The organism is Flavonifractor sp. (assembly GCF_019422385.1).
In the GTDB taxonomy this organism is placed as follows: domain Bacteria; phylum Bacillota; class Clostridia; order Oscillospirales; family Oscillospiraceae; genus Flavonifractor; species Flavonifractor avistercoris.
Genome location: NZ_JAHZDL010000005.1, coordinates 1 through 51,811, shown reverse-complemented (window position 1 = coordinate 51,811; position 51,811 = coordinate 1). Strand labels below are relative to the sequence as shown.

The window sequence follows — 51,811 nt, the reverse complement described above, 5'->3', positions numbered from 1 at the left end:
AGTCCAACGACCCCAACGCTCCCGAGTATGCCTGCATCAAGGAGCTGATGGACGCCGTTGACGACTATATCCCCACTCCCGCCCGCAACGACGACCTGCCCTTCCTGATGCCCGTCGAGGACGTGTTCACCATCACCGGCCGCGGCACCGTCGCCACCGGCCGTGTGGAGCGCGGCGTCATCAAGATGAACGAGGAAGTCGAGATCGTCGGCCTGTCCGATGAGAAGAAGAAGACCGTCGTGACCGGCATCGAGATGTTCCGCAAGCTGCTGGACTACGCTGAGGCCGGCGACAACATCGGCACCCTGCTGCGCGGCGTTGCCAAGACCGACATCGAGCGCGGCCAGGTTCTGTGCAAGCCCGGCTCCATTCACCCCCACACCAAGTTCACCGGCCAGGTGTACGTTCTGAGCAAGGACGAGGGCGGCCGTCACACCCCCTTCTTCAACAACTATCGTCCTCAGTTCTACTTCCGTACCACCGACGTGACCGGCGTCATCACCCTGCCCGAGGGCACTGAGATGTGCATGCCCGGCGACAACGTGGACATGAAGGTGGAGCTGATCACCCCCATCGCCATCGAGAAGGGCCTGCGTTTCGCTATCCGTGAGGGTGGCCGCACCGTGGGTTCCGGCGTTGTTATCGACATCGAGGAGTAATTTTACTCCCTTGGAAAATCCCCGCCATCCGGCGGGGATTTTCTTTTGCCCCGGTGCGGCCACCCGGGGCCCCATCACAGATGGGGCGGCGCGGAGCGCCGTACGAGTATTTTTGCGAAGCAAAAATCTCGGCGCAGGCGGAATTCATTTCCGCCGAGCATGTAAAAAGAGATAGGGTTCCCGCAGAAGCGGAGCTTCTGTGGGACAGGCCGCACCGTGGGTGACCGCGTTGTTATCGACATCGAGGAGTAATTTTTACTCCCTTGGAAAATCCCCGCCATCCGGCGGGGATTTTCTTTTGCCCCGGTGCGGCCACCCGGGGCCCCATCACAGATGGGGCGGCGCGGAGCGCCGTACGAGTATTTTTGCGAAGCAAAAATCTCGGCGCAGGCGGAATTCATTTCCGCCGAGCATGTAAAATGGACAGGGTTCCCGCAGAAGCGGAGCTTCTGTGGGATAGGCCGCACCGTGGGTGACCGCGTTGTTATCGACATCTAGGAGTAATTTCTGCTCCCTTGGAAAATCCCCGCCTTATGGCGGGGATTTTCTTTTGCCCGGTGCGGCCACTTGGAAAAGAGCTTGCCCCATCCAGACGGCTATGATAGAATACGGTGGAAAGAAGGGAATGCTATGCTGCTGACCAATCTGACAGAGGTGAATCCGGAGGAGGCCCAGGAGACCTTGGAAGCCCTGGGCGGCTTTTTCCACAATCTGAATCTCCGGACACTGCTCACCATTGGGCTGCTGATTGTGGCCTGCCTGGTTGTCATGAAAATCGTTCTCAGGCTGCTGGATCGCACCTTCCGGAGGCTGGAGCTGGAGCGGGGGCTGTGCACCTTCCTCCACGCCGCCCTGCGCGTGGTGTTGTGGCTGGTTACCGTGTGCATTGTGCTGGGCTATATCGGCGTGCCCATGACCAGCCTGGTGGCGCTGGTGGGTGTCATCGGCCTGGCGGTGTCCCTGGCCATCCAGGGCACGCTCTCCAACCTGGCGGGGGGCATCCAGGTGCTGGTGTCCAAGCCCTTCAAGGCGGGGGACTATGTGGAGGCCGGCGGGGTTTCCGGCACGGTGAAGGAGGTGGGCCTGGCCTATACCAAGCTGGCCACCGTGGACAACAAGGTGATCTCCGTGCCCAACGGGCAGATTTCCGGGGAAAAGATCATCAACTACACCACGGCGGATCAGCGGCGGGTGGATCTCACCTTCAACGCCTCCTATGACGACCCGCCTCAGAAGGTAATCGAGACCATCCGGCAGGTGGTGGGGGCCCACCCCAGGGCGCTTTTCACGCCGGAGCCCTTTATCCGGGTCAACGCCTACAAGGACTCCAGCGTGGAGTATGTGGTGCGGGTGTGGTGTGCCACGGCGGACTACTGGCCGCTGTACCACGATCTGCTGGAACAGGTGAAGGAGGCCTTTGACAAGAACGGCATTCAGATGCCCTACAGCCATCTGAATGTCCACGTTGTGGAGCGGAAGGAGGAGAAAGAATGAGCCATTATGCCATTGCAGGCAGCGGACTGGAAAAGATGTTCTACGGGCAGATTCTCACCATTTTTGGGATTATCCCCCTGATAGGATGGATTGCGGCCATCGCGGGCATGGTTCTGTTCCTGGTGGGCCTGCACGAGGCAGCCGGGGCTGACGAGGGCTACCGCGCCGCATTCTATGTGGAGATCGCAATGTTGGCCCTGAGTGTGCTGAATCTCTTCCTTGGTGTCTTGGGCATTTTCACCTCAGCCTTGAGCTTGGTGACGGTCTATCTGGTGTGCAGCACCACCTCCAGCCTGCTCTCCGCCAAGGGCGTTCTGGCGGCGGCAGCCCGGGGACAGCTGGTGTGGAAGATTTATGTGGTCTGCGCGGTGGTGTCGATCATCTGCTCTATTCTGCTTATCTTCCAGCTGCTCAATGTCCTGGGACTTGTGATTGCGGTACCCAACGCCATCGCCTCTCTGGTAGGCAGCATCCTCTATATGGTGTTCCTTTACCAAGCCTCCAGAAGCCTTCGGTATTGAATGCAGAAAAACGCGGCGCAGAAGCGCCGCGTTCAGTCTGTCGATAAACCCTCCAGCCAAAAGATTCGGAGGGAGGGATAGTGTGAAAGGCTGCCCCGCAGGGCGTTTTCGGAGCGCAACCGCCGCAAAGCGGCGGCACTTGGCGCGGAGATGAACCGTCAGGGTTCCCTTTCGCGTTGGATCAAACAACTTTTTGAAACTTTTTTGAAGTTTCAAAAAGTTCGGCAGCCTGTCGAAAAGACTTTTTCGGCAGGCTGAACGCGGCGCAGAAGCGCCGCGTTTTCGTCTATTCCGGCATCTCCAGCCCGTGGATGAAGCCCCCCAGCTGGGGGGAGAGCACATCCCCGCCGATGACGGTATTTTTATAGATAAGCAGCCCCGCCTGAATGCCGGCCTCCCCGGTGGGGTAGTTGGTGATCTCATAGGTGTACCGTTTCACCCGCTTGCCGCAGTAGTCGGTGAGATCGAAGCCCTGGCCCGCCTGGAGCTCCAGGTACTGGCTGTAGGTCTCGTCGAACGCCTCCGGGATGGTCAGCTCCTCCACGGCGATGGGCTGGGCCGACACAGCCCAGCCGTAGCTCTCCAGATAGGCCACCCTGTCCTCGTTGGTGCGGACGCCCTTGGGGCTGACCGCGGCGGAGGCCGCCGTGCCCCGCCCTCCAGACAGCCCGGCGGCCGCCAGCAGAACCACGCATACCACGGCGGCAGCCGCCGCCACGGCCGCGATGCGTCCTTTGCGGATCTTGGCGGTGAAGATGAACACAGCGCAACGCTCCCTTCCCAAATTGGTTCCTGCTGATTGGTATGTTCTTTTTGCCCCTTCTATGCTAAAATGTTGAAAACAGGACAAGCAGATGGGAGGAACAGCATGGAGCGGCTGGACAAAATTCTGGCGAACACGGGGCGCTGGTCGAGGAAGGAGGCCCGGGAGCTGATCCGGGCGGGCCGGGTGTCGGTGGACGGGGTGACTGCCCGCGCACCGGAGGACAAGGCGGATCCCGCCGCCGTCTTCACGGTGGACGGGGAGCGCATCAGCGGGGAGAAGCAGGTGTACCTGATGCTCCACAAGCCCGCCGGCCTGGTGTCCGCCACGGAGGATCCCCGGCAGCCCACGGTGCTGGAGCTGCTGCCGGAGCACCTGCGCCGGGTGGGGCTCTTTCCCGCGGGGCGGCTGGACAAGGACACCGAGGGCCTGCTGCTGCTCACCAACGACGGCCCCCTGGCCCACCGTCTGCTCTCCCCCCGGCATCACGTGGACAAGACCTACTTCGTCCGGGTGGACGGCGCGCTGGACAGGGAGGACGCGGAGGCCTTTGCCGCCGGCATGACCCTGGCCGACGGGCTGGCGTGCCTGCCCGCCGGGCTGGAGCTGCTGGACACGCCGGACGCCGCCATCGTCACCCTGCGGGAGGGCAAATACCACCAGATCAAGCGGATGCTGGCCCAGCGGGGCAAGCCGGTGGTGTACCTCAAGCGCCTGACCATGGGGCCTCTGTCCCTGGATCCCGCCCTGGAGAAGGGGGAGTGGCGCCCCCTGACGGCGGAGGAGCTGGCCGCCATCCGGTCCGTGTAGGGCGGGGGCTTGCCCCCGCCGGTTTCCCAAGTCCGGCACGGAGTGGGGGCAGGAGCAGGTTCCCGCCTGCGGATCCGGCGGCGCGTCAGGGATGCCGCGCCCTACGAGATGGGCCGCGGCCGCCATATATGGTGGCCCTACACGGCTTTGCCGGCATCTGTCCGTAGGGCCGAGATACATCGCGGCCGCCCACACATGCGCAGAGGTTTGGAGAAGGTGCGGGGCCCCCGCCGAAGCCCAGCGAAGCGGGTTCGGTGGGGAAAAGGAGCCGCAGCGGAAGGAATGAGCTTTGCCGCCTGCGGCAAAGTGAACGATCTGGAGCTTGCGGCGACGTTGTCACGCTGCGGGTTGGGCGCATGGCCGGGGCGCTAAGTCTGGGCTCCGCGAAAAATGCCGCTCCGGGCTGTGCCCGTCGCCTGTTTTTTCGCCTGCGCCCCGCCTTAGCTCCCCTATGCGCCTACCCTCCGCGCTTCTCGCTGTCACGCTCCGCCTGTTCGCGACGCCCGGCTTCCCTCCGGCTCCGGGCACAAACAGCCAGTTTGCGAACTGGCCTGGTTTGTACCCGTCGCTCCGCTCCATCCGGGCTGCTCACGGCGGCTCCGCGCTTCTCTTTCGGCAATTTCCGCAAAAGTTTTTCAGAAACCTATTGAAAAGGGCAAAAAGAACCGGTATAATAGAACGGCAGTGTATGTAGAGAGGGTTATCCCCCGAGGGGGAATCAATAAGTTAAGGAGGCATCACCATGTCCAGCAGGGTTTTTCAGAGCGTCGTTTTACAGATGAAGGACAGCACAGACAGAGCCATCGGCGTGATTGATTCTGAGGGAACGGTGGTGGCCTGCAACGAATTGAGCTGCATTGGCGAGCACTGGCCGGGCGTGGTGGAGGCGGTCAACCGGGGGGACGGCGGCGCCGTCCGCTTTGAGGGCCGCACCTTCAAGGCACTGGCCGGCTGGGGCGCCCAGTTCGACTATGCCGCCTTTGTCAAGGGGGAGGACGCGGAGGCCCAGACCCTCTGCGCCATGGCCGTGGTGGCCCTCAACGGGGCCAAGACCTACTATGAGGAGAAGCACGACAAGGCCACCTTTGTCAAGAACATCATCTCCGACAACATCCTGCTGGGGGACATCTATGTCCGGGCCAAGGAGCTGCATTTCGTCTCCGAGGCACCCCGGGCGGTGCTGCTGATCCGCCAGGTGGAGACCACCGATCCGGCCCTCATTGACGTGGTGCAGACCATGTTCCCCGACAAGCAGGTGGACTTTGTCCTGTCCATCAGCGAGACCGACGTGGCCCTCATCAAGCAGCTCTCCGAGGGCACGGAGCCCCGGGATCTCTACCGCATCGCCAAGCAGATCGAGGAGAAGATCACGGAGGAGCTCCACCTGCGGGTGGTCATCGGCATCGGCACCATCGTGGGCCACATCCGGGAGCTGGCCCGGGCCTACAAGGAGGCGGGCATCGCCATCGACGTGGGCCGGGTGTTCGACACGGAGAAGACCATCATCACCTATGAGAACCTGGGCATCGGACGGCTGATCTACCAGCTGCCCACCACCCTGTGCGAGATGTTCCTCCAGGAGGTCTTCAAGAAGAACCCCATCGACGCCCTGGATCAGGAGACCCTGTTCACCATCAACAAGTTCTTTGAAAACAACCTGAATGTGTCCGAGACGGCCCGGAAGCTGTTCGTCCACCGGAACACCCTGGTGTACCGGCTGGAGAAGATCAAGAAGCTCACCGGCCTCGACCTGCGGGAGTTTGACGACGCCATCACCTTCAAGGTGGCGCTGATGGTCAAGAAGTACCTGATCTCCCGGGGCATCGACAACTGAACCACACCAGGAGGGGCGCCGCTGGGGCGGCGCCCCTCCTGGTGTCGCGCATTTCTTTCGAATACGACAGATGAGGTAACCGAGCGTGATACGTCTAATTGACATACAGAAGTCCTACGATAACGGGACAAAGGCCCTCAAGGGGGTCAACCTGCGCATTGACGACGGGGAATTTGTGTTCCTGGTGGGCCCTTCCGGCTCCGGCAAGTCCACCATCATCAAGCTCATCACCGCCGAGATCGCCCCCTCCGGCGGGCGGCTGATGGTCAACGGCTACAATCTGAACAACATCCGGCCCCGGCAGGTGCCCTTTATGCGGCGCACCCTGGGGGTCATCTTCCAGGATTTCCGGCTCATTGAGAAAAAGACGGTGAAGGAAAACCTCACCTTTGCCATGCGGGCGGTGGGGGCCTCCCCCCGGGAGATCCGCAAGCGGGTGCCCTATGTGCTGGAGCTGGTGGGCCTGGATCAAAAGGGAGACCGGATGCCCAGCCAGCTCTCCGGCGGCGAACAGCAGCGCGTGGCCATCGCCCGCGCCCTGGTGAACAATCCCAAGATGATCATCGCCGACGAGCCCACCGGCAACCTGGATCCCATGCGCTCCCTGGAGATCATGATGCTGCTGGAGCGCATCAACGAGCTGGGCACCACCCTGCTGGTGGTCACCCACGAGAAGGAGCTGGTCAACCGCTTCTCCAAGCGGGTGGTGGCCATCGAGAACGGCAGGATCATCAGCGACGAGACGGGCGGGTATTACAACAATGAGACAACGATATGATTTCGGCTATTTCCTCTCCGAGGGCTTTCACAGCATCTTCACCCACGGCTTCATGTCCTTTGCCGCGGTGTGCATGATCGTCTGCTGCCTGCTCATCATGGGTTCCTTCACCCTGGTGGCGGTAAACGCGGAGAACATGTTCAGCGATCTGGAGGCGGAGAACCAGTTCACCGCCTTCATCGACGAGTCCATTCCCCAGGAGGAGGCCCGGGCCCTCCAGGACGACATCGAGGCGGTGCCCAACGTGGCCCGGGCGGAGTTCGTCACCAAGGAGGAGGCCCAGGCGGACTTTGAGGCCGACTACGAGGGCAATCCCCTCTTTGAGGGCCTGCCCTCCACGGTGTACCGGGATCGCTTCCACATCTATCTGGACGACATCAGTCTGCTCACCGAGACCGAGGAGGCGGTGAAGGAAGTGGCCGGCGTGGCCGACACCCAGTCCGCCCCCGAGATCGCCGAGGGCTTCACGGTGATCCGCAACATCGCCGGGGCGGTGGCCGTGATCCTGGTGGTGATCCTGCTGGCGGTGAGCCTGTTCATCATCGCCAACACCATCAAGCTGGCCACCTTCAACCGGCGGGAGGAGATCGCCATCATGAAGATGTGCGGCGCCACCAACGCCTTTGTCCGCTGGCCCTTCGTGTTTGAGGGCCTGATCCTGGGCCTGGTGGGCGCGGTGGCCGCCTTCTTCCTCCAGTGGGGCATCTACGTACTGGTGGGCAGGGCCATCAGCGGGGAGGACACCATCTCCCTGATCACCGTGCTCCCCTTCCAGCCCATGGCCCTGCGGGTGCTGGGGATATTCGTCCTCACCGGCTTTGTCATCGGCGCCGGCGGCTCGGTGCTGGCCATTCGGAAGTTCTTGCAGGTTTGAGGAGGCCGGATTGCGGACATGTCTGGAAACCGTGTAAAGCACAGGGTGCGGCGGGGCGTCTGCGCCCTGCTGACGGCGGCCCTGCTGGCCCCCGTGTGGGGCTCGGCCCTGCCGGTGGGGGCGGTGACCCAGAGCGAGATTGACGCCCTCAAGGCCAGGCAGGCGGAGAGTCAGGAGCGGCAGGCGGAGCTGGAGGAGCAGCTGACCCGGGCGGAGGCCGACCGGGACGCGGCCCGGGAGCAGCGCCAGCTGCTGGGGCAGCAGCTGGACGCCATCAACGCCGAGCTGGAGAGCATCAACGACCAGATTACCTGGTACGACGGGGAGATCGCCCGGAAGGAAGCGGAGCGCCAGGCGGCCGAGGCCCGGGAGGCGGAGCAGTACGAGCTGTTCTGCCAGCGGGTGCGCGCCATGGAGGAGGAGGGGACGGTGTCCTACTGGTCTGTCCTCTTCAACTCCGGCAGCTTCTCCGAGCTGCTGGATCGCCTGGCCGACGTGGACGCGGTGATGGCCTATGACAACCGGGTGATGGACGAGCTGATCGCCGCCCGGGAGGAGCTGGAGGCCGTCCAGGCCCAGCTGGAGGAGGCCCGGGCCGCCGAGCAGGCGGCCAAGGAGGCCCAGGAGGCCGTGAAGGCCCGCCAGCAGGAGAAGGTGGCCCAGGCCCAGGCGCTGCTGGACGAGCTCAACGCCGACGTGGCGGAGGTCAACCGCCAGCTGGACGAGGAGGACGCGTCGTGGGCCGCCATCGGGGCGGAGATCGACCGCAAGCAGAAGCAGCTGGAGGAGCAGCGGAAGCAGAACAACGTGCAGCTGCCCCCCGCCGGCAATGGCTGGATGTGGCCCCTGCCGTCGGCGAATAGGAAGCTGACCTCCGCCTTCGGGTTCCGGATGCACCCGGTGGATCACGTGCCCCACAGCCACACCGGCATCGACGTGGCGGCCTCCACCGGCACACCCATCTATGCGGCCCGGGGCGGCCAGGTGATCATGTCGGAGTACGGCACCGGGGTCAACTGGTCTTACGGCAACTTCGTGGTCATCGACCACGGGGACGGCACCACCACCCTCTACGCCCACATGTCCTCCCGGGCGGTGAGCGAGGGGGAGCTGGTTCAGCAGGGCCAGACCATCGGCGCTGTGGGCACCACCGGCAACGTGAAGGGGGCCCACCTCCACTTTGAGGTGCGCATCAACGGCCAGCGGACGGATCCGGAGGCCTATTACACCGGCCTCCCCCTGATCCGGGCCTACAACTGGTAAACGGACTGACGGAAAAAGGAGCGGCGACGTGGCAAAGAAGCAGAATCCCAATCATAAACCCAAGAAGCAGAAGGTGGAGTGGCGCCGGGTGCTCTTCGGCGGGCTGGCGGCGGTGCTGGCCCTGCTGCTCCTGCTGCCCATGGTGACCATGATCCTGGGCGGCGCCGGGGCGGTGACCCAGAGCGAGATCGACGCCCTCAAGGCGGAGCAGGCGGCCAGCCAGGCCCGGCAGGACGAGCTGGAGGAGCAGCTGGCCGACGTGGAGGCGGATCAGGCGGAGGCCCAGCAGCGGCGGCAGCTCCTCCAGGCCCAGCTGGACGCCATCAACAATGAGATCGAGAACATCGACAAGCAGATCGCCTACTACGACCAGGAGATCGCCCAGAAGGAGGCCGAGCAGGCCGAGGCCGAGGCCAATGAGGAGGCCCAGTATGAGCTGTTCTGCCAGCGGGTACGCGCCATGGAGGAGGAGGGGACGGTGTCCTACTGGTCTATCCTCTTCAACTCGGAGAGCTTCTCCGAGATGCTGGATCGCCTGGCCGACATCGACGCGGTGATGGCCTATGACAACCAGGTGATGGACGAGCTCATCGCCATCCGGGAGGAGATCATAGCCCTGCGCACCCAGCTGGAGACCTCCCGGGCGGAGGAGCAGGCGGCCCGGGATCAGCAGGCCGCCAAGCAGGCCGAGCAGCAGGCCAAGGTGGCCGAGGCCCAGGAGCTGCTGGATCAGATCAACGCCGACGTGGCGGAGGTCAACCGCCAGCTGGACGCGGAGAGCGAGGCGGCCGCCGAGATCCAGGCGGAGATCGCCCAGAAGCAGAAGCAGCTGGAAGAGCAGCGGCGGCAGAACAACATCACCATCGACTCGGAGACCAGCTATCTGTGGCCCCTGCCGGGCTACTACCGGCTGTCCTCCCTGTTCGGCTACCGCATCCACCCCATCACCGGCGAGGCCCACAGCCACACCGGCATCGACATCCCCGCCCCCGGCAACACCCCCATCCTGGCCTGCAAGAGCGGGCAGGTGGTCACCTCCGCCTACCACTACTCCTACGGCAACTACGTGGTCATCGACCACGGCAACGGCAATTCCACCCTCTACGCCCACATGTCCTCCCGGGCGGTGAGCGAGGGGGATATGGTCACCCAGGGCCAGACCATCGGCTACGTGGGCACCACCGGCAGCTCCACCGGCAACCACCTCCACCTGGAGGTGCGGGACAACTACACCCGGGTGGATCCGGAGAGCAAGTTCCCCAGCCTGAGTTTGACACATCCCTGGTAGCGCTTCAAAAAAGCGGCGCAGCCGCTTTTTTGAGGGGTTGCAGCCCGCCGCGCGCAAGGGCTGCCCGCCACAGGCGTCCAGCCCTCACACTTGCAGGCTGAGAAGTGTCATTTCCGACGCGCATGTCGCCGGAAATGACGGACTCTTATTTGATTCCGCCGTCTGCGGACGGCGGAACTCTGCGAGGCTTTTGGCGGAAAACGACGAAAACCTGGGGCGGGCGGAGGCGTTGGCCTCCGCCCGCCCCCTTTGATACCCGGAAAGGAAGGAACCCCAATGCGGCAAAAACGATTCTCTCTGTTCCAACTGCTTCTGGCCGCGGCGCTCACCGCCGCGGTGGTGCTGGCGGCGGGCGCCCTGGCGGTCAACTGCCTGCTGGGCGGCGCCGGCGGCCGCTCCCTGGTGGAGGCATGGCACCTGATCAACACCCGGTTTGTGGGGGAGTACGACGGGGAAGCGGTGATCGACGGCGCGCTGGAGGGCATGGTGAACGCCCTGGGCGACCGGTGGAGCTACACCCTGACTGCGGACGAGCTGTCCGCCCAGAACCAGCGGCGCACCAACCAGTATGTGGGCATCGGCATCACCGTCAACTACGCAAACGAGGAGGGCCTGGAGATCCTGGAGGTGGCCGCCGGCGGCCCGGCGGAGGAGGCGGGGCTTCTCCCCGGCGAGGTGATCACCGCCGTGGACGGAACCTCCCTGGCCGGGGAGGTCCGTTACGAGGGGGCCGATCTCATCCAGGGGGAGGAGGGCACCACCGTCACTCTGGAGGTGCTGGGCGCCGACGGCGGCACCCGTACCGTGGAGGTGACCCGTGCCAGCATCGAGACCGACCCGGTGGAGAGCAGGATGCTGGAGGGGGACGTGGGCTACGTGGCCCTGTCCAACTTCTACGACAACAGCGCCCGGCGGCTGGAGGAGGCGGTGACCGCCCTCCAGGAGGAGGGGGCCCGCGCCCTGGTGTTCGACATGCGGGACAACGGCGGCGGCTACCTCCGGGAGCTCACCGACATGCTGGACTTCCTCCTGCCTGAGGGGCCCATCTTCATCAGCAGGGATCGGGCGGGCAATGAGGAGACCACCTATTCCGACGCCTCCTGCGTGGAGCTGCCCATGGCGGTGCTGGTCAACGCCAATACCTACTCCGCCGCCGAGTTCTTCGCCGCCGAGCTCCAGGAGCAGGGGGTGGCGGTGATCGTGGGGGAGCCCACCAGCGGCAAGGGCTACTCCCAGCAGACCTTCACCCTCCCCTATGGCGGGGCGGTCAACATCTCCACCGCCGCCTACTGCACCGGCAGCGGCACCTCCCTGATCGGCACCGGCCTGACTCTGGACGCGGAGGTGTACAACACCGACGACGGCACGGACGCCCAGCTGGCGGCCGCCCTGGAGCTGCTGGCGGAGTGATTTCCGCCCCAAAGCCGGAAAAACCCGCGAAAACCCTTGACTGTAAACCCGCTTGATACCTTACACTTGAGGCCAAGGAGGGGATCAGAATGACCATCGGCGAGCTGGAGGCCCTGCTGGACATGCCACGGGCCAGCATCCGCTTTTACGAGCAGGAGGGCTTCATCCACCCAAAGCGGGAGGCCAACAACTACCGGGACTACTCGGAGGAGGACGCGGACACCCTGCGGAAGGTGAAGCTGCTGCGGCAGCTGGGCCTGTCCCTGGAGGACATCCGGCAGGCCCAGCGGGGGGAGCGCCCCCTGGCTGCCCTGCTGGCGGAGCAGGAGGCCGCCCTGGCCCGGCAGAGGGCCGATCTGGACTGGGCGGGGCAGATGTGCCGCGCCATGCGGGAGGACGGGGTGGACTTCGCCACCCTGGACGCCCCCAGGTACTTAAACCGGCTGAACCGCCCGGCGGATCAGCCCGGCTTCTTCGATCTGCGCTCCGACGCGGCCCCCACCGTGTCCCACCCCTGGCGGCGGTTCTTTGCCCGCAGCCTGGATCTGAGCCTGTGCAGTCTGCTGTGGATGGCGGTCTGTCTGTTTCTGTTCCGCTGGCACCCGGACAACACCTGGCTGATCCGCCTGCTGAACAGCTATGTGGCCTACGGCATCCTGCTGGTGCTGGAGCCCGTCCTCCTGTGTACCTGGGGCTATACGCCGGGCAAGTGGATCTTCGGCCTGGCGGTGCGCAGTCCCCTGGGGCAGAAGCTCACCTGGGGCAAGGCCGTGGATCGCACCTGGGGGGTGTTCGCCCGGGGCGAGGGCTACGGCATCCCGTTTTACAGGCTCTGGCGCAAGTACAAGTGCTACTGCCAGTGCAAAGACGGGGAGCCGGAGGCGTGGGAGGAGGACACCTCCTACACCATCCGGGACACCAGGGTTTGGCGGTGCTGGGGCTTCGTGGCCGCCCGGGCGGCCTTGATTGGGCTGAGTGTCTTTCTGGCGCTCCAGTCCATGCTGCCCATCCACCGGGGGCCCCTCACCCCGGAGCAGTACGCCGCCAACGTCAACGACATGTGCCGGATCCTGGACATACAGTCCTATGAGCGGATGGACGCAGAGGGGAACTGGGTAGACGCGCCAAATTCCCATGTGATAAATCTGTTCGGCGGGAGCACGCCGTCCCACCAGCTCACGGTGGATGAGGACGGCCATGTCACCGGCGTGTGCATTGAGGTGGAGCAGCTCGGGGGAGAGCTGGTGTCCGGCAGCACCACCCAGCGATCCCTGGCGGCCCTGGCCTTCGCCGCCGCCCAGCGAAGTTACAACGGCATCTCCTGGTGGAGCAGCGGGGTGCTCCAGGCCATTGAGAGCCGGCGCTTTGACGACTACACCCTCCAGGCCGGGGACGTGACCATCACCCAGACCGTGGAGACCCGGGGGTATGAGTCTAGCTCCTCCGGCATGCTGTTCTCCTTGGAGGGAGGGACGGACACCTATTACCACTTGGTATTTACCCTGGAACTAGAACAGGCGATATAGATAAAGCGGCGGCCCGTCGGGCCGCCGCTTTTGTTTGAACTGCAAAGGGTGCGCCTCTTGACCCTCGTATAATACGAGGGTTTATAATGTGAGACAAATAAGGAGGTTTTAGTTTGATACCCGAGATACTCGCGGGCCCCGTCCGGAAGCTGACGGAGGGGCTCACCTGGAAGAAGATCCTTTGCATTGTGCTGGGGGCGGCCATTACCACCTTCGGCATCCACAACATCCACCAGCAGGTGGGCATCACCGAGGGGGGCATCATGGGCCTGATGCTGCTGCTCCACCACTGGTTCGGCCTGTCGCCGGCCCTGCTGACCCCTCTGCTGGATGCGCTGTGCTACCTGCTGGCGTTCAAGTGCCTGGGCGGGCAGTTCCTGAAGATCTCCGTCCTGTCCACCGGCAGCGTGGCCCTGTTCTACAAGCTGTGGGAGCAGTTTCCCAACATGCTGCCTGACCTCTCCCGCTGGCCCCTGCTGGCCGCCCTGGCGGGCGGCGCCTTCGTGGGAATCGGCGTGGGCCTGATCGTCCGGCAGGGGGGCTCCGCCGGGGGCGACGACGCCCTGGCCCTCACCATCTCCCGGGTGACCCGCTGGCGGCTGTCCAGGGCCTATCTGTTCACCGATCTGACGGTGCTGGCCCTGTCCCTCACCTACATTCCCGTGGGGCGCATTGCCTGCTCCCTGGTGACGGTGACCCTGTCGTCCTTCCTCATTGACCGGATTCAGACCGCAGCGCTGCCCCGTCGAGCCGCGGAGGCGGAGTAAGACCCGCCTCTGCGGTTCCCTTCCGCCCGGCCAGCAGGAAGCCGCTGGTGAGGGCGGTGAGGGGGGCCACGGTGACCAGGCCGAAGGAGCCCACCACGGTGTGGATGATCTCCGAGGCCACATATTTGTAGTTGAGAATGTTGTACAGGGGGGTGCCCTGGGCCATGAACACCATGAGCAGGGCCACATAGCCCCCGGAGTAGGCAAGCAGCAGGGTGGTGGTCATGGTGCCCATGGCGGCCCGGCCCACGTTCATGCCGGAGCGCACCGCCTCCCACCGGGAGAGGTCGGGCCGCTTCTCCACCACCTCGTGGACGGCGGAGGTGATGTCCACCGCCAGATCCATCACCGCGCCGGAGGAGCCGATGAAGATGGAGGCCATGAAGATCTGGGTGAGGCTGAGATCCTGGAACCCGGCGTAGAGCAGGCTCTCGGAGTAGGACATGACCGCCCCGTGGATCTGGAACAGGTCGGTGAAGATCACACCCAGCACGCAGGTGACCAGCACCCCCAGGAAGGCCCCCGAAACGGCGGCGGCACACCGCCGGTCAAAGCCGTAGACCAGGGCGATGATGAACAGGGTGAGCACCAGGGTCACCGCCAGGCCCATGAAGATGGGGTTGTACCCCTTGAGGTAGAGGGGCACCAGCACCTTCCACAGCATGAGCACCGTCATCACAAAGGAGACGATGGCCCGCACGCCGGTGCGCCCGGCAAAGAGGATGAGGAACACCGCGAAGATGGCGGCCAGCAGAACCTCCTTGTTGAGGCGGTAGTGGTCGGTCATGGTGACCGAGATGATCTCGTCCCCCTGGTAGCTCACCACCACCATGGCCTTGTCGCCGGGGACGAAGATCTTGTCCTGCTCCAGGGAGCCGTTGAGCATGTTGACGCCGGTGGCGGTCTGGCCCTTGAAGCGGCCGCCCAGCAGCTCCAGGGTGCAGGTCTGCTCGCCGGAGCGCACCAGGCCGGTGTCGATGATGGCGGAGTCGTCCACCGCCAGCACCCGGGCGGCGCAGCGGTCGGCCTCCCGGTACTGGAGGGCCCCCTCGAAGCCGGTGGGGATGGCCATCAGGATGACGATCAGCAGCAGGCACAGGGCCAGAGGGGCGTAATACCGGCGCTTGGCCGGGTCGCGGAGAAGGGAAGTCATAGGGTGTGATTGTCCTTTCTGCACCAGCAGACGGATGCGGCATCTGCCGCATCCGTCTGCTGGTTTTTTATGGAGTGGGAAAGTGGAAAGCGGGGGGATGGATTACTGGACGCCCAGCATGTCGGCCAGCTTGTAGTAGACCTGGGTATTGTCGTAGTAGCCGCTGAACACCTCGGCGTTGAGGCCGTGGGCCAGCACGGCCACGGGCAGGCCGGTGTGGCTGTAGGAGGTGAAGGAGATGCCGGACTTGTTGTTGATGATGTGGGTGATGGTGACGCTCAGGGGCTCGTAGGTGCCGTAGAGCACGTACTCCTCCTGCTCATACTGGCTGGCGGCGGTGCCGTTGATGCTCTTCTCGTAGGCGGCGCGGAGCTGCTCCAGCTCGTAGTCGGTGAGCACCAGCTTGTCGCCCTCCTCACCCTCGGTCTTGAGGCCGAACAGGGCCTCGATGTCCACCAGCACGTCCTCGAAGGAGGTCTTGTTCTCCTTGTACTTGGCCACATAGTCGCTGTCATACTTGGCGAAGGAGATCTTCTGGTTGGCCAGCAGATCCAGGTAGGTGTCGTAGTCGGTGCCGGCGAAGCCGATGGTCAGGCCGCCGGTCTCGTGGTCGCCGGTGACCAGGATCAGGGTCTCCTCGGGGTGCTCGGCGGCGAAGTCGATGGCCACCTGCACCGCGTCGGCCAGGGCCTGGGTGTCGTGGATGGTGGAGGCGGCGTCGTTGGCGTGGCAGGCCCAGTCGATCTTGCCGCCCTCGCACATCATGAAGAAGCCGTCCTCGTCCTGGGAGAGCACCTCGATGCCCTTGGCCACGTAGTCGGACAGGGCCCACATGTCGTCGGTGCGATCCAGCTCATAGGCCATGGCGTCGGAGTCGGCCAGGTGCTCGTCGATGATCACCACGGGGCCGGCGGTGACCTTCTCGGCCTCGGCCTGGGTGGTCACCACGTTGTAGCCGGCCTGCTCGGCCAGGTCGTACAGGTTCTCCTGGTCGCCCTCGGCGCCGTCGGGATCCAGCAGGCCGCCGCCGGCGAAGTACTCAAAGCCGGAGTCCACCAGCTCCAGGCCGATGTCGTAGTAGTCGTTGCGGCTGGCCTGGTGGGCGTAGAAGGCGGCGGGAGTGGCGTGGTTCAGGTTGACGGAGGTGATCACGCCAATGGAGTAGCCCTTCTGGCTGTGCAGCTTCTCGGAGATGGTCTCATACTCCACGGTGCCGGTCTCGTCCACGTTGATGGAGCCGGAGTAGGTCTTGTGGCCGGTGGACAGGGAGGTGGCGGTGGAGGCGGAGTCGGGGGCGAAGGAGTTGGAGTCATAGGTGACGGCGGAGCCGACACCCTCGAAGTTCATGAAGTTCAGGTACTCGGGGCCGTCCAGGACGGCGCCGCCGTTGTCGTCCAGGCTGGGCTGGGCCTGCCAGTAGTCCTCGTCGGCCAGGGCGCCCAGATAGTCGGACGTGGACTGGATCTGGGGATAGCTCATGCCGTCGCCGATAAACAGGAACACATACTTGGGCGCGGTCAGGGCCTGAGAGGTGGCGGCCAGGGCCTGCACCTCAGCGGCGGGGGCGGACGTTTCCTCCGGGGTGGACGCGGTGGGAGTTCCGCAGGCGGTCAGGGCGCCGCCCAGGGTGAGGGCGGCCAGGGAGAGGGCCAGGGGACGCTTCCAGTTCATGCTCAATTCCTCCAAAGTTTGTTGTTAGACTGGTTGAAGCCGTGAAGATCATAGCGGAATTCTGCCCCATGCCGCTATCAGCCCCCGGTAAAGGATTGCAAAAAACGGGTAAGAAATTGTAAAGAAGGATGTTGGTAGGGATTGACGGGGCGGGGAGGGCGTGATACCATGGCTCCGCGAAGCGAAAAACACGGCCCGGTTGGTAGTCCGGGCGCGGCGGGGCGAGTCCCAGCCCCAGGAGCCGTCAGTAACCTGCCTCCTTGGTTGTCCGCGCTCCGCGCAGTATCTATATTTAAGGAGGACAACTGCATATGGAATGTGACTGCGCGAGACTGACGGTCTGCTTTGAAGCGCCCTTCTGGGTGGCCGTCTACGAGCGGGAGGAGGCCGGGCGCCTGACGGTGTGCCGGCAGGTGTTCGGCGCCGAGCCCCGGGACGGAGAGGTGTATCAGTGGCTGCTGGCGTCGTGGCGCACCCTGGCGTTCAGCCCGGCGGTGGCTCTGGAGCGGCGGGAGGCCGGACGGCTCAGCCCCAAGCGGGCCCAGCGGCAGGCCCGGGCCGCGGCGGAGCAGCGGGGGGTGGGCACCAGGGCCCAGCAGGCCCTCCAGCTCCAGCGGGAGGAGCGGAAGCAGGCGCGTCAGGCACAGAGCCGCCGTCGGGACGCGGCGGAGGCGGAGCGGAAATTTCAGCTCCGCCAAGAGAAGAAAAAGGAGAAGCGCCGGGGGCACTGAGGCTTTTCCTGAGAACCGGAGGCACCGGGAGCAGCCGCTCCCGGTGCCTCCGGTTTTCCCTCCGGCATAAACCGGCCCCTGGCGCATATCCTGTATCCGAGGTGGTGGACTTGGTAGGAATTGTGGCGCTGGAGGCGCGGAAGGGCCGCAGGCCGGCGCTGGAGGAGGGGGCGGTATGGGGCATGCCCGCCCTGTGGGCGGGCGTGCCCGCGCCGCCAGGCCTGCGGGAGGCCAGGCTTCGCCGGAGGACGGAGCGGGCCGCGGCGGCCCTGGCCCGGGCTGGGGTGCGGCGGGTGCTGGCGGCGGAGGATTTCCCCTGCTGGCCGGTGCTGGAGGCCGCCGGGCTTCGCCCGGTGGAGACGGAGCCCTTCTGCCAGGCCATGGCCGTCCCCCTGGCCCTGGCGGCCCTCCGCCGGGCCCGGATCCTGCGCGCCCAGGCCACGGTGGCCCTGGCGGGGCAGCGGGTGAGCCGCCCCCTGTTCGCGGCGGCGGAGGCCCTGTGCCCCCAGGTGCGCCGCCTGGTGGTGGACGTGCCCGGCGAGGGGGAGGAGCTGGCGGCCTGGCTGCGGGAGGAGTACGGCGCGGCGGTGCTGCCGCCGGGGACGGCGGCGGACGTGACGGCCTGCTTCGGCCCGGCGGGCGGGGAGAGCGGGGGCGCGGTGCTCCGGCTGTACGGCCCGGCGCCGCAGCTGGACGGGCTGCGCCTGCTGCCGGAGGAGGGAACGCTGCCGCCGGGGCTGGCTCCGCTGCCGCTGCTGACCCTGCTGTGGGAGTGCGGCCGCCTGCGCCCGGAGCAGATCCGGATTTTCCCCGCGTGACGGCAAAGAATTGACTTGACAGGAGGATGGAAACTACCTATAATATCGTATTAACGTGGCGGATTGTTTCTATTGTGACGATTGGACGGGCCCGGGCGGGCCCGTGAAATAGAGAACGGGAAGCAAAAAGGAAAGGTGTGCGCAGACAACCATGGCGAAAGAATTCAAGCTGAGCGCGGAGCGCTTGGAGGAGCTCAAGCAGGAGCTCAACTACCTGAAAACCGTCCGTGAGAAGGAAGTGGCCGACCAGATCAAGGAGGCCCGCTCCTTCGGAGATCTGTCCGAGAACAGCGAGTACGACGAGGCCAAGAACGAGCAGGGCAAGCTCTACTCCCGCATTGCGGAGGTGGAGAACATCCTGTCCAACTATGTGGTCATTGAGGAGCATGAGTCCGACCCCAACTCCGTCCGCCTGGGCTCCACGGTCAAGGTGATGGATCTGGAGTTTGAGGAGGAGGAGACCTACCAGGTGGTGGGCTCTCAGGAGGCCGACCCCATGAACGGCCGGATTTCCGAGGACTCCCCCTTTGGGAAAGCCCTGTTGGGCAAGGCCATCGGCGACGAGGTGCAGGTGGAGGCACCGGCCGGTGTTTTGCGATACCGTATCCTAGAGATTCAAAAGTAAGGAGCCAGAACAATGAGTACTGAAGAGAGAAGTGTCAACCAGCCTGAGGAGCAGCCCTCCCTGTCCGAACAGCGCCTGATTCGCCGCGCCAAGCTCAAGGAGCTCCAGGATGCCGGCCAGGATCCCTTCCAGATCACCAAATACGTGGTGAAGCACCACTCCGCCGACATCAAGGAGAACTTCGAGGCCCTGGAGGGCACCGAGACCTCCATCGCCGGCCGCATCATGTCCAAGCGGGGCATGGGCAAGGCCATCTTCTGTGATCTGCAGGACGTGAAGGGGCGCATCCAGATCTACGTCCGCATCGACGAGCTGGGCGAGGAGGCCTTCGCCAAGTTCAAGAAGACCGACATCGGCGACATCGTGGGCGTGGAAGGCGAGGTCTTCAAGACCAAGCGGGGTGAGATCTCCGTCAAGGCCCACAAGGTGACTCTTCTCTCCAAGTCTCTTCAGCCCCTGCCCGAGAAGTTCCACGGCCTGACCGACAAGGAGATGCGCTACCGCCAGCGGTATGTGGATCTGATCATGAACGAGGACGTGCGCCGCACCTTCCAGATCCGCACCGCCTTCATCAAGCACGTGCGCAAGTATCTGGACGACCGGGACTATCTGGAGGTGGAGACCCCCGTCCTCAACACCATCTCCGGCGGCGCCACCGCCCGGCCCTTCATCACCCACCACAACACCCTGGACATCGACATGTATATGCGCATCGCCACCGAGCTGAACCTGAAGCGGCTCACCGTGGGCGGCTTTGAGCGGGTGTATGAGATCGGCCGCATCTTCCGCAACGAGGGCATGGATCCCAAGCACAACCCGGAGTTCACCACCATCGAGCTGTACGAGGCCTATGCCGACTTCCACGACATGATGGACATCGCCGAGGGCATCCTGTCCACCGCCGCCAAGGACATCCTGGGCTCCTACCAGGTGAACTGGCTGGGCGTGGACATCGACCTGACCCCCGGCTGGCCCCGCCTGACCATGATCGACGCCGTCAAGCAGTATGTGGGCGTGGACTTCGACGCCATCTCCGACGACGAGGAGGCCTGCAAGGCCGTGGAGGCCAAGGGCATCGACCTGGAGGGCTGCGAGCGCACCTGGGGCACCGCCCTGTACGAGGCCTTTGACCAGCGGGTGGAGGAGAAGCTGGTGCAGCCCACCTTCATCACCATGTACCCGGTGGAGGTCTCCCCGCTGACCAAGCGCTCCCCCAAGGATCCCCGGCTCACCGAGCGGTTTGAGCTGTTCATCAACCACTGTGAGTTCGCCAACGCCTTCTCCGAGCTCAACGACCCCATCGACCAGCGCGGCCGCTTCGAGCACGAGCTGGCCCTGCGGGAGATGGGCAACGACGAGGCTGGCATGATGGACGAGGACTTCATCAACGCCCTGGAGTACGGCCTGCCCCCCACGGGCGGCATGGGCATCGGCATCGACCGCTGTGTCATGATGCTCACCAACTCCGACTCCATCCGGGACGTGATCCTGTTCCCCACGATGAAGCCACTGGATTAAAGACCCGTTGCGGCGCAAGGGTTTGCGGGTTTTTCACGAGCCTGAAAGAGCGGTTTTACACCAGTTTTACACCAGTTGGATTCAGCAGTAACACGTTTTTACACCTGATTTTACACCAGTTTTTAGAGAGCCTCCTAAAAGAGAAAGTGCCCGTGGCAGTTGAGCTACGGGCACTTTTTTTATACTTTTTCAGTTATTTTTATACACGGCGGTGCAACAAATGAAATGGGTTTAATTAGAAGCCATTGCGCGGGGGTGAAATGACCGGCTACACACGGCAGCTATTTGAATCCTCTGTCCACAGATTTTCTTTCTCACGATTTTTATATTCTTCCTGCTCTTCAGAAGTTGCCGGCCGGATCATGGCCTTTCCGCAGTCCGGGCAGGTATCCTCAGACGTTCTAAGGAACAGGTAATGACAATTATCACAGGCATATAGCATTTCAATCAGGCCTCGCTTTCGTGTTTACCAGTGTAGCACGGAGCGGGGCTTTTTTCAATCTATCAGGAGGGAGGTCGGCGAGATGAAGTGCCTGCTCAAATATCAATGGGTCAAACTACCCCGCAATCAGCTTCCGCCCGGCAAGGGCATTATGGCCTCTTGGGCTCGATTGGCCTCCCGTGCAGCCTTTAGGACTGGGCAGGCCCGGTACTGCGGTTACACCAACAAAGTGAGTGCCGGGGGCTGGGCAGGCGGCATCGTCGGTCTGAAGAGTATCCTGGCAATCAAACGTCGGCGGCAGGCCCTTGAACATATGGACACTCTGGCTGACCTCGGTTATATTACCTACTCACTGGACACAAAAACAAAGAAACTGACCTATCAAGTCACAGATTGGGTCGTAAGATGCTCTGGCGAGCCCTGTATGGGCCGTGAGGCGGTTTATGCGACAGAGGGGTATGGATTCCTCTGCCTGCCCAGGAACGTCACACAGAGGCTTGCAGAGCGGCATTATCAATTTGCTGAGGCAGACGCATGGCTCGACCTCTGGTGCCACACAGTTTGGCAGGAGCCCAGCAATGCGTTTTCCTTCTCGGCGCCGGCTGTTCAGTTTGGGCAGTACGGCGCTGTTTTGACATTGGAATCCCTTGGCAGGCGTTGGGGATGGGAAAAGACGAAGGTCTGGCGCTTTTTCAGAAAACATGCGGATGCCTTCCCGCTGTATAAGCTGCCAGGCGCTTTCGGCTGCCTCATCTTCAATGCAGTCTATCCGACTGGAGAACAATTCACCTTGCCGTCCCAGGACAAAGTCGAGCGCATTTTGAGAGAAATACGCACAAAAGACGGGAATACGCACGAAAACCAGCAGAGCGACCATGCTCGCATCTGCAAGCTGGTCGCTTGGTACAGTCGTGCAGTGCTGCCCCGGGAACAAGAGGAGCGCCGTGTTGCATCTGAGGACTGCTATATTACGCGCGCGTATTTTTCTCCGTGTAAGATTTTAGAGTATGTTAGGGAGGACTGCCAAGGGATATCTCCAGCGACGCCAAATTTTGAATTATTCCGCGGAACCTTGCCACGGGCCGGGCCTGCGGATCAGGATGATGGAGGTATTGAAAATGGCAGATTTGAAGGCATCCCTCTGTGGTGAACTGCCGAATCAGGATAGTGCGATCCCCCAGGAGCAGCTGCGCGCCTTGCTGGAGCGCAGGGGGATCGTGGGAGATCCGGACATCCCCAATGCGAAAGCCCGGCTTGCGGAGCAGGAGCTTCGCCGGAATATGTACCATAACACCCAGGTCATGCTCAAGCACTACCGGGACATCGTCTGGGCCTTGGAATGCTTCCCCAGTGAAGTCGCACAGGAGCTGGATCAGCCGCTGAAGGATCTGGACGCGCTGCTCAGCGTAGTGGACACGCAGGTGGCGCTGGGGAACGCGAAGTTGGAGCACCGCCTGCTCAGCATTCGGAAGTCCCGCCTGCTGCTGGACCGGATCAATGAGGCCCTGACGGTCCTGCGCCATAAGCCGGGCAACGGGGAGCTGATGTATAACATCATCTTCCAGACGTTCATCACGCCGGACAAGCCCAGCCATACGGATATCCTGTACCGGCTGGATATCTCGGAGCGGCACTATTACCGGCTCCGCCAGCAGGCGGTCAACATCTTATCCATCCGGCTGTGGACGGCCCCAGCCGGCTGTCTGGATGCCTGGCTGGAGCTTTTGACGCTGCTGGAGGGGTGATGTCCTACTCTGCGGCAGAAAAATGGCAGAAAATTGGCAAGGTCGGTGCGGATGACAAGGGGAGTGCAGATGTGCTATCCTGTTATCGTCCAAAACTGGACCTGACGGCAGGGAGCCGCCTTGAAGTGATTGAGAACAGTCGCTTCGAGGCGGCTCTTTGCTGCAAATATGACGAAAAGGAGGGAAGCAAATGGCAAAGGACGAGAGCAGGAGGGATCGCTGGGTGAAGGCGTCCCAACGGCTGCGCAACGCTTTCCAGATGGCGGCGGTATCCTGTTACATGATGGTGCTGTTCGCCCAGCCGGCGGCTGCTGCGGACACCATGTGGACACGGTTCAGCACGATTATCGCAGATGTCTATGGCGAGCTGGTGGGCATCTCTACCATCGTGGCAGTGACTGCGGCTGCGGTGGCGCTGTTGGTGCGGATGATCTCCCGCAATGAGCGGGCCGTCGCAGAGGCGACCAGTTGGCTGAAGAGAATCGTCGTGACCTGGATCGTGCTCAATACCCTGGGCTTTGTGGTCGCCTACCTGCAGCCGCTGATTCAGGGCGGACAGTACACGCCGTCGACTACTCCCTGATTCCAGAAAGAGCAAAATCAAACCTGAGGAGGATATGTCAGTGAAGAACAAAATCTTATCTCTCACCGCATCGCTCCTGCTTTTGACCATGCTGACGCTGCCTGCGGGCGCGGTCAGTTTGGACGTGACGGATCCTGACGCCATGCTCCCGGTCGATATCATCCTCGACCAGGACAACAAGGAGATCCGCAAGGTGTATGATCTCTCGCCCAACACCGATCCCTCCACGCTCCCCATGGGGCAGTTTGAGCGGGATGGCCTCCTGTACGACTGCACCGATGTGCTGCGAGAGGTCATCATCGGCAGTGAGACGCAGGTCATCACCCAGGAAGAGAAGGTGGACAGCGACAAAAAGGACATGGACACGATTTTGTCCCTGCTGCCCCAGGAGAAAGAGGTCACCACGGAAGAGGGGTTTACCGGCACCCTCACGCTGGATCTGGACAGCATCAAGACCGAAGCGGCCGGGTATGGCAGCAGCACCCAGCCGGTCACAGCCACCAGGACCTACCCCAATCTTGCAAACCAAGACCTCAACCATCTGCCGAAAAGCATCACTGAGGGCGGACGGACCCTGACGCTCCAGGATGTCCAGTGGCAGACGGACAACACCTACAACGCCGATGACTATGAGATCGGGGATCGTTTTACTGCTGTCTGCACCTACGGCGGGAGCAAAACAGTCAGTTATGTGACGGGCTATACCACCACAGCCAACTACTCAGGTGAGGTCTACCGCACTGGGGTCACAGTGATCCGCTACACCGTCATTTTCACCGGCACGCCGATGGAGCCTGTTGCGGAGGAGCAGTCTCAAAGCGGCGGCCTCAACTGGCTCATGGTGGCCCTGCCCGCGCTGGTGGCTCTCGGCGCCGGTACCGGAGGAACATACTTTTTCATGAAACGGAAGGAGCGAAAGATGTATGAGGAACTGGCTGAAAGCAACGATGCTGCTGCTGGCCATCACAGCGATGATGGCGACCCCGGCACTGGCGGCGGAGTATGAGTTTGACGACTCGGACGGCCCCATGTATGCTCCGCCCACCTCCGTTGACCAGGTGATCGTGGTTGGCGGAGGGGTGACGGAGAGCAGTAACATCGACCGCAGCAAGAATACCGCCGTCATTGCGCCGCCTTTCGGCAGTCCGGAGTCCTATCTGCCTGGTGCCGGCACGACACTGATCCCCCAGTCCGGAACATCAACTGGCAGCAGCACCATCAGCGGTGAAACAATCTACCTGCCGCCGGCGTCCTACGATGAAAGCACCCCGGCCGCGGATACCAGCCTGAGCAGCAACAAGTTCACCCTCCCGGACGGCCTCTTTTATGAGGACGGCAGCCTGGGCCGGCTGAAGATCCCCTCTCTGGGGCTTTCCGTCAAGGTGTATGAGGACGAAAGCCTGGAGAGCCTTGCCAAAGGCGCCGGGCATTTCAAATCCACCTCCTGCTGGGACGGCAATGTTGGGCTTGCGGGCCATAACAGAGGTGTGGCCAACCACTTTGGACAGATCCACACCCTGGAGGACGGCGACAAGATCACTTACACCACGAAGCTCGGCACGCGCACCTATGAGGTGTTCTATGTGGGGCAGATTGAAGAAACGGATTTCTCCCGCCTGGGCCGGAGCAGCGAGAATATGATCACGCTGATCACCTGTGTCCGAAATGTGCCGGAGATGCGCTGGTGCGTGCAGGCCCGGGAGATCACCTGACAGTATTTTTGCAAAACTGACCTCTTTTCGATGTAATTAAGTCAAATATCAAGAAAAGGGGGAATCAGTATGCGTAAACTGCCCATCCTGCTGTTTACTGCCGTCTTTGCGCTTTCTTTGGCCCTGCCGGCGTATGCGGCGGAAAGCAGCAACGAAGAACTGAAAGCCGCTTCGCAGTACCTGAACAGTCATGGGATCATGGTCGGGGACGGGGAGGGGAATATGAACTTCAGCGCCCCGCTGACCCGCGCCCATCTGGCCACGATTCTTGCCCGGCTGCACGGCGGCTCCGGACAGGTGGAGGAAAGCCGAGACTTCTATGCCGCCCAGTGCCAATTTCAGGACGTTCCAGACTGGGCCCGGCAATATGCCGGTTACTGCGCCTACCACGGCCTCATGGTCGGCTATGGCGATGGCCTTTTTGGCGCGGAGGATCCTGTGACGCCCGCGGCAGCCTGCACCGTGATTCTGCGGTATCTGGCTCTGCCAGACCTGGTGTGGGATTACAACAGCGCCTGCAGCACCGCCTGTGATCTTGGCCTAAGTGAGCCTGCTATGACGGCTCAGGGAACCATATCCCGCGGTGATCTTGCGGTCATGCTATACCGCGCACTGACCGGAAACTTCCAGAGGACCTCCGCTGGAGCGACCGGAGCATCTGTTTCCATCAGTAGCTACAAGGGGAACATCCTGAAGGCGGGTACACGAAGCGGCCTGCTGGTCTATCCGTCGGACGCGCAACTTGAGCTGGTATCCAGCAATCCGGAAATCCTTACGGTAGAGCAGATCGCCGGGAATTGGGTCGCGGTCGCAAAGTCGCCCGGTACTGCAAGCATTTTTGTAGTTGCGGCAGACGGGGAACAGGGCCGTCTTACGATCACGGTATCCGATGTTGACGAAGGTCGGCCGGCAGCAGGAACTGATTACGCAGATAACCTGGAGATCCGAACAGAGATCCTTGCCCTTGTCAATCAGGTCCGGCAGAAATACGGCCAGTCCGCAGCCCCGGCCGATCAGTCGCTCATGGACGCGGCTCAGGACTATGCCACGCGCCGGAACACCTGGCACGACAGCCAGGAGGAGTGTGAAATTGTCCTCGCTCATGGATATCCCTATGGGTTCAGCTGCAATTTAACAGTATTTACCAGCGTGACCGCGGAGGATGTTGCCAAAACCGCAGTGAAAAACTGGGTAAACTCCCCTGGGCATCTGCGAGCAATGCTCGACCCAAAGGCGGACAGTCTGGGCGTCGGTGTGGTGCGGTATGAGGGGGTGACCTACTGCTATTTATTTGTCGGAATGTCCGGCACCATCAATCCATACGCATAATACCTCAAACGCGGAAAGCCTTCCAGCAGCAGCTGGGAGGCTTTTTTCTTACACAATTTTCGAGAAAAGGAGTTTATCTGCATGGAAAAACTGAAACAATTTCCTGCTGCGCAAAAGCGCCTCGTTTGTATCCTGCTGGCGCTGATCTGCATGCTCGGACTCCTGCCCAGCACCGCTTTCGCGGCCGGCCCCAATACCATCGTTATGGAGGATTGCACGCATAACGGTGTCTATTATGAGTCTGCTGCCCTTAGCACCTGTTGGCTGCACCAGATGAAATTCGACTACAACGGTGACACCGTCATGGGATTTTGTGCCGATCACGGAGGCGGCATGGGCTGGTCACTTGAGGGGCATGAATGGAACAATCCCAGGGAAATTACCGACCCCACCGTGAAGACCATGCTGGCGTATTTCTATGCCCACAGCCGCGGGATCTTCACGGACCAGGCCCGCGCCCTGGGGGTGGACGAGGTCTGGAGCAGCGACTATACCTGGACCATGAACGCCTGGGTGCAGGCGGTGGTGTGGCGCTATCAGGAGAATCTCTTCTCTGATCCGGTAGCTGCCTGCGCCGAGGAGCTGCTATACGTTTATAACAATCTGGAGCACACCAACTACACCAGTATTGACGACGTTGTAGACGGGACCACTCTGCGCGACCGGGCGCAGTATATTTTGGATCTGGGAGCCCAGGGCGTCTGGGGCGACTGTAAAGTCTACGAGTACGACTACGCCGGCCCCGGTTCCGCCCAGCATCCGGCCTATGATGTTCAGAGCATCATCATTGGCGACTTGACCGTCACACGGGAGCGGTACCAGATGACCGTCAAAAAGGTGGATGCGACCAATCCCAACCTTGCGCTCCCCGGCGCCCGGTTCCTGGTGCAGAATGCCAACGGCACTTTTAGCCAGGAAGTCGTCACCGGAAGTGATGGAACTGTGACGATCACCAATCTGGAGGCCTCGACTTACTCTGTGACGGAACTGGATCCGCCGGATAATTACCAAATCGACAATGCCGGCCCTCAGTATGTCGTTCTGCCCAGCGCTACTGGTGAAACGACTGCAACTGTGACCTTCACTGACACCCCTATCCGTACGGGCGAAGGCAGCATCCGCAAAGTCGATGCCGATGATCCCACCAAGGGCCTGGCCGGCGCGGTCATCAAGATCGAGGGCGTGGACAATGAGTTCGTGGGCACGTACATCACCGGCGCAGGGGGCTACCTGGAGGACGTGCCCTGGGATGCCATGCCTATTGGTTCTTTTGTCGCGTCTGAGGTGACCCCGCCGAATGGGTACACCACCAGCAGTGATCCTGACAAGGTCCGCCAGGAGTTCTACTGGGACGGCAAGCATGATGTCGATTTGATTTTTGAAAACGACGCCAAGGTCAAAGTTCAGCTGATCAAGCTGGACGACTCAGACAACCCCATCGAGGGCGCCGTGTTCAATGTGGTCAAAGACGCCCAGGTGATTGCCACGGAGGCCACCGACGCGGACGGCAGCATCATCGTTCCCAATGTCACCGAGGGGATGTACGCCTTTTTCGAGGTATCTGTCCCGGCCCCGTATGCCAAACTGCAGCAGCCGGTCATCGCCCATGTGGATCAGGCCACTGTGGACGGCGGCGGCACCGTCACTGTCACAGCGGTGGATCAGATGCTTCCGACCCTCACCATCCTCAAGCGGGACGGACAGACGGGTGAGGTGGTCCCCGGCGCGGTGTTTGAAATCACTGGCATTCATTACGGCTACCACATGGATGTGACCACCGGGCCGGACGGCACCGCGACCCTGACCGGCCTCCCCGTTGACAGCTACGAGGTGACGGAGATCTCCGTCCCGGACCCCTATGTGGTGGCGGCGGAGCCGACTCAGACCATCTGGCTGGGCCCCGGCGATGACCGTCAGTTGATTTTTGATAACCTCAAGCAGCCGGAGCTGACGATTGCAAAAGTAGACGCCGCGGACTCTACCACCCCGATCCCCGGCACCGTCTTTCGGATCGAGGCAATCGACGGCGATTATCAGCATGATGTGACCACCGGCCAGGATGGCACCGTCACCCTGCGGGTTCAGCCGGGCACATACAAAATCACAGAGCTGTCCGTTCCGGCCCCCTACTACCTCCCCGATAAGGACGCAGACCGGGAGCAGACGATCACGCTCAATGCCGGCGATGATAAAGAGGTGACGTTCAAGGACCACAAGGCCCCGGAACTCACCATTTATAAGGTGGACAGTATTGCAGGCGCTCCTGTTGAGGGGGCGCGTTTTCACGTGACCTATGCCAGCAATGGCGAAGCCGCAGATGCACCTGCCACCATCGACTATGGCGAGATCGTCACCGATGCCAACGGCGAGATCAAGCTCCACGAGCAGGGCCAGCGACTGTACCCCGGCGAGTTTACCATCGAGGAAGTTGAGCCTGCCCCTGGGTTCCAGATGAAGGAGCCCACCCGCCAGACAGTCATCCTCCACGGCGGCGAGAGCAAGACGGTGCGTTTTGAGAATACGCCGCTCAACGCAATTATTGTCGAGAAGTATGATTCCGTCACCGGTGAAGCCTTGGCTGGGGCCACCTTCCAACTGAGATTTTTGGGTGGTACCTCGGGCACCGGAGGAACCATCATCGGGCAGAAAGTGACCGGGCAAAACGGCACCGCCATCTGGACCGGCCTCACTGCGGGCACCTATATTTTGGAAGAAGTGGATCCGGCGGATGGATACAGCATTATCCAGTCCTCTGAGACGGTCTACCTGGCCGACAGCGGCGAGCAGTCCGTAATCACCGTGAGGTTCCAGAATATGCCGGACGGGATTTTGCTCGTCCGCAAGGTCTGCGCCACCAACCCCAGCGTTACCCTTCCTAATGCCGAGTTCAAAGTCACCTATGCGGACGGCACCCTCATCGGCGACAGCAACGGCATTTTTAGGACAGATGAAAACGGTGAGATCCGAATTGAGGGTCTGGCCCCCGGCAAGAGCGTCATCGTCACGGAGGTCTCCGCGCCGCCGGGCTATATCATCGACACACAGAGTCAGACGGTGCAGATTAAAGAGGGCAGAACTGTCACATTAACCTTTAAGAACCAGCCCAAGGGCGAGCTGATCATCCAGAAACGGGACAGCGCCACAAAGCAGCCCCTCCCCGGTGCGGAGTTCAGAGTTACAACCGCCGCCGGCTGCGAGGTGGGCTTGGATGGGGTGATCGGTGATTCCACCCTCACCCAGAACGGTATTTTTACGACCGACAGCAATGGAGAAATCCGCATCACTAATCTGGCCCCCGGGGCATACGTCATTTCTGAGATCCGCAGCCCGTCCGGCTATGTGATGGACGCCCCCTCCACCAATGTGGTCATTGGAGAGGGCGGCGATACTCAGACGGTGGTCATTACCAACTCCAAGGCCGGGTCCCTGGTCATCGACAAGCGGGATTCTTTGACAGGGGAGCCGCTGGAGGGAGTAACGTTCAAGGTCACTACTTCTACCGGCGAATTTGTCCCCGACGAGAACGGCTACATTTCAAGTAATGGCCTCTACAAGACGGACAAGGACGGCAATATCCAGATCGACGGGGTGGTGGGTACCTTGGTGGTGACGGAGGTGGAGACCATCCCCGGCTACACCATCGACCCGGCCCATCAGACGCAGACCGTCCAGGTCAATCCCAACGACACACAGACGCTCTACTTTACCAATACCCCCTCGACGACCCTCGTCATTGAGAAGTACATCGAAGGCACTACTACGCCTCTGGAGGGCGTTACCTTCCTGGTGACCGACAGCTCCGGCGCGGTGGTCGGTCCATCCAACGGCGAATATATCACTGACGAGGCGGGCCGAATCGTGATCGACGATCTGGAGCCCGGTACCACTGTCACCGCCCGGGAGATCAAAACGCTGGAGGGCTACGTCCTGGACGGCGCCCCGAAGTCGATTAAAATCAAGGCCGGCGAGGTGCAGATCCTCCGGTTTTACAACAGCAAGCAGGGCACCCTCGTCATCCGGAAACTGGACTCCGAAACCCATGAGCCTCTGGCCGGGGTGGAGTTTGAACTGACCTATGCGGACGGGGGCTATGTGGACGACGCCAACGGGCACCTTTCCAGCAAGGGCCTCTACACGACCGACCAGAACGGCGAGATCCGCATCAGCGGCGTGACTGGAACTATCGTGATCAAGGAGACCAAGACGATTGAGGGGTACACCATCGACGAGGCAACCCGCATCCAGACGGTGGAGGTCAACCCCGAGGACACCCAGACGATCACGGTGTATAACGATCCCATCGGCGGTGTGGAGATCCTGAAGGTTGATGCCAACCGAACCAGCAAGCGGATCCCGAACACGACCTTTGAAATTAGAAAGATCGACGATGAACTGATCGACACCGTCACGACGGATAAAAATGGCCGTGTGTTCTGCGCTCTTGAGAACGGCGCCTACTACGCCGTTGAGATCGAGGCAGGGGAGGGGTATCGCTTAGACGATACGCCGCATTATTTCGAGGTTGAAAACGGCAAGACCATCTCTATCCGCATTGAGAATGAGGCGTTCAGCGGTCTTCTCATCCATAAGGTCGATTCTACCACCGGAGAAGGGATCTATGGCGCGCATTTCTTGGTGTATGACAGCAGTAAAAACCCCATCGGCGAATACGTCAGCGATGACCGGGGCTATGTCTATGTTGAGGGACTCTCCAGCGGGCGCTACTATGTCCGAGAGTTGGACAACGAAGGCTACCTGGTGGATGATGAGCTGAAGACCGTCTATATCCGGGACGGGGCTACCACCGAGATCGAGTGGGAGAACACGCCCATCACAGCCCAGATCCAGATCTGGAAGAAGTCCGCGGACGACAATGCCATCAACGGCTTCCCGGCCGGGACCCCGCTGGAAGGCGCGGTGTTTGAGATCTACAACAAAGCCAATGCCCTTGTGGATACCATCGAGAGCAACAGCAGGGGACTTGCGGTGTCTAAGCCGCTGCCTCTGGGCCGCTATATCGTGAAGGAAGTGTCCAGTCCCCAGTATTACTCCGTCAGCGAGGAAGAAGTGACGGTGTATCTGGAGCATGAGGGCCAGATTGTTCAGATCGAGTTCCTCAACGAGAGCGTCTACACCAATGTGTCCATCGGCAAGAGCGGCTACACAGAAGTCGTGCCCGGCCAGGAGATCCGCTACACCTTCAAGGACATCGCCAACAACTCCACCGTTCCGCTGGACAGCTTCTACTGGCGCGACACGCTGCCGACCGATGCCGTGCGGCTGGATAAGATCATCACTGGCACCTATTCGGCCCGGCTGAACTACAAAGTCGTGTTCCAGACCAACCTCTCCAACACCCAGCGGGTGCTGGCCGACAACCTGAACACCTTGCAGAACTATACCCTGGACGCCTCCCCGGCGGCGCTTGGGCTGGCCTCCAACGAGTATGTGACCCAGGTCACCTTCCTGTTCGGCCGTGTCCCCGGCGGCTTCCGGCAGGTGGAGACTCCGTACATTTATTGTGATGTCCTGTCCGACCTGCCCCACGAATACCGCTTCGCCAACAAGTGCGATGTGGGCGGTATGTGGCGGAATCAGTGGATCCAGGCGACTGACCGGTGGGTGACCATCATCTACCGCGGCGGCCCGGTCCCGACCCTGCCCCGGACAGGCTACTAAGCACAACCGACCGATGATGGGGGCGGCCTCTGTGCCGCCCCCATCCATGTTGAGGAAACGAAACCATGTTAGATTGGATCTTTGAGGGCATAGCGACCTGGGTGGCCAGCGTGATGACCCAGATCATGGATGCCATCTCCGGGGTGTTCATTGGGGCGCTGGGCACGGACATGACCGCGATGGAGGAGTACTTCCCATTCGCTGTCAGTGCCTACACCATCATCCAGTACACGGCCTGGGCGCTGCTCTTTCTGGTGGCGGTCTGGCAGATCTTCCGCGCCTTCAGCGGCCCGCTGGCGGAGACGGAGAACCCTCTCGCCATCCTGGCGCGGGGCGCGATTTTCGGCTTTTTAATCGCCTATGCAAAACCCATCTTCAGCCTCGCCCTGGACATCGCGCGGGCGCCGTACACGGCGCTCATGGACTCCACGCTGGATCCCGGCGACTTTACCTTCGCGGGGATCGAGCAGGCGCTCACCAATGGGCTGACCACCCTCGTCTCAGTATCCACGGTGGTCGGCCTGATCCTTTTGATTATCCTGATGATCGCCCTGGCCTGGAACTACTTCAAATTGCTCCTGGAAACTGTGGAGCGGTACGTGCTCGTGGGCGTTCTCTGCTATACCTCGCCGCTTGCCTACGCCATGGGCGCGTCCAAAGCTACCTCGCGGGTCTTTCAGAGCTGGTGCCGGATGGTCGGCTCCCAGCTGCTGCTCCTGGTACTCAATGTGTGGTTCCTGCGCGCCTTCAACTCGTCGGTCGGCCAGTTCATTGCCAACGGCGGCGCGCTGACCAATGGCCAGGGCAATATCTTCCTATGGCTCTTTTGTGCCCTGGCGCTGCTGAAGATTGCCCAGAAATGCGACAGCTATCTGGCGGCACTTGGCCTGTCTGTGGCCCAGACGGGCAGCAGTATGGGCATGGAGATGCTGATGGCTGCCCGGGTGCTGACCGGCTTCTCCAGAGGCGGAGGCGGGAATGCCGCTTCCGTATTCGGAGGGGGAGCGCGGGGCGGCGCCGGTGCTGCTGCTGCCGGAACGGCCGGCGGTGTCGCCGCCGGCGGGATCCTGTCCGGCTTCATGAACCGATACCGGCCCAACAGCTTTGTCCGCGATGCCGTGGTGGACGGCGGGAGCCGGATGGGCGCGGGCGGCGGCGTAGGCTTCGTGGGCAGGGCCTTCGGCGGCATGGCGGCCCGCAACGGTGCCACGCTGACGCCAAACTCCATATCTTCTGTGGCCACGCGGCCGCCCAACGTCTCCGGCACCATCGGCGGAGAGATCGCCGACCGCAGCATTCCGGGCTATATGCCCCAGCTGGCGGGTGGAGCCGCGGCCAATATGACCTATTCCGGCACCCAGATCACCGGCGGGCACATCAGTACCACCGCCACCGCGCCGGATGGGCGGCAGGCCAAGGTAGACCTATACAGTACCGCCCAGCATGAGGCGCCAAGCACGCCGCACACAGTGGTCACGGCCGCCGACGGGAGTCAGTGGTATCAGGTTGCCTCCGGGGAGGGCATGGGCGCCTTCTATGCCACGCCCACCTTTACTGGCGATGTGTCCGAGGCGGCCCAGGTCGCCGAGGCATTCCCCAGCGCACCGGACGGCACCCTGCTGCGGCAGGTGGACGAAGGGACTCTGGAGGCCAGTTACCCGGATGGCGGGAACAGCCTTTGGTACAACAGCGCCTACTTCCAGGAGCCGGATGCGCCCCATGAGGTTATCCAGGGTGCGGACGGCCTGAGCTGGTACGCGATGACGCCGGCTGCAGCAGTCCCGGAGTTCGAGCCGGAGACACCGGCGCCGTCGGGTGGTGGTCTGAGCCCGTCTGCCCAGTACAACGCGGCGCTCTTTGGCCAGTTCATGCCTGGTTTCGACCAGCCGGTGGTGTCTGTGGACGGTTCCCGGTCCGCCGACGGTATTCTGGAGGTGCGCCACGAGGACGGCACCGGAACGGCTTTCTACGACCGGACCATGTATCAGGCGCCACGCGGCGACTACCATGTGTTTGAAGACAGCGGCGGCAGCCAGTGGTACGCCATCCCCGGCACGCCCGCTGTGGAGCGTCGCCCCGTCTATGAGGACGGCAGGCCGGTCTATGATGGCGACAAGCTGCAGACGACGACGGTGGAGACTATGCGCTACAAATCAACGCCGTCCCGCCACACGCAGCCCCAAAAGCGGCCTGTGACGGAGCGCAAGCCGCCCAATCGGAAGAAACCCTGATCTGCGGGCAGACGCATCCATCTTCGGGCGCGTCTGCCCGCCTCTTTTACCAGAAGCGAGGTGATCCCCTTGTCTGAAGAACAGCGCTTCGGCGATGGGCAGGACAACTACCTGCAAGGCATGCGGCAGGCCGCCGAGGCGGCGCGGCAGTTCGGTTCCGCCGCCGGCGGCGCCGGCGCCGCTGGAGCTGCAGGCTCCGCTGCGGGTGAGGCCGCGGCCAATGCGGCCGCAGCGACGGTGAAAGCAGGAGTAGAGGCTGGCAAAGCGGTGTCAGGAATTGCGGCGGGCACCGCAGTCGGCGGCCCTTGGGGCGCCGTTCTGTCCGCCGCCTGGTCGCTCCGGCACACTCTGTTCAAGATCCTCATTTTTATCTGCCTGTTCCTTCTCTTCATTATCATCGCGGTGGTGTCCCTGCCCTCCATCGTGTTCAACAACATTTTCCACACTGATCCATCCACCGTCGATCCCAACGGGCCGACGGAGGTGTCCGCAAACTTCGATGACCTGTCCGCCGTGGTGTCAGACTGTATCCAGGCCGGCTATGATGCCGCCCTGGCCAGGGTAGATCAAATCATCGCGGACGGCGGCTATGACTATGAGCTTTCCATGGAGGCGCTGGTCAACAACGCCCTCGTATCCGCGGACTACGACACCTGCTACGCCCTGGCGGCCTACTCCGCGTCCATGGGCCAGCGCGGCACCACAAAGGCGGATCTGCAGAGCAAACTCAATGCGGTGGCCGATCAGATGTATCGCGTGACCTATGAGGTAAAGGAGGCGCAGGTCCCGGCAGAGAGCAGGGAAGATACAGATGAGGCGGGGGAGGGCAGTGATTCGGAATCGGAAGAGGAGCCGGAAATGGAGACGGTGGAATATGTCGTCTGCACCATCCATCCCTTCGACCAGTCCGTGATCCTGGATGCCTTCGGAGTGGATGTGGACGCCACCTATGACCAATTCAGCATCACCTATGGCGAGGCCATCCTCAATATGTCCAATGCCCTGAAGATGACCATGTACGGAACCGCCAGCGACGGGAGCGTGCCGCCGATCAGTGATGCGGAACTGAACCTGTTCCTGGCCAGCCTGGACTGCAGCGGCAAGCGGAAGGAGCTGATGCGCTGCGCCCTGTCCCTGGTGGGCCGTGTTCCTTATTTCTGGGGCGGGAAAAGCGCCCCCGGCTGGAACAGCGAGTGGAACACGCCAAAGCTGGTGACTTCCGCCGGCTCCAGCAGCACAGGAACGATCCGCCCCTACGGGCTGGACTGCTCGGGGTTCACGGAATGGGTCTATCAGACGGCGCTTGGCGTCACCCTCTACGACGGGACATGGAACCAGTGGGATGCCACCCACGCCATCACCGAGGAGGAACTGCTGCCCGGCGACCTGGGCTTTATGGCGGTGCCCGGCACCGTCCCGGTCAATCATGTCCTGCTCTATGCGGGCGAGGACGTCGACGGAAATAAGCTCTGGGTCCACTGCGCCAGCGGAACAGGGGTGGTCCTCAACTCACCCGATTATGTGACCCAGTACCGCCGCAGGAACGACGTTGACCTTGAGGGCGACCTTGTCCCGGCGGCGCTTGATGTGGAGGAGGCCGGCGCAAGTGGATGACCGAGAGTTCAGCAATGTCTATACGATCCCGCCCAACTACACCGATTCCGGGAAGCTGTTGGGCGGTATGCTGGAGACCCGCAACACGATAGAGGCTGTGTTTTTGCTTCTGCTTGTGGGCTACCCAGAACTGATGTGGATGCACCTGCCGGTCACAGCAAAGGTCGTGGTGATGACCATGACGCTGCTGCCGATGGGAGTATTCGCGCTCATGGGGATCGGCGGCGATTCCCTGCTCCAATTTGCCACACACATCGTTCTGTTCTGGATGCGGCGTCGCCAGCTCCATTACAGGAGGATAGGTTATCACTATGGCACATCAGACACGCACAGGAAACACCCGGGGGCGAAAGGCTCCGCCTGGCCGGGGAAGGCAGGCCGAGCGCCTGGAGTTCGTCCAGGACTACATCCCGATCAAAGACCTGCGAAACGGCATCGTTGAAACCACGGACGGCCGCTACCTGAAGATCCTGGAGATCGAGCCCATCAATTTCCTGCTCCGCTCCAATGAGGAGCAGTGGGGCATCATCTCCACCTTTGCCAGCTGGCTCAAGATTTCGCCCATGCGCCTGCAGTTCAAATCCGTCACCCGCAAGGCCGACTCAGACCGCTATGTGGCCGGCCTGGAGGCGGACATTGAAAAGGAAGATGTTGCCGCCTGCCGGGAACTGGGCGAGGGCACCATCCGTTTCATCCAGGAGGAGGGGAGCCGGGAGGCCCTGACCCGCCGGTTTTTCCTGATCTTTCAGTATGAGGCGGTGCGCCGGCAGTCAGACACCGACTACGGGGAGGTCTACGCCGCCCTTCAGACGGTGACCCAGAACGCCAGGACCTACTTCGCCCAGTGCGGCAACAGTATCGTGCAGCCCAAGGATGAAGACGCCTTTGTGGCGGAGATCCTCTATATGTACTTCAACCGCCGCTCTTGCGTAGAAGACCCCTTTCAGAGCCGGCTCAACCGCGTAGTGGTGGATGCCATGACGGCAAAGAAGCGGGTGGTAGGCGTGGATCCCGTGCCAAAGATCCGGGCCGTCAATTTCGTGGCGCCCCGAGGCCTCGATCTGAGCCATCCGGGCTATATCGTCATGGACGGTATGTACTACACCTACCTCTACATCCGCAAGAGCGGATTCCCGCAGCAGGTGCGGGGCGGCTGGATGTCCTCCCTGATCAATGCAGGCGAAGGCGTCGATGTGGATCTGCACCTTCGCCGGGAGATCCGCGGCAAGACCATTGACCGGGTGGCCCAGCGCATCCGGCTCAACCGCACCAAGCTGCGGGAACTGCAGGACACATCCACGGACTATGAGGAGCTTGCCGGCTCCATCCAGGCAGGCTACTACATCAAGCAGGGCCTGTCCAGCCGGAATGAGGACCTGTTCTATATGACGGTGCTCATTACAGTGTCTGCCCCCACCCTTGACGAGCTCCAGTGGCGCAAGCAGCAGATGACCGACCTGATGAAGTCCATGGACATCCAGGTGGGGGACTGCCTGTTTCAGCAGGAGGCGGCGCTTCGCTCCACTATGCCGTTTCTCTACCTCGACCCCAGCCTGGAGCGCAAGTCCAAGCGCAACGTGCTCACGTCCGGGGCTGCATCCACCTATATGTTCACGAGCTTTGAGCTCTCGGACGACAACGGTATCCTGCTGGGCCTCAACCGGCACAACAACTCCCTGTGCATCGTTGACCCTTTCAACACCAAGGTCAATAAGAACGCCAATTATACCATCTGCGGCACCTCTGGCGCCGGCAAGACCTTTACTATGCAAGTGATGGCATTACGATTAAGAATGCGCGGCGTCCAGTGTTACATCCTGGCGCCCCTCAAGGGCCATGAGTTCAAGCGAGCCTGCCATAAAATCGGCGGCACTTATATCAAACTGGCACCCGGCTCAAGCGCCTGCATCAACGTCATGGAGATCCGGCCCACCCTCACACCGGAGATGGAGCTGATCGACGAGCTGGATTACAGCGATATCGACTCCATGCTGGCGAAAAAGATCCAGCAGCTGATGATCTTCTTCTCCCTCCTGATTCCGGATATGTCCAATGAAGAGGAGCAGTTGCTGGACGAGGCGTTGGTAAAAACCTACGCCAACTTCGGCATCACCCACGACAACAGTTCCATCTATGAGGATCCCGGCAGCGGAAAGGTCAAGACCATGCCCATTCTGGGCGACCTCTATGAAGTGCTCAAGGAGAGCCCGCTGACCGCCCGCCTTGCCACCATCGTCAGCAGGTTCGTCACCGGCAGCGCCCAGAGCTTCAATAGGCAAACCAACGTTAACCTTGACAACAAGTATGTGGTGCTGGACATCTCGGAACTGAAAGGCAAGATGCTCCCGGTCGGTATGATGATTGCGCTGGATTATGTGTGGGACCAGGTCAAGGCAGACCGCACCAAGCGCAAGATGATCTTCATCGACGAGATTTGGAAACTGATCGGCGGAGCTGCCAACAAGCAGGCGGCTGAATTTTGCCTGGAGATCTTCAAAATTATAAGGGGTTATGGAGGAGGGGCCCTGGCAGCGACGCAGGACCTGTCCGATTTCTTTGGCCTGGAGGACGGCCGATACGGCAGAGCAATCCTTAATAACTCCAAAACCAAGATTATCCTGAACCTGGAGCCGGATGAAGCCGAATATGTCAAGGACGTCCTTAAACTCACAAGGACGGAAATCCGAAGCATTACCCAGTTTGAACGCGGCGAGGCTCTCATTTCCAGCAACAGCAACAAGGTGCCTGTCATCATCAAAGCATCCCGAGAAGAACAGCAGATGATCACCACTGACCGGGCCGAGCTGGAGGCCATGCTGAACGAACTGAAAGCGGTAGCCGATACCGCAGATGCAACTGCCGTGCCGGAGTGTAAGGCGGCCGAGGAAGGCCTTGACCAGCAGCCGGACACGCAGAGCCCGTAAATGGTGATCCGAAAGAGTATCATATTATTTCAAATAAGGAGGGCAGCAATATGAATCTTCCCGCACCTTTGCCTCCTGCAGAGCAGGCCCACTGCCGTCGAACAGCGGCACTTTCCGAACTGCTGGCCAGATTAGCCAGCCTGCCGGACTCCGAGGTGAGAACAGTTACGCAGTCCGCTCTTGTTCACGATATTGGCAAGACGGCCATCCCTGCCGATATCCTCTTCAAGCCTGGCCCCCTGACCGAGGAGGAGCGTGCGCTCATGCGTATGCACACCACCGTCGGCGCACATATCCTGAGCCATACCCACGAGACCATGCGTACAGCCTCGGCCGTGGCGCTGCAGCACCATGAGCGCCTCGACGGTAGCGGCTATCTTGGCCTTCGTGGGAGTGAGATCCATCCCCATGCGAAACTGGTTGCGGTAGCCGATGTCTTTGATGCACTGCTCTCGCCACGGCCCTATAAGCGCCCGTGGAGCATCCGCCGGACTGGTACCTATATGTCCGGCCTTGCAGGCGTGAAGCTGGACGCCAAGTACGTAAGGCTCCTGCTGGACAACATTCCGCAAGCTCTGGAGCTGTACCGAAAGGAAATGCACATAACAAGCAAAATACGCATTCCCACCGATTATACACATAGAGGAAGGAGGGAGACCGGCCTATGCTGTTGCAGGAAGAACAGTACATTATCCATTGGCTGACAGAGTATGGGGCCCTGACCAACACACAGGTCGTCCGCCTGCTGAAGGATAAGCCGCCCCAGACGGCTGAGAAGATCATTCGGGGATTGAAGCGTGACGTACTGCTTTACGACATCTCCGGCGGGTACTATCTGGGTGTCGATCCCATGTGCCAGCCAGATCCGCGCATGATTCTCGCGGTATGGGTGCTTTTGCAGTTCATTGATAAGGTGGAACCCATGGCCCACTATCCGGCCACCTATCCGTCACAAATCTTCTTCCTCAAGGAGGACATCGGCTATGAGATCGTGGTCCTTTATGATGGAGAGCAGCATCTGGCCCGCCTGCTTCAACCACAGGAGGATCTGCGGTACATCTTTGTCCTGCCCCATATCCGCATGGCGCAGGAATTGGTGCTGCCGAATGTCCCGTGCCTGTTTGCCACAGTAGACTACAACGGTCAGGAGGTGCCCAATGTGCGATTTTACACAGAGAGCGAGGGCGGTGGGGATGGCACAGTCTGATTTTGGACGGGCTTTGGCTGGGGCCGAGCGCCGGATGGAGCGTGCGGCCATAGAGCTTACCCGTACCCGCCGCCTGTTGGAGCAGGAGGACATGGCAGGTGCTTTCGGATCTGCCTTTGCTTTTTCTGCAGAGGTGGAAAAGCTGGCCCTGCTTGCACGGGTACTTCCAGCCTATACCGGGCATCCGAAGGCGACAGAGCTGACAGAACAGATGCTGCTGGATACCGTGCCTATTGAGATGGGCTATGCCAGACGGGGCTGGTTCGTGCTGAAGATCCCCGCACTTCTGCCGAAGAAGGGAAGCGGCTCGCCGATCTATATCCAGCAGTATCTTTATCCCGCCCTGCGCCGGTATTTTGACGGCAAGCCGCCGGCGCTTTACCGCAGCTGCGTGCTGGCCTACCGGCATGTGTATCAACACGACCGCCCGGAGCGTGCCTACCGCGACCATGACAACATCGAGGTCAACATGGTGACCGATATCATTACACTCTACCTGCTGCCAGATGATGCCCCACGGCGATGTGCCCACTACTACTGCAGCGCCGCCGGGGAGGTGGACTGCACGGAGATCTATGTAGTTCCTACCAGCCGGTTCCCGATGTGGTTGGAAGCGGCACAGACAGACGATTTGGAGGAGGAGAAGCTATATGAAACGAGCGAAATATGGACCTAAAAAGATACGGGAATTTAAGCCCGTTTCCAGGCCTCAAGCACACGTAAATCCGAAACGACGCAAAATCCCCGAAAAGACAAGGGTTCCCAAGCATGACATGGAGCCGTTTTACGGCAAAGAGAGAAACAGCCATGCCTTAAAATCTGACGACGCCGGGCAGTCCTGATGATTACGCTACGGCCCGGCAGTCATGTCTATCGTCTGCTCCTCCTACTGGCCATTTGCGGCGAATACCCACATCGCTCCCTGTACTTGCTGGGGAGTGTTCGGACGCTGGAGGAGCTGGTCAGAAGGCTGGAGGTAGTGCAGCACTTCCGCACCCCCGCCGGGGCAGACCTCGGCACTTGCAAAATGCTCACCACCAGCGGGAGGGGGAACAGGCGGACGATCCGGCTGTATAAGAGCGCCCTATCGCTCCTGCAGGCCCTGCACCCGGCAGCCCTCAGCTGGTATCTTGCCGCCACCGGCGGTCACCGCTTTTCCGGGAGTGTAAGCCATGTGGAGCGAAATCATCGGGTCGCGGAATCGGTGGCAATCTGTATGGGGGCCGGAGTGGAAACACGCCCCTTCCTGCTGCCGCCCCTGCAGAAGCAGGCGATCCGGCAGGTCGTGCCGGCATATGCCTGCTTTTACCCGGCAAAATCGGTCAAGCAGCTGGACAATACCGAGATGAACAAGACCATCTTCACCCGCCTCACCGGCGCCATCTTCAGCCCGGGGTACTGTTACGCCGTCTACAACACAAGGGACGCCGTGATGAAGTGGAGCGGGATGGGCGAGTTCAAGACCGCCCGGCACCTGGAGGAGCTGGCCCGCATGAATGCGGGCCCCGCCCGGGCAGACCATGCCATCCTGCTGGGGGAACATATGGACCTGGCGCTGCAGACCCTGCTGGAGTCCGACAAGAGCCGGCGCATGGAGCTGCGCTTTGACCGGATCTATCCCCATGTGCATTTTATCCCCATGACCGAGCAGGGCACCCACCTCCTGCGCCTCCTGACGCTCCCAGACTGGCATGAGCAGGTGCTTGCCGCGGTATTCCCGGAGCGGATGCGTGTGAGGATGCCCGGCGTGATGGAGTATGATGCACAGGATGGGAACACTCTGATCCTCTCCCACCTGGACGGCGACATCGCCCGACTGGTGCGGGTGCGGCAGGCGCTGGAGTACAGCGGCGCGCCGTATGAAATCCTGTGCTACCCCTGGCAGAGTCAGTTTGTGGACAGGTACATAGGCGGTCGGGCGCAGCTGCGGGAGATCGGCTTGCCGGATCTGGAAGATGCCCTCGGACTCAGAGTAGGGGAGGGGGCAGACGAAGGGAGTTGATGCGATGAAAAGTAAATCTGTGCGCGCAGCGGGGATCGTCCTCGCCGTGATCCTGGGTGTGGCGGCGCTGCTCTATCTGGGCGGCCTCATCAGCCAGCTCACCATTGGCTACCAGAAGTGGCTGGCCGACGGCGGCATGACCGGCAAGGCCACCATGGGGACCATCTATTTCTCGCCCCTTGCGTGCTGGCGCAGCGCCATGACGGGGAGCGGCCTGAAATGCACCCTCTTCACGGCGGTGCTGGCAGGCGGCCTGTTCGCATTCGTCCGGCTCCAAAACCGATTTGGGAGCAACGACTACGACCCCCGCAATTTTACCCGCAGCAAGCGGGGCACCTACGGCACATCCGGCTGGATGAGCGAGAAGGAGATGCGCTCCGTGCTGGAGGTGGCCGGTCCGGAGCGTGCAAAGGGGATCATCCTGGGCAAGACGGAGCGCGGCTCCGTCATCTGCCTGCCGGAGGACACCCGGCTCAATAAGCACATCGCCGTCTTCGGCGCCAGCGGCACCATGAAGTCCAGGGGCGTCATCCGGCCGGCCCTGTTCCAGAGCATCCGGCGCGGCGAGTCGGTGGTGGTCGCGGATCCAAAGTCGGAGATGTTCGCCGACACGGCGGAGCTATTCAAGAAGCACGGCTATAAGGTGCGGGTCTATAACCTCCTGCAGCCGGAGTACAGCGACTCCTGGAACTGCATGTTCGACCTGGGCGGCGACACACTCATGGCCCAGATCCTCACCGACGTGATCATCTCCAACACGAAGGGGGATGAGAAGGGCGACCACTTCTGGGACAACGGCGAGAGCAATCTGCTCAAGAGCCTGATCCTTTATGTGGACCTGGACAGCACCCGCACGCCGGAGGAGCGGAACCTGGCCGCCGTCTATCAGATGCTCACTCAGCACACGGAGAAGGAACTCACCATGCTCTTTGACCGGCTGCCCATCGGCCATCCGGCCAAGGGGCCGTACAGCCTGTTCAGCCAGGCCAGCGACACCGTGCGCGCAGGCATCGTCCTGGGCCTTGGCACCAGACTCCAGGTGCTCCAGAGCGAGGCTGTGCGGCGGATCACCCGCAGTTCCGACATCGACCTGTCTGAGCCGGGCTGGAGCAAGTGCGCTTATTACATCATCCTGGATGATCAGAACTCCTCCCTGGAGTTCCTGTCGGCCCTGTTCTTCGCCTTCCTGTTCATCAAGCTCGTGCGCTACGCCGACAGCACCCCGGAACAGCGATGTAAGGTGCCGGTCAACATCATCCTGGACGAGATGAACAACATCGGCACCATCAAGGATTTCGGCAGGCGGCTGTCCACCATCAGGTCGAGAGCGCTCCAGGTCATCATGTGCTCGCAAAGCCTTCCCCAGCTGCAAAACCGCTACCCAAATAACCTGTGGGCGGAGCTGCTGGGCAACGCCGACACCCAGATCATGCTGGGCGCCACGGATGACGTGACTGCGGAGTACTTCAGCGCCCGCAGCGGGGACATGACGGTAGAGGTCAACTCCACCATGACCACACGGCAGAGCCTCGCCCTGGCGCAGGTCATCCCCCAGTACCGCTACACGGAGGGGATCGGCCGGCGGCGGGTGCTGACCCCGGACGAGGTGCTTCGGCTGCCCAATGATGAGCTGCTGATCATCCTGCGCGGCCAGAAGGTGCTCCGGGCCAAGAAGTTCGACTTCACCGAGCATCCCTATGCCAAAGAGTGCGAGCGCACCAGTATCCAGCGCTACCAAACCGACCCGGCGCCGGCTCAGCCGCCGGAGCCACCGGCTCAGTCCATGCCTGCTGAACCCGATATGGACAAACCGCCCGGACCGGCGCCTGCCGCCGCCGCAAAGCCGCCCGTTAAAGCGAAACCGCCACAGGCAAAGCCGAAGGCGCCCGTCCCAAAGTCGCCGTCATCCGGCGGTCAGCCCTCGGAACTCCCCGCAAAGCCCGCCAAACGGCCCAAGACGCTCTACGAGAGCTCCCGGCCGCCGGCGGATTTTTAATTGTCCGCCCCCATAACCCACATCATCAACCAAAGGAGGAACCCATACCATGGCAAGAACCAAGAAAGAGATTGAGGAACAGGCTCCCGATGCGGAGCCGGAAACCACCGGGACTGAGTCTGATCCCGTCCCCCAGACTGACCAGGAAACGCCGCCCGGCGAGGTGGCCAATGCCGGTGTGACGGACCTGGAGCTGGCGGCTGCCAAGAGCCTGGATCCCGACGCGCCCCAGACCGACCTGGAATCGGGCGACGATCCCGATGGCCAGGCAGCTCCGCCCCAGACTGACCCGGAATGGGACCCGGATAGCCAGTCTGAGTCTGGCCAAGGAACCTTTTCCTCCCAGACTGACATGGAATCCGCCGACTCGAATGCCGGTTCCCAGACTGACCTGGAACCGGCTGAAGAACCCGGCGGTGGCCAGGCATTTGATCCCACGGCCGATCTCGGTTCCCAGACTGAGCCGGAAACGGAACCGGACGACGAAGCCATGCCCCAGTCTGAAGGGGACGCTGCGGCTGAAGGGGACGCCGAGCCGCCTGTCGCGCCCCGACGCAGGCGGACCTCCCGCAGGAAAACGGCAGAGGTGCAGGACGAGGATGATAAAGCACCCTCTGAAGAGGATCAGCCTAATGATGGTCAGCCCCAGAAACTCCGCATGCCGGGCAGGCGCCGCCAGCGGGTGGTATCCATCGACGCTGAGCGGACGGTGGAGACGGATACGGACCGGCTGCGCAACGACCTGCTGGACCTGGTGGAGTCCCTCAAGAGCAAGAAGATCCTCACCGGTGCGATCCAGGGCGTGGAGCGGCTGGCGGATAACCCGGAGATGTCCTATGCGGTCATCTACCACGGCGACTTCAAGGTCATCATCCCGGTGCTGGAGGCCATCGAGGAGCCGGAGGACTACCGCGGCCAGCCCAAGGGCGACGTGCTCCACTACCTGCTCAACAAGCGGCTGGGCGCGGAGGTGGATTACATCGTCAAGGGCATCGACCAGGAACACAACGTGGTGGCGGCCAGCCGGCTGGAGGCCATGGCGCTCAAGCGCAGGGAGTACTACTTCCGTACCGACCGGGACGGCAACTACCAGATCTATGAGGGCATCCGCGCCGAGGCACGGGTCATCTCCGTCATCCGGGCGGGCATCTTTGTGGACCTGTTCGGCGCGGAGTGCTATATCCCCCTCCGGGAACTGTCCTACCAGCGCTGGGTGGACGCCGCGCAGCACTATCAGCCCGGCCAGCGCGTGCTGGTGCGGGTGCTGGAGGTGGACCGCAGCGACCGCAGCCGTCCCAGGGTGACCGCCTCGGTGAAGCAGGCGATGGAGAACCCCTATGAGAAGGCGCTGAAGAAGTATGTGGTGGGCAACCGCTATGTGGGCACCGTCAGCATGGTCGATCTCAACGGCGTGTTCGTGTCCCTGGACGGCGGCATCGACTGCCTTTGTACCTATCCCAAGCGCGGCCGGCCGCCCCGGGGCGCCAGGGCGACGGTGCGGATCCTGGGCATCAACCACGAGAACAACCGGATCTGGGGCGTCATCACCCACATGTCCACCACGCGCTGAGGGGAGGGGAGCGGACCATGACGATCCAGAGACGGCTCCGGGTGACCCTCCTGACCGCCCTGTGCCTGGCCATGTGCCTTTGCACCACGGCCTTCGCGGATACGGACGGCACCGAGCCGAAGATCACCCAGCAGCCCGACCAGCTGGTCCTTCAGCTGGGCACGCGCTGGGCAGGCGTGGAGTTTGAGCTGCGCACCGACGCCGGTGTCTTCCCGGCCCCCATCATAGTGGACGAGACTGGTGTTCTGACCATGGATCTGGGCGGCAGCACCACCTACACCCTCAGCTGCATCAACTCCACCGTCCCCATCCCTGACCCGCCCGCAGAGCAGGTTCCTGATACCCAGCAGCAGCCGGACAGCTCAGCCCAGCAGCCTTCCGGACAGGTACAGCAGCCGCAGGAGCAGGTCCCCGCCGGAGAGCCTGCCGGCGTCCCCATCGCTCCTATGGTGGTGTTTTTCATCGGCCTCGCCTGCGGGATCGGCGGCCTCGTGGCCCTCTACTTCGCCAAGCGGCGCCGCCAGCAGGCCGACTACGACGAGTGGGCGGAGGAGGATGAGGAGCAGTACTGACCGGCAAAAACCGCCCCAGACTGAGATAAAATCTCCCAGACTGAGATGGGCAAAAAAGTGGCGGAAATCGCGGCAAAACTGCGTTTTTTCATTGACTATTTGCCGGCATCCTGTTATAATTTCATTGTAGCAAGATACTGCGCGCAGGCTCTCGATACGCCGGGGCGCCTTGGCGTCAGACCTGCCGGTGCAGGCGGGGAATCGTGACGGAGCCGCTGTCCCGCGGCCCCACAAAGCGCAGGTCTTGTTGATAAAATATGTGGCCGGAAGGCCGCTGAAATACAGTGCAGAGTCAATGGCTGGATGCGACACCAATACTCCAGCGCCTGGCTCTGCATTGTCTTTTTTCAGCGGGCTTCCGGCCTTTTTTGTTTTTCTGCCGGCTGTGACAAGGCCGGTGCGAGTAGGAACTATGGAAGATCTCTTCCGGAAAGGTGGGATACAAGGTGAGCAAGAGATCAAGACGCAGCCGGACAGGGGTGCTGCCCGGCGCCGGACGCCTGCGCTGCCACTGCGGCAGCCCCGCGGTGCTTCGAAGCGCGGAGGGCCTTTGCAGGACGCACCGGCCGGGTGCGATGGCCTATGTCTGCTCCCGGTACCCGGCATGTGATTCCTATGTGATGGCGCACCCGGGTACCTTGGAGCCCATGGGGAGCCTGGCCGGGCCGAAGCTGCGGCAGCTGCGCTATGCCGCGCATCGGGAGTTCAACAAACTGTATCAGTCCGGACTCATGAGCAAGCGGGACGCCTACCAGTGGCTGGCCATGACCGTGCAGGCGCCTATGGCCCACGCCCACATCGGGCATCTGGGCGAGTATTACTGTCAGGTGGTTATTGATGAAAGTAGAAAACTGCTCCAGGAGCGGCTGGAGCAGCAAAACAAATTGAAAGAAGTATCAGGAGGTGCATGATATGCTGTCGCCGCTTACGAAGGAGCAGCGGATGAAGGTAGAAGAGAACATGGGACTGGTGGGCAAGGTGATCCAGGACTGCGTCCATACCCTGGGCACCGGGAGCATGTTCGACTACGACGACCTGTTCCAAATCGGCTGCCTGGGGCTTTGCAAGGCGGCCCAGACAGACAAGCCGGGGCACACGGTGGCCTTTTCCACCTACGCCTACCGGCTCATTCGCAATGAGATTTATACCGAACTGGAGCGCGCCACCCGCCGGGGGCGGGAGGTTGCCACCGATCCTGCCGAGCTGCCCTGCACGGTGCTGGACGATGATACCCCGGAGCAGCGGGAAGCCTGCTCGGCGCTCCTGGCGCGCCTGGAGCGGGCGGAGGCCGGGGCCGCCGGCGTGACGGCCAAGGGGTTCCAGGCCATCCGGATGCTGATGGACGGGTACACCAACCGGGAGATCGGGGAGATGTTCGGCGTGCCGGCAAACCATGTGACGGCGTGGGTGTCCAGGGCCCGCAAGGCCCTCGGCGCTTCAGAGTGATGGGCAGGTGAGAAATGGGAATTGCTTTTCCGGCCGGAACCACCTATAATGGCACTTAGATTTTGTGTTTGTGAGGTTTCGGCCATGGGGAGAGCATCCACGAGAGAGAATAAGAACATCTATCAGACCACCCGGGAGGCCATGCACCTGACCCGGGAGGCCGCCGGCGAGCTGCTGGAGTCCATTCCGCCCGAGCGCATCGAGAAGATCGAGAACGAGCGGTCCCTGCCCCACCCGGACGAGGTGCTGACCATGGCGGAGAAGTACAAGCAGCCGGGCCTTTGCAACTACTACTGCGCCAATCAGTGCCCCATCGGGCAGGAGTATGTGCCGGAGGTGAAGATCAAGGACCTCTCCCAGATCGTCCTGGAAATGCTGGCCTCCCTCAACTCCATGAACCGGCGCAAGGACCGGCTGATCGAGATCACCGCCGACGGCGTCATCAGCGACGACGAGCTTGAGGACTTCATCCGCATCCGGGAGGAGCTGGAGCGCATCTCCATCGCGGTAGAGACGCTGCAGCTGTGGTCGGAGCGGATGCTGGCCACCGGCGCCATTGACGCTGAACGGTATGAGGAATATGAGCGCCGGCGTGCGGAGCGGGATTGAACCGGGTATTTTGCCGCGGCAGTGGAAATAGAGGGGCCTAATTTGCCAAACCGATGCTGGAAGCCGCTGGTGCGGGATGGTAGAATACGGGTAAGCAGAGAGAGCAGATGCTCCTGTGAAGTTTGCGCAGCGAGGTGACGGCGATGGATCCAAAAACGAGACTCCTGGCGATCCGCCTGATGGAGAACCTCCGAAAAAATCCCGCTTACGCCCAGACACTGGGCGTCCAGGTGACCTTAAAGAGATCCGCCTGAAGGGTTGGGCTCCCATTCCGATCCGGCGGCGGCTGAGGGCTTCACAGCTGGGTGAAGCCCTCTTTTGCAGAGAGAATTGATGCCTTGGGAAGGGAAAGGAGCGAAACGAGATGAACGGCTATGACCAGCAGCTGAAGGAGCTGCTCGCCCAGTGCGCCCGCAAGAAGAAACTGGAGGCCTCGGCCGCGGAGCTGCGGCGCCAGCGGGATACCTACGCCGCCAGGGCGGAGGAGCTGAAAGAGGCCATGCGGGAGGAGCAGGCGGATGTGGACCGGCTGGAGGGCCGGAGCCTGGCCGCCTTCTTCTACAACGTGGTAGGGAAGATGGACGAAAAGCTGACGCGGGAGCGGCAGGAGGCCTACGCCGCCCGGGTGCGGTATGACGCGGCGGCCCGGGAGCTGGCCGGTGCGGAGGAGGATCTGGCCCGGTGCCAGGCGGAACTGGGCACCCTGGACGGCTGCGAGGAGCGGTACGCCGCGCTGCTCCGGGAGAAGACCCAGGCGGTCAAGGCCGCCGGCGGCGCGGCCGCGGAACAGATCCTCCGCATGGAGGAGCGCGAGGCCTACTTAGAGAGCCAGGAGCGTGAGCTGGGGGAGGCGTCCGCCGCCGGGCAGAGCGCCCTGGCGACGGCCGATGAGATCCTGGAGAGCCTGAGCAGCGCGGAGGGCTGGGGCACCTGGGACCTGATTGGCGGCGGGCTCATCGCCGACCTGGCCAAGCACAGCAAGCTGGATGAGGCCCAGGCGGCGGTGGAGTACCTGCAGTCGCAGCTGCGCGCCTTCCGGACAGAACTGGCCGACGTGACCATCAGCGCCGATTTCCAGGTCAATATCGACGGCTTCCTCCGATTTGCTGACTATGTGTTCGACGGTATCTTCGCCGACTGGGCGGTGCTGGACCGGATCAACCAGGCCCAGGCCCAGGTGGAGGACACCCGGGCGCAGATCTGCGCCGTCCTGGACCGCCTGGGGCAGATGGCGGACCAGGCGGAGCGGGAGCGGGCCGGACTGCGGCAGGAGATCGAGGGCCTGGTCAGCAGCGTGCCCATGTAGGATAAATCGCTAAGCGGTATGGGAAACAAGAGGGAATAAGGAGAATAACGAGTATGGATGATGACGCGGGCGCCCAGGCGCCCCAGCTGCTCTGGATCAACTGGACGGACCAGGTGGTGTCCTTCCATCCAGAGGAGGGGTTTGAGCCGGTGGCGTTCCCCGACCACGACGCCATGCTGGCGTATGTGTTCCAGAAGACCTCCAACGGCTTTCGCATCCAGTGAGAGACCGTTGGGAGAAAATCGACTGCAAGGAGTAACCCATGAAATTGATCATTGAGCACCTGTCCAAGCGCTTTGAGCAGAAAGAGGTGCTGAAGGACATCGGCTTTACCTTTGAGGAGGGGAGGATCTACGGCCTGTTAGGCCGAAACGGCGCCGGTAAGACGACGCTCTTCAACTGCCTGAACCGGGACATCAAGGCCGACAGCGGCAGCTTCTGCCTGGAGGAAAACGGCGTGCGCCGGGAGGTGGCGGCGGAGGACATCGGGTATGTCCTCTCCACGCCCACGGTGCCGGAGTTCCTCACCGGCCGGGAGTTTCTCAAGTTCTTTGTGGACATCAATTCTGACTCCATCCGGGACCCCAGGCCCCTGGATGAATACTTTGCGGAAATGAGCATCGCCCCGGAGGACCGGGACAAGCTCCTGAAGGACTACTCCCACGGCATGAAGAACAAGATGCAGATGCTGGTCAACATCATCGCCCAGCCCAACATCCTGCTCCTGGACGAGCCGCTGACCAGCCTGGACGTGGTGGTGGCCGAGGAGATGAAGAACCTGCTCCGGTCCCTGAAAGACGGGCGGATCACCATTTTCTCCACCCACATCCTGGATCTGGCCCTGGATCTGTGCGACGAGATCGTGCTGCTCAGCCACGGGGAGCTGGAGGTGGTGGAGAAGTCCAACCTGGACGACCACGCCTTCAAGGAGAAGATCATCGCGGCGCTGAAAGAGGAGAGCCATGCTTAAAACACTGCGCATCTCATTCGCCCTGAAAAATACATACCGGGTCAACGGCATCCTGCACTCCCTCAAGCAGATCCCCCTTTTGAAACGGGTGCTGCCCGACCGGCTTTATCAAGTGCGGGGGCTGAAGATCTTCGCCAACATCCTCTCGGTGCTGTGGGAGATCGTGTCCATCTTCCTGGGGAAGTTCCTCTACTTTCTCACCATGGTCTGCGGCGTGGGGCTCCTCTACGAGCGGACGCCGGCGGGCCTCGGGTTCCTGCACATCCTGCTGTTCCTGACGCTGATCGGCTCGTATATGAACACCAGCCTCTTCAACCCCACCCGGGACAAGTACTACGCCATGATCCTTCTGCGGATGAATGCCCGGTCCTACACCCTGTCTAACTACGGGTACGCGCTGGGGAAGGTCGTGGTGGGGTTCCTGCCTTTCACCATCCTCTTTGGCCTGGACCGGGGCGTGCCGCTGTGGCTGTGCCTGCTGATCCCTGTCTGCATCGCCGGCGCGAAGGTGGCGGTGGCCGCCGACTCCCTGCGGGACTATGAGAAGCACGGCTATGTCCGCAATGAGAATAACCTCCAGAAGATAGCCTGGCTGCTGACGGCGCTCCTGCTGGCCCTGGCCTATGTGCCGCCCGCCGTGGGCTTCGTCCTGCCCCTCTGGGCCTCCGCGGCGCTGTTCTTGGTCTGGATCCCGCTGGGGCTCCTGAGCCTTAGGCGAGTGGTGACCTTCCGCTACTACCGGGAGATGAATCAGGAGCTGCTGGCCCAGATTCCGGGCCAGATGGACAAGGCCAGGGCGGCGGTCAAGACGGCCAATGAGAAGAACATATCCGCCGACACCTCCATCACCAGCCAAAAGAAGGGCTTCGAGTTCCTCAACGACCTGTTCGTCAAACGGCACCGGAAGATTTTGTGGAAATCCGCCCTGCGCATCGCCTATGTCTGCCTGTTTCTCTGCTGCGGCGCGGTGCTGCTCATGGTGATCCAGCCCGGCGTCAAGGCGGACATCAATGAGATGGTCATGACGTGGCTGCCGTACTTTGCCTTCATTATGTATCTCATCAACCGGGGCACCGGCTTTACCCAGGCCCTGTTCATGAACTGCGACCACAGCCTTCTGACCTACTCCTTCTACAAGCGTCCGGGGTTTGTGCTCAGGCTGTTTCGCATCCGGCTGCGGGAGATCATCAAGGTCAACGCCGTGCCGGCGCTGGTGATCGGGTGCGGCCTGGCGCTGATCCTCTATGTCTCAGGCGGGACGGACAACCCCCTCAATTATGTGGTGCTGGTGGTCACGATCCTGGCCATGAGCGCCTTCTTCTCCATCCACTACCTGACCGTCTACTACCTGCTGCAGCCCTACACGGCCGG

44 protein-coding genes are annotated in these 51,811 nt (G+C 61.8%); 41 read left to right on the top strand and 3 right to left on the bottom strand.

Features of this window, described 5'->3' with window-relative positions:
• From QZ378_RS01590 to QZ378_RS01580, 3 genes are all read left to right on the top strand, one after another.
• The coding region (locus tag QZ378_RS01590) for an EF-Tu/IF-2/RF-3 family GTPase (protein WP_291257089.1) at positions 1–659 on the top strand (659 nt) is incomplete at its 5' end.
• A gap of 630 nt (positions 660–1,289) precedes the next feature.
• On the top strand, positions 1,290–2,153 hold the full coding sequence (locus QZ378_RS01585) for a mechanosensitive ion channel family protein (RefSeq protein WP_291257088.1): 864 nt from the start codon (positions 1,290–1,292) through the stop codon (positions 2,151–2,153).
• A complete protein-coding gene (locus tag QZ378_RS01580; RefSeq protein WP_291257087.1) occupies positions 2,150–2,674 on the top strand; it encodes a hypothetical protein in 525 nt (174 codons plus the stop codon). The genes QZ378_RS01585 and QZ378_RS01580 overlap by 4 nt, the downstream gene beginning before the upstream one ends.
• Before the next feature lie 286 nt (positions 2,675–2,960).
• Here the strand turns inward: QZ378_RS01580 and QZ378_RS01575 are convergent, their stop codons facing one another.
• Entirely contained in the window at positions 2,961–3,437 is a 477-nt protein-coding gene (locus tag QZ378_RS01575; protein ID WP_191379827.1) for a DUF4830 domain-containing protein, read from the bottom strand.
• 105 nt (positions 3,438–3,542) lie between these two features.
• Here QZ378_RS01575 and QZ378_RS01570 point away from each other — a divergent pair, with 105 nt between their 5' ends.
• The 9 genes from QZ378_RS01570 to QZ378_RS01530 all read left to right on the top strand — a co-directional run bounded on the left by QZ378_RS01570 (position 3,543) and on the right by QZ378_RS01530 (position 13,987).
• The gene (locus QZ378_RS01570) at positions 3,543–4,247 is read left to right on the top strand and encodes a pseudouridine synthase (protein WP_191379828.1); all 705 of its coding nucleotides are present in this window, start codon (positions 3,543–3,545) and stop codon (positions 4,245–4,247) included.
• A gap of 742 nt (positions 4,248–4,989) precedes the next feature.
• Positions 4,990–6,081, top strand: coding sequence for a helix-turn-helix domain-containing protein (locus tag QZ378_RS01565; protein ID WP_291257086.1), 1,092 nt, complete (start codon positions 4,990–4,992; stop codon positions 6,079–6,081).
• Positions 6,082–6,166: 85 nt separating this feature from the next.
• Positions 6,167–6,859 (top strand): cell division ATP-binding protein FtsE, encoded by a 693-nt coding sequence (ftsE, locus tag QZ378_RS01560; protein ID WP_087241975.1) that lies wholly within the window; start codon positions 6,167–6,169, stop codon positions 6,857–6,859.
• Positions 6,843–7,733 (top strand): permease-like cell division protein FtsX, encoded by an 891-nt coding sequence (ftsX, locus tag QZ378_RS01555; protein ID WP_291257085.1) that lies wholly within the window; start codon positions 6,843–6,845, stop codon positions 7,731–7,733. Before ftsE ends, ftsX begins: the two co-directional genes overlap by 17 nt.
• A gap of 18 nt (positions 7,734–7,751) precedes the next feature.
• Positions 7,752–8,996, top strand: coding sequence for a peptidoglycan DD-metalloendopeptidase family protein (locus QZ378_RS01550; RefSeq protein WP_291257084.1), 1,245 nt, complete (start codon positions 7,752–7,754; stop codon positions 8,994–8,996).
• A 28-nt stretch (positions 8,997–9,024) separates the two neighbouring features.
• Positions 9,025–10,284, top strand: a complete 1,260-nt coding sequence (locus QZ378_RS01545) for a M23 family metallopeptidase (protein ID WP_291257083.1) — start codon at positions 9,025–9,027, stop codon at positions 10,282–10,284.
• A gap of 276 nt (positions 10,285–10,560) precedes the next feature.
• The gene (locus tag QZ378_RS01540) at positions 10,561–11,694 is read left to right on the top strand and encodes a S41 family peptidase (RefSeq protein ID WP_291257082.1); all 1,134 of its coding nucleotides are present in this window, start codon (positions 10,561–10,563) and stop codon (positions 11,692–11,694) included.
• A gap of 89 nt (positions 11,695–11,783) precedes the next feature.
• Positions 11,784–13,220, top strand: a complete 1,437-nt coding sequence (locus QZ378_RS01535; protein WP_291257081.1) for a MerR family transcriptional regulator — start codon at positions 11,784–11,786, stop codon at positions 13,218–13,220.
• A 113-nt stretch (positions 13,221–13,333) separates the two neighbouring features.
• A complete protein-coding gene (locus QZ378_RS01530) occupies positions 13,334–13,987 on the top strand; it encodes a YitT family protein (protein WP_291257080.1) in 654 nt (217 codons plus the stop codon).
• Here QZ378_RS01530 and QZ378_RS01525 read toward each other — a convergent pair.
• Positions 13,932–15,140, bottom strand: a complete 1,209-nt coding sequence (locus tag QZ378_RS01525; protein ID WP_291257079.1) for a YibE/F family protein — start codon at positions 15,138–15,140, stop codon at positions 13,932–13,934. The two genes, QZ378_RS01530 and QZ378_RS01525, sit on opposite strands and share 56 nt — an antisense overlap.
• A 102-nt stretch (positions 15,141–15,242) precedes the next feature.
• Positions 15,243–16,811 (bottom strand): alkaline phosphatase, encoded by a 1,569-nt coding sequence (locus QZ378_RS01520; protein ID WP_191529386.1) that lies wholly within the window; start codon positions 16,809–16,811, stop codon positions 15,243–15,245.
• A 311-nt stretch (positions 16,812–17,122) separates the two neighbouring features.
• On the opposite strand from QZ378_RS01520, the gene QZ378_RS01515 reads away from it, so the two are divergent.
• The 29 genes from QZ378_RS01515 to QZ378_RS01375 all read left to right on the top strand — a co-directional run.
• Positions 17,123–17,542: a YjdF family protein gene (locus QZ378_RS01515; protein ID WP_191379836.1), complete on the top strand. Its 420-nt coding sequence runs from the start codon at positions 17,123–17,125 to the stop codon at positions 17,540–17,542.
• Positions 17,543–17,646: 104 nt separating this feature from the next.
• Positions 17,647–18,360, top strand: a complete 714-nt coding sequence (locus QZ378_RS01510; RefSeq protein ID WP_291257078.1) for a hypothetical protein — start codon at positions 17,647–17,649, stop codon at positions 18,358–18,360.
• A 151-nt stretch (positions 18,361–18,511) separates the two neighbouring features.
• A complete protein-coding gene (gene greA / locus QZ378_RS01505; protein WP_087241953.1) occupies positions 18,512–18,985 on the top strand; it encodes a transcription elongation factor GreA in 474 nt (157 codons plus the stop codon).
• Between the two features lie 12 nt (positions 18,986–18,997).
• On the top strand, positions 18,998–20,503 hold the full coding sequence (gene lysS / locus QZ378_RS01500) for a lysine--tRNA ligase (protein ID WP_191379838.1): 1,506 nt from the start codon (positions 18,998–19,000) through the stop codon (positions 20,501–20,503).
• 524 nt (positions 20,504–21,027) lie between these two features.
• Positions 21,028–22,095: a hypothetical protein gene (locus tag QZ378_RS01495; protein ID WP_213039345.1), complete on the top strand. Its 1,068-nt coding sequence runs from the start codon at positions 21,028–21,030 to the stop codon at positions 22,093–22,095.
• Complete coding sequence (locus QZ378_RS01490) at positions 22,064–22,690, top strand: hypothetical protein (RefSeq protein ID WP_087333695.1); 627 nt, start codon at positions 22,064–22,066, stop codon at positions 22,688–22,690. The genes QZ378_RS01495 and QZ378_RS01490 overlap by 32 nt, the downstream gene beginning before the upstream one ends.
• A 190-nt stretch (positions 22,691–22,880) precedes the next feature.
• On the top strand, positions 22,881–23,273 hold the full coding sequence (locus QZ378_RS01485) for a hypothetical protein (RefSeq protein ID WP_087288310.1): 393 nt from the start codon (positions 22,881–22,883) through the stop codon (positions 23,271–23,273).
• A gap of 34 nt (positions 23,274–23,307) precedes the next feature.
• Positions 23,308–24,279 carry a cell wall protein gene (locus QZ378_RS01480; RefSeq protein WP_213039343.1) on the top strand — a complete coding sequence of 324 codons (972 nt, stop codon included), beginning with the start codon at positions 23,308–23,310 and terminating at the stop codon, positions 24,277–24,279.
• Positions 24,197–24,985, top strand: coding sequence for a class D sortase (locus QZ378_RS01475; RefSeq protein ID WP_243898521.1), 789 nt, complete (start codon positions 24,197–24,199; stop codon positions 24,983–24,985). Before QZ378_RS01480 ends, QZ378_RS01475 begins: the two co-directional genes overlap by 83 nt.
• Positions 24,986–25,054: 69 nt before the next feature.
• Complete coding sequence (locus QZ378_RS01470) at positions 25,055–26,314, top strand: CAP domain-containing protein (protein ID WP_291257077.1); 1,260 nt, start codon at positions 25,055–25,057, stop codon at positions 26,312–26,314.
• Positions 26,315–26,395: 81 nt separating this feature from the next.
• Entirely contained in the window at positions 26,396–31,993 is a 5,598-nt protein-coding gene (locus QZ378_RS01465; protein ID WP_291257076.1) for a SpaA isopeptide-forming pilin-related protein, read from the top strand.
• Between the two features lie 65 nt (positions 31,994–32,058).
• A complete protein-coding gene (locus QZ378_RS01460) occupies positions 32,059–34,224 on the top strand; it encodes a hypothetical protein (RefSeq protein WP_291257075.1) in 2,166 nt (721 codons plus the stop codon).
• A gap of 60 nt (positions 34,225–34,284) precedes the next feature.
• Positions 34,285–35,838 carry an NlpC/P60 family protein gene (locus tag QZ378_RS01455; protein ID WP_291257074.1) on the top strand — a complete coding sequence of 518 codons (1,554 nt, stop codon included), beginning with the start codon at positions 34,285–34,287 and terminating at the stop codon, positions 35,836–35,838.
• Positions 35,831–36,280 carry a hypothetical protein gene (locus QZ378_RS01450; RefSeq protein ID WP_242963917.1) on the top strand — a complete coding sequence of 150 codons (450 nt, stop codon included), beginning with the start codon at positions 35,831–35,833 and terminating at the stop codon, positions 36,278–36,280. The genes QZ378_RS01455 and QZ378_RS01450 overlap by 8 nt, the downstream gene beginning before the upstream one ends.
• Positions 36,225–38,762, top strand: coding sequence for a hypothetical protein (locus QZ378_RS01445; RefSeq protein WP_291257090.1), 2,538 nt, complete (start codon positions 36,225–36,227; stop codon positions 38,760–38,762). Before QZ378_RS01450 ends, QZ378_RS01445 begins: the two co-directional genes overlap by 56 nt.
• Before the next feature lie 50 nt (positions 38,763–38,812).
• The gene (locus tag QZ378_RS01440) at positions 38,813–39,466 is read left to right on the top strand and encodes an HD domain-containing phosphohydrolase (RefSeq protein WP_291257073.1); all 654 of its coding nucleotides are present in this window, start codon (positions 38,813–38,815) and stop codon (positions 39,464–39,466) included.
• Positions 39,427–39,969 carry a DUF5697 family protein gene (locus tag QZ378_RS01435; protein WP_291257072.1) on the top strand — a complete coding sequence of 181 codons (543 nt, stop codon included), beginning with the start codon at positions 39,427–39,429 and terminating at the stop codon, positions 39,967–39,969. The genes QZ378_RS01440 and QZ378_RS01435 overlap by 40 nt, the downstream gene beginning before the upstream one ends.
• Complete coding sequence (locus QZ378_RS01430) at positions 39,956–40,645, top strand: DUF6100 family protein (protein WP_291257071.1); 690 nt, start codon at positions 39,956–39,958, stop codon at positions 40,643–40,645. The genes QZ378_RS01435 and QZ378_RS01430 overlap by 14 nt, the downstream gene beginning before the upstream one ends.
• Before the next feature lie 540 nt (positions 40,646–41,185).
• Positions 41,186–41,971, top strand: coding sequence for a hypothetical protein (locus QZ378_RS01425; protein ID WP_291257070.1), 786 nt, complete (start codon positions 41,186–41,188; stop codon positions 41,969–41,971).
• Between the two features lie 4 nt (positions 41,972–41,975).
• Positions 41,976–43,967, top strand: coding sequence for a VirD4-like conjugal transfer protein, CD1115 family (locus tag QZ378_RS01420; protein WP_291257069.1), 1,992 nt, complete (start codon positions 41,976–41,978; stop codon positions 43,965–43,967).
• A 49-nt stretch (positions 43,968–44,016) separates the two neighbouring features.
• Positions 44,017–45,537, top strand: a complete 1,521-nt coding sequence (locus QZ378_RS01415; protein WP_291257068.1) for a S1 RNA-binding domain-containing protein — start codon at positions 44,017–44,019, stop codon at positions 45,535–45,537.
• 17 nt (positions 45,538–45,554) lie between these two features.
• A complete protein-coding gene (locus QZ378_RS01410; RefSeq protein WP_291257067.1) occupies positions 45,555–46,109 on the top strand; it encodes a hypothetical protein in 555 nt (184 codons plus the stop codon).
• Positions 46,110–46,555: 446 nt separating this feature from the next.
• Complete coding sequence (locus QZ378_RS01405; RefSeq protein ID WP_291257066.1) at positions 46,556–47,020, top strand: zinc-finger-containing protein; 465 nt, start codon at positions 46,556–46,558, stop codon at positions 47,018–47,020.
• A gap of 1 nt (position 47,021) precedes the next feature.
• The gene (locus QZ378_RS01400; RefSeq protein WP_006573798.1) at positions 47,022–47,555 is read left to right on the top strand and encodes a sigma-70 family RNA polymerase sigma factor; all 534 of its coding nucleotides are present in this window, start codon (positions 47,022–47,024) and stop codon (positions 47,553–47,555) included.
• 84 nt (positions 47,556–47,639) lie between these two features.
• The gene (locus tag QZ378_RS01395) at positions 47,640–48,164 is read left to right on the top strand and encodes a hypothetical protein (protein WP_006573797.1); all 525 of its coding nucleotides are present in this window, start codon (positions 47,640–47,642) and stop codon (positions 48,162–48,164) included.
• 364 nt (positions 48,165–48,528) lie between these two features.
• The gene (locus QZ378_RS01390) at positions 48,529–49,470 is read left to right on the top strand and encodes a hypothetical protein (protein WP_006573795.1); all 942 of its coding nucleotides are present in this window, start codon (positions 48,529–48,531) and stop codon (positions 49,468–49,470) included.
• A 53-nt stretch (positions 49,471–49,523) separates the two neighbouring features.
• Positions 49,524–49,694, top strand: coding sequence for a hypothetical protein (locus QZ378_RS01385; RefSeq protein WP_162612513.1), 171 nt, complete (start codon positions 49,524–49,526; stop codon positions 49,692–49,694).
• Between the two features lie 38 nt (positions 49,695–49,732).
• Positions 49,733–50,440: an ATP-binding cassette domain-containing protein gene (locus QZ378_RS01380; protein WP_291257065.1), complete on the top strand. Its 708-nt coding sequence runs from the start codon at positions 49,733–49,735 to the stop codon at positions 50,438–50,440.
• Positions 50,433–51,811, top strand: a 1,379-nt coding sequence (locus QZ378_RS01375) for a hypothetical protein (protein WP_291257064.1), incomplete at its 3' end; no start/stop codon positions are given. The genes QZ378_RS01380 and QZ378_RS01375, both read left to right, overlap by 8 nt.

Coding starts and splice junctions, on each gene's coding strand:
- QZ378_RS01525 (WP_291257079.1), bottom strand. CDS start 15,140: ATGACTTCCCTTCTCCGCGACCCGGCCAAGCGCCGGTATTACGCCCCT.
- QZ378_RS01540 (WP_291257082.1), top strand. CDS start 10,561: ATGCGGCAAAAACGATTCTCTCTGTTCCAACTGCTTCTGGCCGCGGCG.
- QZ378_RS01495 (WP_213039345.1), top strand. CDS start 21,028: ATGAAGTGCCTGCTCAAATATCAATGGGTCAAACTACCCCGCAATCAG.
- QZ378_RS01410 (WP_291257067.1), top strand. CDS start 45,555: ATGACGATCCAGAGACGGCTCCGGGTGACCCTCCTGACCGCCCTGTGC.
- QZ378_RS01430 (WP_291257071.1), top strand. CDS start 39,956: ATGGCACAGTCTGATTTTGGACGGGCTTTGGCTGGGGCCGAGCGCCGG.
- QZ378_RS01515 (WP_191379836.1), top strand. CDS start 17,123: ATGGAATGTGACTGCGCGAGACTGACGGTCTGCTTTGAAGCGCCCTTC.
- QZ378_RS01480 (WP_213039343.1), top strand. CDS start 23,308: ATGTCAGTGAAGAACAAAATCTTATCTCTCACCGCATCGCTCCTGCTT.
- QZ378_RS01485 (WP_087288310.1), top strand. CDS start 22,881: ATGGCAAAGGACGAGAGCAGGAGGGATCGCTGGGTGAAGGCGTCCCAA.
- QZ378_RS01420 (WP_291257069.1), top strand. CDS start 41,976: ATGAAAAGTAAATCTGTGCGCGCAGCGGGGATCGTCCTCGCCGTGATC.
- QZ378_RS01425 (WP_291257070.1), top strand. CDS start 41,186: ATGGGGGCCGGAGTGGAAACACGCCCCTTCCTGCTGCCGCCCCTGCAG.
- QZ378_RS01550 (WP_291257084.1), top strand. CDS start 7,752: ATGTCTGGAAACCGTGTAAAGCACAGGGTGCGGCGGGGCGTCTGCGCC.
- QZ378_RS01385 (WP_162612513.1), top strand. CDS start 49,524: ATGGATGATGACGCGGGCGCCCAGGCGCCCCAGCTGCTCTGGATCAAC.
- QZ378_RS01465 (WP_291257076.1), top strand. CDS start 26,396: ATGGAAAAACTGAAACAATTTCCTGCTGCGCAAAAGCGCCTCGTTTGT.
- QZ378_RS01435 (WP_291257072.1), top strand. CDS start 39,427: ATGCTGTTGCAGGAAGAACAGTACATTATCCATTGGCTGACAGAGTAT.
- QZ378_RS01585 (WP_291257088.1), top strand. CDS start 1,290: ATGCTGCTGACCAATCTGACAGAGGTGAATCCGGAGGAGGCCCAGGAG.
- ftsX (WP_291257085.1), top strand. CDS start 6,843: ATGAGACAACGATATGATTTCGGCTATTTCCTCTCCGAGGGCTTTCAC.
- QZ378_RS01520 (WP_191529386.1), bottom strand. CDS start 16,811: ATGAACTGGAAGCGTCCCCTGGCCCTCTCCCTGGCCGCCCTCACCCTG.
- QZ378_RS01565 (WP_291257086.1), top strand. CDS start 4,990: ATGTCCAGCAGGGTTTTTCAGAGCGTCGTTTTACAGATGAAGGACAGC.
- QZ378_RS01415 (WP_291257068.1), top strand. CDS start 44,017: ATGGCAAGAACCAAGAAAGAGATTGAGGAACAGGCTCCCGATGCGGAG.
- QZ378_RS01395 (WP_006573797.1), top strand. CDS start 47,640: ATGGGGAGAGCATCCACGAGAGAGAATAAGAACATCTATCAGACCACC.
- QZ378_RS01440 (WP_291257073.1), top strand. CDS start 38,813: ATGAATCTTCCCGCACCTTTGCCTCCTGCAGAGCAGGCCCACTGCCGT.
- QZ378_RS01475 (WP_243898521.1), top strand. CDS start 24,197: ATGAGGAACTGGCTGAAAGCAACGATGCTGCTGCTGGCCATCACAGCG.
- QZ378_RS01490 (WP_087333695.1), top strand. CDS start 22,064: ATGGCAGATTTGAAGGCATCCCTCTGTGGTGAACTGCCGAATCAGGAT.
- QZ378_RS01580 (WP_291257087.1), top strand. CDS start 2,150: ATGAGCCATTATGCCATTGCAGGCAGCGGACTGGAAAAGATGTTCTAC.
- QZ378_RS01380 (WP_291257065.1), top strand. CDS start 49,733: ATGAAATTGATCATTGAGCACCTGTCCAAGCGCTTTGAGCAGAAAGAG.
- QZ378_RS01460 (WP_291257075.1), top strand. CDS start 32,059: ATGTTAGATTGGATCTTTGAGGGCATAGCGACCTGGGTGGCCAGCGTG.
- QZ378_RS01400 (WP_006573798.1), top strand. CDS start 47,022: ATGCTGTCGCCGCTTACGAAGGAGCAGCGGATGAAGGTAGAAGAGAAC.
- lysS (WP_191379838.1), top strand. CDS start 18,998: ATGAGTACTGAAGAGAGAAGTGTCAACCAGCCTGAGGAGCAGCCCTCC.
- QZ378_RS01535 (WP_291257081.1), top strand. CDS start 11,784: ATGACCATCGGCGAGCTGGAGGCCCTGCTGGACATGCCACGGGCCAGC.
- QZ378_RS01390 (WP_006573795.1), top strand. CDS start 48,529: ATGAACGGCTATGACCAGCAGCTGAAGGAGCTGCTCGCCCAGTGCGCC.
- greA (WP_087241953.1), top strand. CDS start 18,512: ATGGCGAAAGAATTCAAGCTGAGCGCGGAGCGCTTGGAGGAGCTCAAG.
- QZ378_RS01470 (WP_291257077.1), top strand. CDS start 25,055: ATGCGTAAACTGCCCATCCTGCTGTTTACTGCCGTCTTTGCGCTTTCT.
- QZ378_RS01570 (WP_191379828.1), top strand. CDS start 3,543: ATGGAGCGGCTGGACAAAATTCTGGCGAACACGGGGCGCTGGTCGAGG.